The 57,271-nt window shown below is 63.3% G+C and carries 49 protein-coding genes and 3 pseudogenes (2 of these 52 running past the window's edge); 17 read left to right on the top strand and 35 right to left on the bottom strand.

Features of this window, described 5'->3' with window-relative positions:
* The 19 genes from QFZ94_RS35535 to tssB all read right to left on the bottom strand — a co-directional run.
* Window positions 1-1,802, bottom strand: the 5' end (the start) of a protein-coding gene (locus QFZ94_RS35535; RefSeq protein ID WP_429462759.1) for a type VI secretion protein IcmF/TssM N-terminal domain-containing protein. The gene continues 2,392 nt to the left of window position 1, outside the view; the window shows 1,802 of its 4,194 coding nt (coding positions 1-1,802); its start codon is at window positions 1,800-1,802; its stop codon lies beyond the left edge, outside the window.
* 67 nt (window positions 1,803-1,869) lie between these two features.
* Window positions 1,870-2,622, bottom strand: a complete 753-nt coding sequence (locus QFZ94_RS35540; RefSeq protein WP_429462760.1) for a DotU family type IV/VI secretion system protein — start codon at window positions 2,620-2,622, stop codon at window positions 1,870-1,872.
* Window positions 2,623-2,674: 52 nt separating this feature from the next.
* Window positions 2,675-4,009: a type VI secretion system baseplate subunit TssK gene (gene tssK / locus QFZ94_RS35545; RefSeq protein ID WP_429462761.1), complete on the bottom strand. Its 1,335-nt coding sequence runs from the start codon at window positions 4,007-4,009 to the stop codon at window positions 2,675-2,677.
* Window positions 4,006-4,506: a hypothetical protein gene (locus tag QFZ94_RS35550; protein WP_429462762.1), complete on the bottom strand. Its 501-nt coding sequence runs from the start codon at window positions 4,504-4,506 to the stop codon at window positions 4,006-4,008. The genes tssK and QFZ94_RS35550 overlap by 4 nt, the downstream gene beginning before the upstream one ends.
* Complete coding sequence (locus QFZ94_RS35555) at window positions 4,503-5,927, bottom strand: dicarboxylate/amino acid:cation symporter (protein WP_368584264.1); 1,425 nt, start codon at window positions 5,925-5,927, stop codon at window positions 4,503-4,505. Before QFZ94_RS35555 ends, QFZ94_RS35550 begins: the two co-directional genes overlap by 4 nt.
* On the bottom strand, window positions 5,924-6,625 hold the full coding sequence (locus tag QFZ94_RS35560; RefSeq protein WP_368584265.1) for an aspartate/glutamate racemase family protein: 702 nt from the start codon (window positions 6,623-6,625) through the stop codon (window positions 5,924-5,926). Before QFZ94_RS35560 ends, QFZ94_RS35555 begins: the two co-directional genes overlap by 4 nt.
* 8 nt (window positions 6,626-6,633) lie before the next feature.
* Entirely contained in the window at window positions 6,634-7,908 is a 1,275-nt protein-coding gene (locus QFZ94_RS35565) for a dicarboxylate/amino acid:cation symporter (protein ID WP_368584266.1), read from the bottom strand.
* A gap of 37 nt (window positions 7,909-7,945) precedes the next feature.
* Window positions 7,946-8,932: a substrate-binding periplasmic protein gene (locus QFZ94_RS35570; RefSeq protein WP_429462763.1), complete on the bottom strand. Its 987-nt coding sequence runs from the start codon at window positions 8,930-8,932 to the stop codon at window positions 7,946-7,948.
* A gap of 13 nt (window positions 8,933-8,945) precedes the next feature.
* Complete coding sequence (locus QFZ94_RS35575; RefSeq protein ID WP_429462764.1) at window positions 8,946-9,188, bottom strand: hypothetical protein; 243 nt, start codon at window positions 9,186-9,188, stop codon at window positions 8,946-8,948.
* A gap of 13 nt (window positions 9,189-9,201) precedes the next feature.
* Window positions 9,202-9,588, bottom strand: coding sequence for a DUF4280 domain-containing protein (locus QFZ94_RS35580; RefSeq protein WP_429462765.1), 387 nt, complete (start codon window positions 9,586-9,588; stop codon window positions 9,202-9,204).
* Between the two features lie 2 nt (window positions 9,589-9,590).
* A complete protein-coding gene (locus QFZ94_RS35585; protein WP_429462766.1) occupies window positions 9,591-10,322 on the bottom strand; it encodes a toxin-antitoxin system YwqK family antitoxin in 732 nt (243 codons plus the stop codon).
* Window positions 10,323-10,329: 7 nt separating this feature from the next.
* Complete coding sequence (gene tssI / locus QFZ94_RS35590) at window positions 10,330-12,252, bottom strand: type VI secretion system tip protein TssI/VgrG (protein WP_429462767.1); 1,923 nt, start codon at window positions 12,250-12,252, stop codon at window positions 10,330-10,332.
* A gap of 4 nt (window positions 12,253-12,256) precedes the next feature.
* Window positions 12,257-14,989: a type VI secretion system ATPase TssH gene (gene tssH, locus QFZ94_RS35595; protein WP_368584272.1), complete on the bottom strand. Its 2,733-nt coding sequence runs from the start codon at window positions 14,987-14,989 to the stop codon at window positions 12,257-12,259.
* 11 nt (window positions 14,990-15,000) lie between these two features.
* Window positions 15,001-16,095 (bottom strand): type VI secretion system baseplate subunit TssG, encoded by a 1,095-nt coding sequence (gene tssG / locus QFZ94_RS35600; RefSeq protein ID WP_429462768.1) that lies wholly within the window; start codon window positions 16,093-16,095, stop codon window positions 15,001-15,003.
* Window positions 16,050-17,807: a type VI secretion system baseplate subunit TssF gene (tssF, locus tag QFZ94_RS35605; protein ID WP_429462769.1), complete on the bottom strand. Its 1,758-nt coding sequence runs from the start codon at window positions 17,805-17,807 to the stop codon at window positions 16,050-16,052. Before tssF ends, tssG begins: the two co-directional genes overlap by 46 nt.
* Window positions 17,808-17,826: 19 nt before the next feature.
* Window positions 17,827-18,264, bottom strand: a complete 438-nt coding sequence (gene tssE, locus QFZ94_RS35610; protein WP_429462770.1) for a type VI secretion system baseplate subunit TssE — start codon at window positions 18,262-18,264, stop codon at window positions 17,827-17,829.
* A 67-nt stretch (window positions 18,265-18,331) separates the two neighbouring features.
* Window positions 18,332-18,823 (bottom strand): Hcp family type VI secretion system effector, encoded by a 492-nt coding sequence (locus tag QFZ94_RS35615; protein WP_368584276.1) that lies wholly within the window; start codon window positions 18,821-18,823, stop codon window positions 18,332-18,334.
* 64 nt (window positions 18,824-18,887) lie between these two features.
* Window positions 18,888-20,396 carry a type VI secretion system contractile sheath large subunit gene (gene tssC / locus QFZ94_RS35620; RefSeq protein WP_368584277.1) on the bottom strand — a complete coding sequence of 503 codons (1,509 nt, stop codon included), beginning with the start codon at window positions 20,394-20,396 and terminating at the stop codon, window positions 18,888-18,890.
* An 82-nt stretch (window positions 20,397-20,478) separates the two neighbouring features.
* Window positions 20,479-21,015 (bottom strand): type VI secretion system contractile sheath small subunit, encoded by a 537-nt coding sequence (gene tssB / locus QFZ94_RS35625; protein ID WP_368584278.1) that lies wholly within the window; start codon window positions 21,013-21,015, stop codon window positions 20,479-20,481.
* A 1,452-nt stretch (window positions 21,016-22,467) separates the two neighbouring features.
* Here tssB and QFZ94_RS35630 point away from each other — a divergent pair.
* From QFZ94_RS35630 to QFZ94_RS35670, 9 genes and pseudogenes are all read left to right on the top strand, one after another.
* The gene (locus QFZ94_RS35630; RefSeq protein ID WP_429462771.1) at window positions 22,468-23,409 is read left to right on the top strand and encodes an ABC transporter substrate-binding protein; all 942 of its coding nucleotides are present in this window, start codon (window positions 22,468-22,470) and stop codon (window positions 23,407-23,409) included.
* 76 nt (window positions 23,410-23,485) lie between these two features.
* Window positions 23,486-25,031, top strand: a pseudogene (locus QFZ94_RS35635) (sugar ABC transporter ATP-binding protein).
* Entirely contained in the window at window positions 25,024-26,064 is a 1,041-nt protein-coding gene (locus QFZ94_RS35640) for an ABC transporter permease subunit (RefSeq protein WP_429462772.1), read from the top strand. Before QFZ94_RS35635 ends, QFZ94_RS35640 begins: the two are co-directional and overlap by 8 nt.
* Before the next feature lies 1 nt (window position 26,065).
* Window positions 26,066-27,784, top strand: a complete 1,719-nt coding sequence (locus QFZ94_RS35645; RefSeq protein WP_429462773.1) for a ribulokinase — start codon at window positions 26,066-26,068, stop codon at window positions 27,782-27,784.
* Window positions 27,769-28,488 (top strand): L-ribulose-5-phosphate 4-epimerase, encoded by a 720-nt coding sequence (locus QFZ94_RS35650; protein ID WP_368584282.1) that lies wholly within the window; start codon window positions 27,769-27,771, stop codon window positions 28,486-28,488. The genes QFZ94_RS35645 and QFZ94_RS35650 overlap by 16 nt, the downstream gene beginning before the upstream one ends.
* A gap of 56 nt (window positions 28,489-28,544) precedes the next feature.
* On the top strand, window positions 28,545-29,345 hold the full coding sequence (locus tag QFZ94_RS35655; RefSeq protein ID WP_368584283.1) for a DeoR/GlpR family DNA-binding transcription regulator: 801 nt from the start codon (window positions 28,545-28,547) through the stop codon (window positions 29,343-29,345).
* 19 nt (window positions 29,346-29,364) lie between these two features.
* A complete protein-coding gene (locus tag QFZ94_RS35660) occupies window positions 29,365-30,036 on the top strand; it encodes an HAD-IA family hydrolase (protein WP_429462774.1) in 672 nt (223 codons plus the stop codon).
* Between the two features lie 148 nt (window positions 30,037-30,184).
* Window positions 30,185-31,126 (top strand): ribokinase, encoded by a 942-nt coding sequence (locus QFZ94_RS35665; RefSeq protein WP_368584285.1) that lies wholly within the window; start codon window positions 30,185-30,187, stop codon window positions 31,124-31,126.
* A 178-nt stretch (window positions 31,127-31,304) separates the two neighbouring features.
* A pseudogene (locus QFZ94_RS35670) lies at window positions 31,305-31,508 on the top strand (PLP-dependent aminotransferase family protein); the annotation flags it as partial.
* A gap of 41 nt (window positions 31,509-31,549) precedes the next feature.
* Here the strand turns inward: QFZ94_RS35670 and QFZ94_RS35675 are convergent.
* The 7 genes from QFZ94_RS35675 to QFZ94_RS35705 form a co-directional block, all read right to left on the bottom strand.
* On the bottom strand, window positions 31,550-32,350 hold the full coding sequence (locus QFZ94_RS35675) for a hypothetical protein (RefSeq protein ID WP_368584286.1): 801 nt from the start codon (window positions 32,348-32,350) through the stop codon (window positions 31,550-31,552).
* 190 nt (window positions 32,351-32,540) lie between these two features.
* On the bottom strand, window positions 32,541-33,611 hold the full coding sequence (locus tag QFZ94_RS35680) for an ABC transporter ATP-binding protein (protein WP_429462775.1): 1,071 nt from the start codon (window positions 33,609-33,611) through the stop codon (window positions 32,541-32,543).
* 32 nt (window positions 33,612-33,643) lie between these two features.
* The gene (locus QFZ94_RS35685) at window positions 33,644-34,573 is read right to left on the bottom strand and encodes a carbohydrate ABC transporter permease (RefSeq protein WP_429462776.1); all 930 of its coding nucleotides are present in this window, start codon (window positions 34,571-34,573) and stop codon (window positions 33,644-33,646) included.
* Window positions 34,560-35,471 carry a carbohydrate ABC transporter permease gene (locus QFZ94_RS35690; protein ID WP_429462777.1) on the bottom strand — a complete coding sequence of 304 codons (912 nt, stop codon included), beginning with the start codon at window positions 35,469-35,471 and terminating at the stop codon, window positions 34,560-34,562. Before QFZ94_RS35690 ends, QFZ94_RS35685 begins: the two co-directional genes overlap by 14 nt.
* Window positions 35,472-35,481: 10 nt before the next feature.
* Complete coding sequence (locus tag QFZ94_RS35695; RefSeq protein WP_429462778.1) at window positions 35,482-36,813, bottom strand: ABC transporter substrate-binding protein; 1,332 nt, start codon at window positions 36,811-36,813, stop codon at window positions 35,482-35,484.
* 37 nt (window positions 36,814-36,850) lie between these two features.
* Window positions 36,851-37,834, bottom strand: coding sequence for a TauD/TfdA dioxygenase family protein (locus QFZ94_RS35700; protein WP_429462779.1), 984 nt, complete (start codon window positions 37,832-37,834; stop codon window positions 36,851-36,853).
* Entirely contained in the window at window positions 37,794-38,237 is a 444-nt protein-coding gene (locus QFZ94_RS35705; protein WP_429462780.1) for a hypothetical protein, read from the bottom strand. Before QFZ94_RS35705 ends, QFZ94_RS35700 begins: the two co-directional genes overlap by 41 nt.
* A gap of 422 nt (window positions 38,238-38,659) precedes the next feature.
* Between QFZ94_RS35705 and QFZ94_RS35710 the strand changes: the two genes are divergently transcribed.
* On the top strand, window positions 38,660-40,177 hold the full coding sequence (locus QFZ94_RS35710; protein WP_429462781.1) for an MmgE/PrpD family protein: 1,518 nt from the start codon (window positions 38,660-38,662) through the stop codon (window positions 40,175-40,177).
* A 67-nt stretch (window positions 40,178-40,244) separates the two neighbouring features.
* On the opposite strand, the gene QFZ94_RS35715 is transcribed toward QFZ94_RS35710, so the two are convergent.
* Window positions 40,245-40,856: a LysE family translocator gene (locus QFZ94_RS35715; protein ID WP_429462782.1), complete on the bottom strand. Its 612-nt coding sequence runs from the start codon at window positions 40,854-40,856 to the stop codon at window positions 40,245-40,247.
* A gap of 182 nt (window positions 40,857-41,038) precedes the next feature.
* On the bottom strand, window positions 41,039-41,848 hold the full coding sequence (locus QFZ94_RS35720) for an AraC family transcriptional regulator (RefSeq protein ID WP_429462783.1): 810 nt from the start codon (window positions 41,846-41,848) through the stop codon (window positions 41,039-41,041).
* A 160-nt stretch (window positions 41,849-42,008) separates the two neighbouring features.
* On the opposite strand from QFZ94_RS35720, the gene QFZ94_RS35725 reads away from it, so the two are divergent.
* Both QFZ94_RS35725 and QFZ94_RS35730 read left to right on the top strand, forming a co-directional pair.
* Window positions 42,009-47,513: a trifunctional serine/threonine-protein kinase/ATP-binding protein/sensor histidine kinase gene (locus QFZ94_RS35725; RefSeq protein WP_429462784.1), complete on the top strand. Its 5,505-nt coding sequence runs from the start codon at window positions 42,009-42,011 to the stop codon at window positions 47,511-47,513.
* A 45-nt stretch (window positions 47,514-47,558) separates the two neighbouring features.
* Window positions 47,559-47,678: pseudogene (locus QFZ94_RS35730) on the top strand (IclR family transcriptional regulator); the annotation flags it as partial.
* A gap of 22 nt (window positions 47,679-47,700) precedes the next feature.
* On the opposite strand, the gene QFZ94_RS35735 reads toward QFZ94_RS35730, so the two are convergent.
* A complete protein-coding gene (locus QFZ94_RS35735) occupies window positions 47,701-48,618 on the bottom strand; it encodes a LysR family transcriptional regulator (RefSeq protein WP_429462785.1) in 918 nt (305 codons plus the stop codon).
* 142 nt (window positions 48,619-48,760) lie between these two features.
* Between QFZ94_RS35735 and QFZ94_RS35740 the strand changes: the two genes are divergently transcribed.
* Window positions 48,761-49,525: an SDR family NAD(P)-dependent oxidoreductase gene (locus QFZ94_RS35740; protein ID WP_429462786.1), complete on the top strand. Its 765-nt coding sequence runs from the start codon at window positions 48,761-48,763 to the stop codon at window positions 49,523-49,525.
* Window positions 49,526-49,615: 90 nt separating this feature from the next.
* Complete coding sequence (locus QFZ94_RS35745) at window positions 49,616-50,323, top strand: pirin family protein (RefSeq protein WP_429462787.1); 708 nt, start codon at window positions 49,616-49,618, stop codon at window positions 50,321-50,323.
* A gap of 117 nt (window positions 50,324-50,440) precedes the next feature.
* On the opposite strand, the gene QFZ94_RS35750 is transcribed toward QFZ94_RS35745, so the two are convergent.
* Genes QFZ94_RS35750 through QFZ94_RS35760 form a run of 3 tightly spaced genes read right to left on the bottom strand, consistent with a single transcriptional unit; the run spans window position 50,441 to window position 52,580 of the window.
* Entirely contained in the window at window positions 50,441-51,037 is a 597-nt protein-coding gene (locus QFZ94_RS35750) for an NADPH-dependent F420 reductase (RefSeq protein WP_429462788.1), read from the bottom strand.
* Window positions 51,038-51,064: 27 nt separating this feature from the next.
* Entirely contained in the window at window positions 51,065-51,832 is a 768-nt protein-coding gene (locus tag QFZ94_RS35755; protein WP_429462789.1) for an SDR family NAD(P)-dependent oxidoreductase, read from the bottom strand.
* Window positions 51,833-51,845: 13 nt separating this feature from the next.
* Window positions 51,846-52,580: an SDR family NAD(P)-dependent oxidoreductase gene (locus tag QFZ94_RS35760; protein ID WP_429462790.1), complete on the bottom strand. Its 735-nt coding sequence runs from the start codon at window positions 52,578-52,580 to the stop codon at window positions 51,846-51,848.
* Between the two features lie 106 nt (window positions 52,581-52,686).
* Here QFZ94_RS35760 and QFZ94_RS35765 point away from each other — a divergent pair, with 106 nt between their 5' ends.
* On the top strand, window positions 52,687-53,613 hold the full coding sequence (locus QFZ94_RS35765; protein WP_429462791.1) for a LysR family transcriptional regulator: 927 nt from the start codon (window positions 52,687-52,689) through the stop codon (window positions 53,611-53,613).
* 84 nt (window positions 53,614-53,697) lie between these two features.
* On the opposite strand, the gene QFZ94_RS35770 is transcribed toward QFZ94_RS35765, so the two are convergent.
* Window positions 53,698-53,856, bottom strand: a complete 159-nt coding sequence (locus QFZ94_RS35770) for a hypothetical protein (RefSeq protein ID WP_410852552.1) — start codon at window positions 53,854-53,856, stop codon at window positions 53,698-53,700.
* A gap of 462 nt (window positions 53,857-54,318) precedes the next feature.
* Between QFZ94_RS35770 and QFZ94_RS35775 the strand changes: the two genes are divergently transcribed.
* Window positions 54,319-55,446, top strand: a complete 1,128-nt coding sequence (locus QFZ94_RS35775) for an aldo/keto reductase (protein WP_429462792.1) — start codon at window positions 54,319-54,321, stop codon at window positions 55,444-55,446.
* Window positions 55,447-55,512: 66 nt separating this feature from the next.
* Here the strand turns inward: QFZ94_RS35775 and QFZ94_RS35780 are convergent, their stop codons facing one another.
* Both QFZ94_RS35780 and QFZ94_RS35785 read right to left on the bottom strand, forming a co-directional pair.
* Entirely contained in the window at window positions 55,513-55,713 is a 201-nt protein-coding gene (locus tag QFZ94_RS35780) for a DUF2905 domain-containing protein (RefSeq protein WP_429462793.1), read from the bottom strand.
* Window positions 55,714-55,760: 47 nt separating this feature from the next.
* The gene (locus QFZ94_RS35785) at window positions 55,761-56,750 is read right to left on the bottom strand and encodes a LysR family transcriptional regulator (RefSeq protein WP_429462794.1); all 990 of its coding nucleotides are present in this window, start codon (window positions 56,748-56,750) and stop codon (window positions 55,761-55,763) included.
* 95 nt (window positions 56,751-56,845) lie between these two features.
* Between QFZ94_RS35785 and QFZ94_RS35790 the strand changes: the two genes are divergently transcribed.
* Window positions 56,846-57,271, top strand: partial view of an MFS transporter gene (locus QFZ94_RS35790; RefSeq protein ID WP_429463639.1) — the start only. The gene runs 855 nt beyond the window's last position; only the first 426 of its 1,281 coding nucleotides appear in the window; the start codon lies at window positions 56,846-56,848; its stop codon lies off the right edge, out of view.

The following is a 57,271-nucleotide window of genomic DNA, read 5'->3' on the forward strand; positions in this document are numbered from 1 at the left end:
TGGAGGGCGTGCATCTGCGGCAGATCGTCGAGCGCAAGGCCGAGCGGCGCGCCGACGCGGCCAGCATCGGGCGCCGTGCAGTCGTCGCCGATGATGAGCTGGCCCGAACTTGGATCCCGCCCCACGCCGGTGAGCTGGCTGACGTGCGCGTACATTTCGCGCTCCAGTGCAGCGACTGCGATCTCGCCGAACTCGCGCTCGAAGCGATCCTTCACGCGGGCGTTCAGGTCATCGACGAAGCCCCACGAGCCCGGCATGAAGATCGTCCAGCCGCTGCTCGTCCTGAGGTTCTGGTTCATCGCGATCAGCGCGAGCGCCTTGCGGCGATACCAGTCGGCGGGCAGGTCCTGGCCTTGCTGTGCGGCGTTCGCCCGCTCAGCCGAGTCGCGCCGCAGCGCGCTAAGGGCCGCAACCAGCTCGCCGTTGCGATGACTTAGCTGCACGGTCGCGATGACGAGCCCGAGCGCCCAGCCTCCCAGCAGAGCGATGCCGCCCCAGCGTAGTGCTCGATTGAGCACGGGACGCGTGAGGTGCTGCGAACGGGACGGCCGCGTGAGGCCGTATTCGAGGAAGATCTTTTTCTCGAACAGATCGCGCAGAAATGCCGGCTGCAGCATCAGATCGTTGAACTGGCCGCCAGGCTCGCGCCGGCCGTCGCCCATCTGCGTGCTATCAGCGTTTTCCGCTGCATGGAGAGGCGCGCTCCCCACATACGCCGGCAGCGCGTCGTGCGACTCGCCGGACGGCGCTTCGAGCGCGGGCAGTTCGTCGCCCTCCACCATCGGCTTGGTGGCCTGCGCCACGCTCCACTGCGCGAATTCGCTCGCGTCTCCGGTCAGGTAGATGCCGCGGAAGAAGAACGGCTCGTGGTACGCGCTCGCGCGCAGCAGCTCGTCGACGTAGAGCTGGAGCTGAGCGCGCATCGCGTCGATGCGCGAGGGCAGTTGCAGGAACTGGCGCGCGTCGAGGTGCGACGAATCGAGTGCGGACAACTCGGCGCTCGCGTCCGAGACCGAGCGCATGATGCTGTTCATCGCCGTGTCGACCCAGCCTGGCTGATAGGTGGTCGAGAGATCGAAAGGCGAAGACCAGCCGAGCATGCTCGCGCGCAGCGGCTCGGGCAGCGCGCGAGCGAACGTTGCGAAACCCGGTAACGACTCGCAGCCGGTCACGACCACGTACACGGCAAAGCGCATCGCAAAGCGGTTCTGCGCGAGCCACAGGCGGCGATGCGCGAGCTTCGCATGGCGTACGAGCTCAAGGCGTGCATCGGTGTCGTCAGCCAGCAGAGTGGCGGCCGGCACCGTGATCACCACCGAGTCGAACGGACGCTGCTGGCGATAATTGCGGCACAGGCTCAGAAATTCGTCCCATGGCTTGCCGTCGCCATCATCGTCTGGCGAGCCCAGATAGGCCGCCTTGATGTCCACCACGATGCCGCGATCGAAGAAGTGCCACGACATGCCCTGCGTGGCCGCGGGGCTCGCCGCGTCGGCGCCGAGGACGCTCGCCACGCCCGCCTGGGCGATTGGCAGCGGACGCGGATCGTCGCCCTCGTTGAGGATCATGATCCACGGAATGTTGTAGCGCTCGGCGCGCGTGGCGATGTTGCCTTCGATGAGTTCAACGGCCTGGCGGAAGGCGCTGCGTAGCGAATCCGAGCGCAGGCGCACGATCTTGCGCTCCGCGGTGGGCTTCGTGTGCGAGCCATGCAACGCGAAGTAAATCACCGCGCCGAGCACCGCGCACGCAACGAGCGTCAGCACCGCGATGGAAAGCAGGAACAGGTTGCTCGTCAGCATGAACGCGCCCCCACGAATAACAGGTTCGACGACGTCATTGCACGCGCTGGCATCGCATGATTCGGCTTCATCGGTTCACCCCCGTCACCGTGTCGGCATGCAGGGCTTCGCGCACGGGCCACGACTGCCACAGCCAGAGCACCTCGGAAATCGCCAGCAGCGACACGGCCACCAGCATAAAAATCATGGCCCAGCGGCTCACGGTCGGCAGCTTGCGCGGCGCGACGTGTGAGAGCGTGTTCGCATAGGCGATCTCGGAAAGCACGCGGTCGCGGCCGCCCAGATCGGCGCGGCGTTGATAGACGAACTCGTAGAGTTCCTCGCGGTAGCTGCGCAGGCGCTCGGCGGCATCGGCACCGCGAAAGCGGCCCTGGAAGCCCATCGCGAGCGAGAACAGATAAAGGCGCGCGATGCTGCGGCGCGATGTTTCGCGCTCGGACAGCAGTTGTTCGATGCGGCGGAACACGAGGTCGCCCGCCACGTTGGTACGGAACAGCGTCGATTCGAGCAGATACGCGGTCCAGCGCTCCCGTCCGGCCCACGGCGTATTCAGCAGGATTTCGTCGGCGAGCACGGCCTTCAGATAGCGCGCGTCCGCGACGATCTCCATTTCGAAGCGCGTACTGTCACGCCGCGATTGCAGCGTCTGGATCTCCAGCAGGTTCAGCAGGTGACGGCTCAACCCCTGCGCGGCGAGATCCGGGTCTGCGTCGGGCAGCTCGGAGAAGCGCGCCTGAGCCATCATTAGCTCATCGAGGAAGGTGCGGAACTGCTCCGTCACGAGATCGTCTTCTTCTGCTTCTGGTCGGATGCGTGCCATGCTCAGCGTGCCTTCGCGTTTAACGTCTTCATTGCAGTCATCGTTGCTTGCATCATCCCTTCACGAACAGCAGCATTTCCTGCGGCCGCTGCGCGCTCGTGCCTTCGTTGGGATTTCCGATCACAAGTGTTTCGCTCGCGAGCACGAGCGCGGCCTCCGCCGTGACCTCGAACAGCAGGTAGCCCGAGCCTGAGCGCAAACCGAGATCTTCCGCATAGTCAATGCCGCGCCGGGCCGCGCCCAGCACCCGGCGGCTGCGCAGCGAGGCATAGACCGACTGCGAGCCGATCACCGCGCCGTCCATCCACGCGAGCAGGTCGCGATCGGACTGGCCACGCAGGCCCACGACGAGCCGTTCGCCGATCCAGTCCGGATGCAGCGTGATTTCGAACGCGCCATGGCGGAATTCGAACTTGTGCTCGCGATGCTCCTCGTTCACCTCCGACATCGACTCGCGCAGCGAGCGCAGCAAAGGCGTGAACACCGAGAGCGGATCGCCGTGATCGTAGTCGGGCGGCACGGGTGGTAGACCACCGGGCTTGAGCATGGCGAGCGAACCGTTGAGTGCGGCCAGCGCGTGATACAGCGCAAGCGGATGCAGATGCGGCGTGCGCAGCACCGCTTCGGCAAGCGGCAGCGGGCTCAGCAGACTGCGCAAGCGGTCCTTCAGCTCCAGTTGCGTGAGACGATCGTCGACCCGCGACGAAGGATTCGCGGTCTGTCGCGCGACGAATGCTGCCTTGCCTCGCAACTGACCCAGCAGCGAGGCCACGCTCGTCCACAGTGGATTGTCACGGGCGACTTCGAGGAGCGGCGGCTGGTGTTCGCCTAGCCGCACCACTTCATTGTCCTTGTAGAGCGAGCCAAGCCGCAGCCACACGTGCATCGCGGATGGCAACTCGCCCGCCGCCAGCGCAAGGTTTGGGACGAGGCGCGCAATGTCGGCGGGCGGCGCGTCGGATACCAGGTCCTCCACGGGCGCCACCGACGTCGAGCGAAAGCGCCGGACCTGCGCCGCTCGCCGCATCGTCGACGCGCCGGGCAGCACGAGATAGAAGTCGAGCGGCCCGTTCGACAGCGCGTCGGCGAACGGCTCCAGCGACAATTCCAGCCGCTCCGCACCCGCGGCCTGCGCATGGTAGGTGACGGCCGTGCCGTCGGGCAGAATCGCGTCGAGCTCCAGCACGCGCAGCAGGCCAGCGGGCAGCAGCCCGTTGTCGAACACGAGGCGTCGCACGCCCCAGCTGAACGGCGCCGCCGCGAGCGTCTGCCACGCCACGAGCGCATCGGTGCGCGACGCCATCTGCTGAAAATGCTGGGGCGAGAGCAACATGCCCTCGAACCACTCGATCCGCTCGGGTACTGCCATGTTGCGGTCATGCATCATTTCGAATCCACGACGGTAAGGTTGTTGCTGTCCAGCTGCACCACCATGTGGCCGCTGAAATGCTCGATCCGCGCGCGATGGGCGCCCGGGTCCTGATAGTTGGCGAACACGAACGCGCCCGCCACACGCGAGCCCGCGAATGCATCGCCGCTCACGTCCAGATGCAGGCCCGGCACGATCTCCCAGCTTCGATAGCGCAGGTTCTTCGGATACGTTTTCACGAGGTCGTCGCGCGCCGTGAACCATTTCGACGCCGGCATCTCGGCGAGCCGCGCGAGCATCGCGGGGTCGCTGACGAGCACGACGTCGACGGCGACGGGGCTGTTGTTGTTGATGTCGTCACTGGCGGTGAAGGTCACTTGCGACCATTTCGCCTTCTCGCCGCTCAAGCCGAGCATGCTGCAGCCGCCGACCGCGAGGGCGACCCCCGAGGCCGCCAGCAACACGGCCGCACCGCGCGCGAGCCGTGCGCGCAAACGCAATCCCACCTTCTTCATCTCGCTCCTACTCCGATTCCCATCAGCAATATCAGCGAGGCCACCATCACCGCGCAGCCCGCCGCCAGCGCGAGTTGCCCGCGCGTGAACGTGAAACGCAGCACGGGGCTCAACCCCGCGGCGCCGCCTTGCACCTGCACGGCTACCTGACGCTCGGAAGGCAGTCCGGCGGACACCAGTGCGATCACCGTGCAAACCGCAAGCAGGCTCAGCACGTTGCGCGGCCCTTCACAGATCAGATCAACGGACACGAACAGCACGGCCGCCGCCTCGGCGGGCAGATGCAGCATCGACAGCACCACGCCCGTGTACCCCACCGCAGCCACACCGCTCTGCCCCGCCGAAACGAAGGCCGCCACGACGGCCGCGGCACACACGAGCGCGATTTCGCCAGCTCCGAGCGGCCGCTCGTAGAGATTGGCGACGAATACCGTCGCCAGCGCGTAATAGAGCGCCGAGCCCGCGCGCACGAACACCGAGCCGAACGGCACCACGAGTTCCGCCACTCCACGGCTGAAACCAAGGCGCTCACTCATCGCCTCGATCGTGTGCGGAATCGGCGCGGTCGCACTGCCCGAGGTCAGGCCGATCAGCAGCGGCGCCTTCAGTCCGCTCAGCACTTGCAGCAGCGGCTGCCTGGCGCGCGCCGCGATGGTCGCGAGCGCGAGCATCGCGAGCACGAGAGCCGAGAGTGCGAAGCACAGCAGGAAGCTGCTCATCGCTTCGAGCGTCACCGCCTGCGTGTGCGACGTGAGATGCGCGGCAACGCCGAACACCAGCACCGGAATCAGCAGGTTCGCCTGCGCAATGATGGTTTCCAGCGCACGGTAGACGCCTTCGAACACGCTGCTCAGCATGCGCGTCTGCTCGCGCGAGAGCGCCGCGAACGCCAGGCCGAACAGGATCGTGCCGGTCAGAATGCCGAGCGAATGGCCCTGCGCCAGCACGCGATAGAAGTTGTCGGGAAAGATATCGTCAACGCCGATGAGGCGCGACCCGGCGCTGGCGCTGCTCGCGCCGCGGTCGAACAGCGCGACCCGCACTTCGTCCGCGCTCGCGCTCTTGCGCACGAGTTCGCCGAGATGCGCATGCGCGTCGGCTGACAGATGCTGACCGGGCATGGCGAGCACGCCGATCAGCGTGCCGCCGATCCCGCTCAACACCACGAGGGCGAGCGCGAGCAGCATGATGGTGCCCACCCGTGTGCGCGGACGCGGCAGCGCAATCACCTGGCGCAGCCCAAAAAACGTCGCGACGACCAGCAGCGGAATCGCCGCCATGTTGACGACAGAGAGATACAGTTGCCCGACAAAGTACGCGGCCGCGCCCGCCGGTTCGGCGAACACGCCGCACAGGCCGCCCGCCGCGAGGCAGACGATCAGTCCGAGCGTACTCTGCGAGAGCATATGCAGTGCTTTCATGCGGGACGGTTCCAGCCGCGCTCGCACCCGTATTTCACAGTGGCGCGCGCGAGTTCGAGCGAGCTGTCGATGAGGACGAGAGGAGGCGACGCGATGTGCTGAGCCGCCAGCGGAATCTCGGTGCAGGCCATGAGCGCCGTGTCCACACCCCGACTGGCGAGCGCCATCAGCACGTCTTCGAGGTGGGCGCGGGCCGCATCGAGCTTGCCCGCCTTCACCTCGCGGATGCAGGCCGCGACGCGCAACTGCATCGATGCATCTGGCAGCACGGGCTCGATGTCGAGATCGGTCAGCGCCTGCTGGTAGAAGCCCGAAACGAGCGCGCCGCCGGTGGCGAGCAATGCCACGCGGCGCGCCGCGCGCGGCACGGCCGCCACGCACGTCTGCGCGATGTGCAGAACCGGCGCCTTGCTGCGCGCGCGCATCGGCTCATACCAGTGATGTGCCGAGTTGCACGGAATCGCAATCAGCCCCACGCCGTTCTGGTTCAGCAGATCGATGCCGTCGAGCAGCGCCGGCAGCGGATCGGCGCCGCCGTCGATGATCGCGCTCGAGCGGTCCTCGATGTGCGGCAGGTTCGCCACCAGCAGCGGCAGATGCTCCTGGTCGCTGTTCGCATGGGTCAGGCGCACGATCTTGTCCATGAAGTCGACGGTCGCAAGCGGCCCCATGCCGCCAAGAATGCCGATCATTGCCATTGAGGCTCCTAGATCTTGAGCGGACGCGGGCAGATCACGGAAACAGCCGCCGCATTGCCGATCACGAGCACGAGCGTGCGCAGCATGTCGCAAATCGGATCGACGGCGAGAAACAGGATGAATGCGGCCTCGAACGGCAGGCGCAGATAAGCGCACGTCATGCCCACGAGAGAGACGGTCACGAGACCCGTCATGCCCGCCGACGCGAAGCCCGCGAGCACGGAGGCGAGCAGCACCGTCACCACCTCGACCAGCCCGAGCGAATGCCCGTAGAGCTGCGCGATGAAGAGCGTCGCGCACACGTAGTAGACCATCGGTCCCACGCGCAACAGCGAGATTGTGAGCGGCACGAGCAGTTCGACGCGTGAGCGCGCGAAACCCAACCCGTCCACCAGGCTCTCGATCATGCTCGGCATGCAGGCCGCGCTGTTGCGCGTGGCGAGCGCGAGCGCGAACGGCGCGCGCAGCGCGTCGAGGGTTTTGGCGAGGCTGTGGCTCGAACGCTTCCAGATGATGACGGCCGCGAGCACCAGCAGCAGCGCCGAAGCGACGAAGAACGCCAGCACGAACTGCAGCATCGCATGCAGGGGGCCCACGCCCGACTTGCCGAGCTGGGCCGCGCTCATGCAAAAGAGAATCAGCGGCAGCGGGTAGCTCAGCCAGTGCATGAGCTTCTGGCACGCGTGATAGATGGTTTCGAGCGACTGGCTCAGGCCCACCGAGATCCGCTCCGGCACACGGCCCACTGCCAGGCCGAACAGCAGCGCGAACACGAGCGCCTTCAGCGCGTCGCCGTTGGCGAGCGCCGCGAAGATGTTGGTGGGCACAAGGCTCGCCAGCACGTCGGACAAACTCAGCGACTTGGCCGGGAGATCGGCGCCATAGAGGTTCATGACCGTGTCGCTCGATGAAGTGTCGTTGCCAACCATCAGGCCGAAGGTCTGCATCGTCGCCGTGGAGATGTTGGCGCCCGGGTGCATGACGAGCAGCACGATCGCACCGACCACGGCGACCGTTGCCGATGCGCCGAGGAACACGGAGATCACGCGCATGAGCAGCCGCGACGTGCCGCCATCGCGAAAGAGCCTCTGCAGGCTGAAAATCACCGCGGAGATCATGAACGGCAATGTCGTCATCTTCAGCAGGTCAACGTAGATGTCGCCGATGAAGCCGAGCTTTTGCGCCAGTTCCGGCAGAAACAGGCCAAACGCGCCGCCAAGCGCGAGACTGCCGATCACCACCCAAGGGTTGAGAACGAATGCGTAAATCCTGCTGGAATTCATGGTGGTCTCTCTCGTGCTGTTTCGCACTGTTTTTGGATTAGTGGTCCGCGGCCTGGAGAACCGCGCTCACGTCGAGCTTGACGCTGCGCTCGGCAAGAAACTGGTTGACGAACGAAAGCAGGGCCGGGTCGTTCACGTTGACGCCGATCGCGAGCGTGTCTTCCAGATCCTGCAGCGTCACTACACGCAGGCGCAGCGAAGCGGTCGGATCGACCTTGAGCACGCGCTTGACTTCGAATTCGTCGCGATAGGCCGCCGTGATTTCGCCCGCGTTGAGCGCCTTGAGTACATCGTCCCAGGTCGGATAGCTGCGCACCTGGGCATGCGGGAAATTGTTCACGACGTAGCCTGCGTACGACGAGTTCGCCACTACGCCGATAGTGCTGTCGAACGAGCGCACGACTTCGGGCACCGAGCGGCCGTGCGCGAGTTGCGCGAACTTCACGCGGTTGAGCAGCAGCGCACGATTCAAGCGCAGGTAAGGCGAGCTGAATGCGATCACCGTCGCACGCGTGAGCGTGCGCGACAGTTTGCTCACCGCGATGTCGGCCTGCCCACGCGCGAGCAGGCTCACGACGTCGTCGAAGGTATGGGCGTCGCGGTTGAAACGCACTTTCACGTGGAGCTTGCTCGCCATTTCGCGCGCGAGATCGATGTCGAGGCCTTCTAGCTTGCTGTTGCGCTCCTCGAAGAACGGCGGCTGGTCCACGCTCAGCACTGCAACCACCAGTTCGCCGCGGCCGATGATGCGAGCAAACTCGGGCGCGAGCAGGCGGCCATCGGGCATCTGGACGAGACCGGTCGAGGTGGTGACGGGCACACTCGCCGGGGCCGGGGCCGCGATTGCGTTCGCGACGACGGGCGCGCTCGGGCTAGCCGGCGTCGCAGCAGCGGTACCGGCTGCGACGGCAAGCGCGGCGCCGGCCAGCGATGCGCCGATCCCGCGCCACACGGCGCCGAGCTTGAGGGCGGTTCGCGAGCCGCGCACGTCATTGGACAGAAAAGCGAAAAAGAAAGACGACATGGAATTGGCGGTCTCAAGGAGTCGAAGAAGCGGGTGCGGGTGCAGCGGCCAGATCGCCTGTGTCGAGCGACGACTGGGCGGCTGCGCCGGACTGCGGCGCGACGGAAACGACGACGGGCGCGGCGCTCTGCGCGGGCGAGCGGTTCATGCGAGCGCCGATCTCCATACCGAGCAGGAACAGCAGCACGCATAGCAGGAGCGCGCAGCTCACGGCGATCGTCACCATGCGCGAAGTCATCGAAAAAACGTATTGCATATCTGTCTCGCCCTCAGGCGGTTAGCGTGGTGAATTGCGCGGGTGCGACGACCTGGATGACGCCGGCCCACATACACATCAGCTTTGAGGAGTTCTGCAGCGCAGGCATCGCGCCGATCGTGACCGTCGGCGAGCCCGGCGCCCACGGCGCGACCGTCGCGGGCACGCATGGCATCGGCGTGAGCGCGCCCAATGCCGCGGCCGTGGCAGCGGCCACCATGGGATTGGCCATCGAACTGCATTGCCCGAACGGCATGATGTTGACGAACGGCTTGGAGTCCGTGATGTTCGCCGCCGGCGCACCCGCCATCACGCGGTTGAGCGGCAACACCTGCAGCGTCGCGGGCGCGGCGCCGAAGCTGCACTGGAGCGTTGCGCCCGAAGTCACCTGAATTCCCATGTCTACCCTCTCACCCACTTTTCCAGTTGCTTGACGATGCGCGGCCCACGCGCGGCGTCGCGGTTCGCCGCGGGTGCGTCGAGCGCTCGCCAGTCGCCTTGCGGCTTGCCCAGGCGATAGACGCGCTCGTGTGTCGCGGTCCCGTCGGGTGCGTAACGGCGTGCGGTGCCATGCAGCAGGTCCGCCCGGTACGGCAGGCTCTGCGCGAGCGTGCCGTCGGCGGCATACTCGCGCGTCTCGCCTTCGAGCCTGCCTTTCGCAAAGCGCGCGCGTCGTATCACCACGCCGTCATGCAGGAAGAGCGCATCGCGTTCGAGCTTGCCAGCCTCGTAGGTCATGCGCGACGTCACGAGACCGGAGGGTGCGTACGTCGTGCTCTCGCCGTGCAGCACGCCGGCCACGTATTGCTGCCTGCCCGCGAGGCGCCCGTCCTGATACACCGACATTGCGCCATCGAGCTGGCCCATGCGGTACTGCGCTTCCTGCACGGGCCGCCCCTGCGCGTCGAACGTTCGCAACATGCCGTCGAGCAGGCCGAATGCGTAGCTCGCGCGCAGCAGCGCACTTCCGTTGGGGGCGTACTGCACGCTCTCGCCGTGCGGCACGCCGTTGACGAGCTCGGCGCGGCTCACGATGCGGCCCGCGCCATCGTGCGTCTCGGCCACCGTCGGCTGGACGGTCTCGGCGGACCCGGCGACGGACAACACGGCGGTAGCAGGCATAGGCGCGGACATGGCGTTCTCAATTGAGCTGGACAATGCCGCCCTTGAGCGCGAGCTGACCGCCGCCGTCGACCGTCTGCTGCGCCGAGGCCTTGTGCGAAATCGTCATGCCCTCGGTGCTCAGCGTGGTCGTGGCCTTGCTCGTGTGCGTGGTGCCGGCTTCGCTCGCGAACGATGAGCCGGCCTTGATACTGACCGAGCCGGTCACCTCGATGACCAGATTGCCACCCACCTTCAGCGTGTAATTGCCGTTGACGGTATGCGCGTGATCGCCCGTCACGCTGTGCGTGAACTTCGCGTGATTCGTGTGCGTTTCGTCGCCTGTCACATCGAGCGTGCGTGTGCCCTTCACCGTGTGCGACTCGTTGCCCTTGCTCACCGAGATCGTGCGATTGCCCTGCGTCACGGTGTGCGTTTCGTCGCCGGCCTTCACGGTGGTCGAAACAGCGTTCTCGACCTCGACGGTCATGTCCTTCTGCGCGTGGAAGTACAGCTCTTCCGAATCGAGCTTGTCCTCCATGCGAATCTCGTTGCCCGCCGTGCCTTTCTTCGATGAGCGGGAGCGCATCACGCTCTGCGTCTGGTTCGCCGGCAGCGTGACGGGCGTCGCGTTCTCTCCGTTGTAGACACACCCGGTGACGAGCGGCCGGTCGGGGTCTCCATCCACATAGCTCACGACGACTTCCTGCCCCACGCGCGGCAGGAACAGGTGTCCCCAGCCCGGCCCGGCCACCGACTGCGCCACGCGCACCCAGCAGGAGCTGTTCTGGTCGGCCTCTTCTGTGCGGTCCCAGTGGAACTTGACCTTGATGCGGCCTTGCGCGTCGGTCCAGATTTCCTCATCGGTGGAGCCGACCACTTTCGCGGTGTGCGTGCCCGCCACGAGCGGCCGGGGCGTCGCGAGCGGCGCGCGAAACGGCACGGTGACAGGAAAGACCTCGAATTCGTTGCTGTAGGCGGTATTCGAAGCCGTATGCCGCACCGAGCGCGCGACATAGCTCACGTTGAGCGAACTGTCCGGATGCCCGCCGAGCGTGAAGGTGGTGCCGGCGGCGAGGCCGTAGTACCCGCTGGCGCCCTGCCCGACCTGCTGCGTGACGTTGTGCGCCTCGAGTTGCATGGTCGATAGATGGGTCGCCTGCCCGGCCGTGGCGACACGGCCGGGAAACGTATAGCGCGCGCCGGTCGGCAAGCTCGACGAACCCTTCGACGATGAAATCATCGTCGAAGGCTTGGTGTAGTCGTAGTCGCTGACGATGTGCTCGCCGGGTATGACCCCCCGCGCCATCGCGAACGAATCGAGTCGCTTCGCGCTGCTGGCGGTATTCGCGTCGGCGGCGAAATACAGGTCGCCGGCCGGGGTTGTGTCGTGACCGGAAGGGTCGTCGGCGAGCACCATCGTGTGCGCACCGTCCGCGAACGTGAAGAAATAGAAAACACCTTCCTCTTCCATCAGCCGCGAGATGAAGTGGAAGGCGCTTTCATCGTACTGAACGCAGTATTCGCGCACGCCATAGGCGCTGCTGCTCTTCGTGCGGTCCTCGAAGGTGACGCCGAAGGTGCCCAGCACGCTCTTGATGATGTCGAGCGCCGACTGGTTCTGCCAGATCACGCGGTCTCGCCCGAGCGTGAGCAACCAGAGGCGCGGCGCAAGCTCCGCCGAATAGAAGCCGTGCTGCGCGTCCGCTCCCGCGTGTGCGAAGCGCGTCACGATGCCGTTGAAATATCTTGCGACACCGCTCTGGTCCTTGAGCGTCACCGTTACGCTTTTGCCGACGATCTCGTCGGGATCGAGCGCCTTGTTAGTCGAACGCATCCGCAGATCGAAGCTGAATAGCTCCGAGATCGCTTCATGGCCCCCAAAACCGTCGAGCAACAGCACGTCCGCGCCGAACGGCGTCGAGACCGATGCAAACCAGTTCGACTGGCTGGGCGTCGACATGCGCTTACGCCTCCTCGCTGGACAGGAAGCGGAACTCGATCGCGCCGGCCGGCGTCAGCGCGAGATGCACGCCGCCAAATGGTTCGGAAATCGAAATGCGCTCGAGGACCTGGCGCGCGAGCTCCGGCAGCACCGACTGCGTGAGGATGTGGTCCACGTTGCGCGCGCCGCTGTCCACTTCCTTGCAGCGCTGCGCGATCAGCGTGGCCACGTCTTCGTCCCACGTGAGGCCAGCGTGATGGTTGCGCTCGAAGCGCTGCGCGAGCCGTTCGAGCTTCAGGTTCACAATCGCGCTGATCTGCGCGTCGCCGAGGTGGTAGTAAGGCACGAGCACGAGCCGGCCCAGAAAAGCCGGACTGAACTGCCGCAGCAGCGCCGGGCGCAGCTTCTCGATCAACTCGTCGGGCGGCGGGCGGCGGCCGCCCCGGCTCGCTTCGGTGATGACATCCTGCGCGGCGTTCGAGGTCAGCAGAATGAGCGTGTTCTTGAAGTCGATCGGCACGCCTTCGCCGTCTTCCATCACGCCCTTGTCGAACACCTGGAAGAACAGCTCCAGCACGTCGGGATGCGCCTTCTCCATTTCGTCGAGCAGCACGACGCTATACGGACGGCGGCGCACGGCCTCGGTGAGCACGCCGCCACGTCCGTAGCCGACATATCCCGGCGGCGCGCCCTTGAGCCCGGACACGCTGTGCGCCTCCTGAAACTCCGACATGTTCACGGTGATCATGTTGCGCTCGCCGCCGTACAGCATGTCCGCAAGCGCGCACGCTGTCTCGGTCTTGCCCACGCCGCTCGGCCCGACGAGCAGGAACACACCCACCGGCTTGCCCGGATCGTCGAGATCGGCGCGGAACGTGCGCACGCGCCGCGCGATCGCGTCGAGCGCTTCGTCCTGGCCGACTACGCGCTCGGCAAGCTTGTCCTGCAGATACAGCACGGTGTGCAGTTCGTCGGCGAGCATGCGGCCAACGGGGATGCCGGTCCAGCCCGAAATGACCTGGGCGACCGTCTCCGAGTCCACGCATACGGGCACCATCGGCTCGTCGTTCTGCATGGCTTCGAGGCCTTTTTCGAGGCGCGAGAGATTGACCGCGAGCGATGCGGCATCCTCGCCATCGGCCGCGCTGTCCGGGTCCGACAGATAGCCGCGGATCTTCTTGCGCCACGCGAGGATCTCTTCCACTGCGCGCTTTTCGGTGGCGAGCTTGTCGGTGAGGCGCGAGCGCTGCGCGCGCGCGTCGTCGAGCTGCTTCGTCGTCACAGCGATGGCGTCAGCACGATCGGCGCCCGTGGCCGCCTCGTGGCGCAGGATGCGAAGCTGGTGCTCGGCCGCTTCGATCGTGCGGCCAAGCGCCTCGATTTCCTCGGGCGTGCCGCTTTGGCCGATCGCCACGCGGGCGCACGCCGTGTCGAGCACGCTGATCGCCTTGTCCGGCAACTGGCGCCCGGAGATGTAGCGATGCGAAAGCTTCACGGCGTCGCGCACCGCGTCGTCGAGGATTTCCACGCCGTGGTGCTCTTCGAGCTTCTGCACCATGCCGCGCAGCATGTCGATCGCGACGGCCTCGCTTGGCTCCTCGACCTTGACCACCTGGAAGCGCCGCGCGAGCGCCGGATCGCGTTCCACGTATTTCTTGTACTCGGCCCACGTGGTCGCGGCGATCGTGCGCAGCTCGCCGCGCGCGAGCGCCGGCTTGAGCAGGTTGGCCGCGTCGCCCTGGCCCTCGCTGCCGCCCGCGCCGATCAGCTGATGCGCCTCGTCGATGAACAGGATCACCGGCACCGGCGACGCCTTCACTTCCGCAATCACCGACTTGAGCCGGTTCTCGAACTCGCCCTTCACGCCCGCGCCCGCCTGCAGCAGCGCAAGATCGAGCGAGCGCACCGACACGTTGACGAGCGCAGGCGGCACGTCGCCCTGCACGATGCGCTGTGCGAAACCCTCCACCACGGCCGTTTTGCCCACGCCCGCCTCGCCCGTGAGGATCGGGTTGTTCTGGCGGCGGCGTAGCAGCACGTCGATCAACTGGCGGATTTCGGCGTCGCGTCCGCGAATCGGATCGATCTTGCCTTCACGCGCGAGGCCGGTCATGTCGACGGTGTACAGCTCCAGCGCCGACTTGCGGCCGCTCCCGCCAGCGCCGCCCGCGATGTTCGGCATCGCACCCGCCTCTCGCGCCACAGACGATGCGGACGCGGACGCCGCGCCAGGCTGCGCCGCTTCGGAGTCCTGGCCGGGCATGTGCGAGCCGCCCGCATCTTCGGACGAGCCCGCGAGAATCGCCGCGAGCCGGTCGCGCAGGGCCGCGCGCGGGAAGTTGAGGAGCGCCGGGGCCGATTCGAGCAGCATGCCGCGCAGAGTGTCGACTTCGAGCAGCGCGAGAACGAGCGTGCCCGAGCGGATCTGTTGCTCACCGAGCAGCATCGAGCTGAGCAGCCACGCTTCCTGGAAGAGCGGCGAAAAGTTCGGCGAAAGCGCCGGCGTGCGGCCATTGCCGCGCTTGAATCCATCAACGGTCTTCTGCAGCTGCGCGCTCAGCGTTTCGGGCTTGACGGCGAAGTGCGCAAGAATGGCCTTGAGGTCCGGCGCATCGGATTCCAGCAGCGTGAGCAGCAGATGCTCGACGTCGACGTTGTAATGCGTCTGTCGCACGCACAGCTGCGCGGCCTGTTCCATCGCGAGCTTGCATTCCGGATTCAGGCGGCTCAACAGCGTGCGAATATCGATATCCATGCGCGGATTCCTTAGTGAACCTTCGTCGCGGGCGCGGCGGCCTCGCGCAGCGCGAGGCGCACCGGTGCCGGTGCGTGAGGGGTATGGCGCGAGCCGCCCAGCCACGTCGTCCAGCCGAGGCGGGACGCGCGCGGCCCACCGACTTCGCAGGCGGTGGTTTGCGACGCAAGGTGCAGCACGAACTGCACGTCGAAATCCTGCTGCAGATACGCGCGAATGAGCCACGCGGCGAGCGCGTGATCCGCGCCGCCGGGCAACAGCGCCTCGAAGCGCGCCCTGCTCAGGCCGGGGAATTCGAGGCAGATGCCGCTCGCCTGGTCCCACGTGCGACGCCCGAGCACGGCCACACCGGTGAGCCGCGCCGAGCCCGCGCGCCCGAGGCGCAGCGAGTCGGCGCTGTCGACCTCGCGCCAGCCGCCGACGAATTGCTCGCCGCGCACTTCGAGCCCGAGCCGGTCGGCAAGCATCGCGATGAGGCCCGTCATCGAGCGTGGCGCGGCGCTCAGCAGACCTGCGTGGCGCAACCACAGGCGCGCGTCACGCGGGCCGCGTATGCCGTCGCGCAGGCCCAGATTGCTGAGCGCGTCGAGAGAGGCCGCGATCGCGCTCGCGTGTGGCGAGCGCCAGTTCAGCCCGGGCGCATGCTTCTTGCGACTGCGATACAGGAACGACAGAAAGCGGTGATTGAAGATGTCGAGCAGGTCCGCCGTCGCCGTGTCGCGCTGTGCGCGGCGCTCCAGCACGAGTTCGGTGTACGCCATTGGCAACGGGCCGTTGGCGCCCGCGAGCGTAAGCACGGGCGTGGACAATGTCCAGGTTGCGCGCGGCGCGTACGACACACTGGTGCCAGCGGGCATGCCATCCTGTTGCGCCGCCGTCTTCTCGCGCACGCTGTGGACGTCGCTCGGCTCGAATGCAAGCGAGACGTGGCCAGTGAGGCGGACGGCTTCGCCTAGCCCATTGCCGCGGCCGAGCGCACGCGCCCACGGCGCGGCTCGCTCCAGCAGACTGATCGCCTGGAACAGATCGAAGCGCTGCGGATTCGCCTTGAGACGCGCGATCAGAGCAGCTGCTGGCAGCCTGTCATCGGCTCCCATTGCTTCCATATCTCGTCTCCACGGCGCACCAGCAGCCGTACAAAGGAATTGACCGACGTATACATCGCGAAGAAGCGCGCGAGCACGGCCCCCAGCAGCAGCGGCGAGCCGCCCACGAAGTTCTCGGGATCGAACTCGACGACGACCTCGGTGCCGCGGCAATAGCCGCGCCACGCGTCGCTGCCGACATGCGCGGTCGCGCTGCGCGCCTCCACGCTGCGGATGCCGCGAATCTGGTCCTGCTCGCGCGTGCTGTCGGAAGCGAACAGCCGCAGCATTTCCTGCAACTGCGCGCGGCCCGTCGCGCCGCTCACGAGCGAGTGATAGTTGAGCGTGAGCAGCGAGATCAGACGCCACAGCGTTTCACTGCCGAGTGCGGGGCTGCGCTGAGCGGTCGGCTCGTAAAGACAGCGCACGCGCACGTTCTGCGAGACCTTCTCGATCAGCATGCGCGCGCCCACTGGCACCTGTTCGGCAAGACGGCGATTCGTGCACAGCACGTTCGCGTAGATCACGGGTGCGCCGGGATCGGCTAGCACGTTGGCCGAATCGACGAAGCTCAGGAACATGTCCGTGCCCTGCACGTTCTCTCGCAGGCTATGTTCCCGGCGCGCGGACCAGAACACGGTGTTGCCATCGGCCTCGACGTGATCGATGGCCGAAAAGCACGGCACCGCCGCCTCGGCCCCAAGAGTCGGATGCGACGCGACGACGGACTCGATCGAGTGAATCTCCGTGATCGACTCGCGCCGCTGATCCGCGACCAGGCGGTACTCGTAGTGACGGTGATCCACGACGATCGGCTCGCTCGTCTGCGAGAACAGGTTGATCACGGGCGCGCAGCCGAGCTGGAAATGCCCCGCGTGCAGCATGCCGAGACCGCGCGGAGTGCGGTTCAGGTGCAGCACGATCTCGCAACGGCGGCCCTTGCCGAGACGCCCTTCGAGATGGTGCAGATCGAAAAAATGAAACTTGCGCGGAAACGCGAAGTATTCCTGCATCAGCGCATATGCGGGCTGCGCATGGGGTGGGCGCGGTAGCACGTCGTCCGCTTCGCCATAGCCGACTTCGCGCCACGCGCGCGCGGGCAGCAACGACGGCGCCCGCGCGCCTTCCGGGCGCACCGAGACGTCCGTTACACCCGACACCAGCAGTTCGTAGAGCGGCATCGTCACCATCCAGTCGCCGTGGAGGTGCAGGCGAAGCTGCCTGATTTCCAGCTCTGCGAAGTCGACGCCCTCCGCGCATTCCAGCGTGAGACGCAGCGTGGCGTCTTCGCCGAACGCGGCATGGCGGATGCCAATCGGCCACAGCACCGTATCCCACGCCGTGCGAAAGCGACACGCGTCGCCCGTTTCCGTACGGGCTTGCAAGCCCGTGTGGCGCGGCACGGCAAAACCGGCCGTCACCTTGCCTTGGGTCGGATCGAGTTCGAACTGCGCGACCGTCATCGACGGTACGGGTTGCACGAGCGTCGGGCACACGTTCTCGAGCAACGCTGAAGCGACCTGCGGGAACTCCTGGTCGAGATCGCGATGCACGCGCGCGGCGAGAAATGCGGTGGCCTCGACGAGACGCTCAGTATGCGGGTCGAGCGACTCGGTGCCGTGCAGCGCGAGACGCGACGCGATTTTCGGGTAGCGACGCGCGAACTCCGCACCTTGCAGACGCAGGTACGAAAGCTCGCGTTTGTAGTATTGAAGGATGTCGTCGGCCGGCATGTGAGCTTGAGTGCTTGCCTCACGCCGCGACGAGCGTATGACCGTTGTCGGCCAGCTCGAACGCCACGTGCGTAACGCTTTGGCCAGCACGCATTTGAGCACTGATGGTCAGGATTGCCCGCTGCACGTGCGCAGCGGAAAAGGCAAACGCAACCTCGACATTGGCGAGGCGCGGCTCGAACAGCGCAATAGCCCGCCCGATCGCTGCGGCTATCAGATCGCGGTCCGGTCCCGAATGCAGCGACCGGTCCGAAAAATCGGGTACGCCGTAATCGATCACACTCCCGTCGCTTTCGGCAAATTCGTCGAACGTCAAACGGGAGCGCGTATTGAGCAGCCGCGTGAGTTCGCGCGCGATCGACGCCCGCAGCCCGTCTGCGCCGCGTAGCTGCGCCTCGCCGCTGGCGGCGAGGCGATCGAACAATGGCATCGGTGAACCGCTTACGATTGCGGGCATCAAGCAAATGCTCCGGGTATCACCGACCGAAAAGCTCCAGACTCCGCCGGCGGTGCGCAGTTGAGAATCAGGAAGCCGACACCGTGATCGCCTTGTTCGCGGCCAGATCCCAGCCGAACGACGCGGTACCCTTCTTCGTCGAGTCGACGTTTTGCTGCGTGTACGTGGTCGTGATCTTCGAGAAGTTGATCGTCACGTTATCCTGCGATTCGCCGGAGCCCGAAGTCGTGATCGCCGAGATCATGGCGTCGCTGAGCGTGTACTCGATCAGCGGCATGAACTTGCTGTTTTCGTTGCGCCCGATCGAAATCTTGGCCTCCCCGAGCTTCGTGCCCCCGGCGCAAGCTGCGTAAAGCGCCGGCGTGGACTGGTCGGTCGCCTTGTTGACGTTAAATTCCATGAAGTTCGGACGACCGAGCGTACGTTCCGTGCGGCCCACGTCGTTGTTCATCTGCATCGTGACGCCGAGCGAGTACGAATACAGGACGATATGTTCGGTCGCGCCCTCCAGTGTCGAATTACCCTTGATGTCCTTAATCTGCAGCAGAACGGTATCCATAGCTGTCTCTTCTCAATAGGTGATCAATATCTCGTGCGTGCGGCTTGCGCCGCACACACGATCATCAGGCCGCCGCTGCCGGCAGTTCCGCGACGAGACGGATCGACGCCGTCAGTTCTTCCATCTGGAAATGGGGCTTCAGGAAGCAGGTCGCGCGATAAGCGCCCGGCTTGCCCTGCACCTCCGTCACGTCCACGCGTGCCTCGCCAAGCGGGAAGCGCGCTTTCTGTTCGTGCGAAGCCGACGGATTGATCAACACGTAGTCCGCGATCCAGTTGTTCAGATACGCCTCGACATCGCCGCGAGACTGGAAGCTTCCCACCTTGTCACGCATCATCACTTTCAGATAGTGCGCGAAGCGTGAGGCCGCGAGAACGTATGGCAAACGCGCCGAAAGCTGCGAGTTCGCGTTGGCGGCGTCCTTGTTGTAGAGCTTCGGGCGGTTGGTCGTCTGACCGCCGAAGAACGTCGCGAAGTTAGAGCCTTTCGAGTTAACGAGCGCAATAAAGCCAAGGTCATTCAGCTCTTTCTCGCGACGGTCGGTGATCGTCACTTCCGTCGGGCACTTGAGGACGACATCGCCTTCGTCGGTCTTGTACGCGTGCGCGACCATGTTCTCCACTTTGCCGCCGCCTTCGACGCCGCGAATGGAGGTCGCCCAGCTGTACTTCGCGAATGCGTCGGTAATGCGCAGACCGAGCTGGTAGGCGGAGTTGGCCCACAGGTACTTGCTGTGATCGCTACCGTCGACGTCTTCTTCGAAGTTGAAGTTCTCGACGGGCTTCGTCTTCGCGCCATACGGCAGGCGCGCTGCGTACGAAGGCAGCACCAGCGACACATAGCGCGAATCTTCCGAGTCGCGGAAGGAACGCCAGCCGGCAAGTTCGGCACTCTCAAAGGTTTTCGACAGGTCGCGCGTCACACCGAGGTCCGTGAACGACTTCAGGTCGAACAGGCTCGGGGCTGCGGCCGCAATGAACGGCGCATGCGCCGCAGCGGCTACCTTCGAGATGCGCTCCAGCAGTGCGATGTCCTGCGGATGACGACCGAACGAGTAATCGCCAATCAGCATCGAGAACGGATGGCCACCGAACGTGCCGTATTCCTCTTCGTAGATCTTCTTGAAGAGTGCGCTCATGTCGTGATCGACTGCGGTTTCGAGGTCCTTGAGCAGGTCCTTCTTCGTCACGTTCAGGAGACGCAGCTTCAGGCGCGGGCCCGTTTCCGTGCCATAGACCATGTCATGCAGGCCGGTCCACGACGCTTCGAGCGTCTGGAACGCTTCGTCGTGCATGATCGCGTTGAGCTGATCCGAGAGCAGCTTGTCGATCTCGGCGACGCGCTCATTGATCATCGCGACGACGCTCTTGTCCGGGCTCGTGCGCATGCCTTCGTCGAGGATCTGTGACGCGAGCTGGCCGATCAGTTGCTTCGCGTAGCCGCTTTGCGATGGCTCGACGGCCATGTTGCCTTCGTGAACGATGCGCTCGAGCAGGCTCAACTCGGCGCCTGCCGACGCCTCGAGGGTCTGGGCTTCGCTACCGGCTGCGCCGGCTGCAGTAGTGCTTTCCATGTGAATCACCTTTGAAAGTTCATTGCGCCCACAACTGGGCGTTTTGGGTCTCGCCCGTTATGCCGGTTTCGCCAGTCGTGGCTTATTCAGCCGATGCGTCACCTGCAGCCTCGGCTGCGGGTGCGTTGCTGGCCTGAGCCTGGCTTTGAACTTTCTTGAGTTCTTCGCTGCTCTGCACGATGCGCTCGAGCATCGAATCGAGTTCGTCGTTGCCGTCGAGTTTGGCGAGCAGATCACGCAGTTGCTGACGCGCTTCGAGCAGCTTCGCGAGGCGCGGCACCTGATTCACGATGCTTTCTGGGTGGAAATCCTCGAACTTTTCGAACTTCAGCTCGACCTTGATATTGCCTTCGCCCTTCATCGTGTCGGGCACGGAAAGGTCGAGTCGCGGGCGGATTTTGCCCATGATCTCGTCGAAGTTGTCACGGTCGATGTCGACCAGACGGCGCTCCTTGAGCTTTGGCAGCGGCGTGGCCGGATGCCCCGAAAGGTCCGCCAGCAGGCCGACTACGAGCGGAAGCTCACGCTTCTCGACCGCATCGCCGACTTCGACGTCGTAGGTGATCTGGACACGCGGCGGACGGTTACGCCCCACCCATTTCTGCAAACTGTTCGACATGGATCTCTCCGGAGATGCTTGACTATGAGGACAACGAACGCTGGCGCCCGCTTCGTTTGCGAGCGTATGGCACAAGGTACAAAAGTCTGTCGAAGAGCGCGCAGGATCACGCTCGCCGCATGCGCGCGAGCAGAACCCGCTGACGGGTTGTCGTCAACGTGAGCGCCTTTCTTTAGTTTTCTTTGAATCAGGCTACCCACAGCAGGGCTGGGCGAACCTGCGCGGATGGCAGGCTACCGTATAGAGCGCTGGTAGCAGTTCTAGCGCTCGTCCCCCGCGGTTTCCGCTGGCCATGAACACTACCTTGGTCAGGGGTAATGGCCGTTGAAGAAGAAACCGTGACTTGCTTGTCAGGCCAACCTGGTCTCACGCACGATCGGTGCATGCTGGCCGGCCTGGAAAATTTAGGCAGAATTAGAACACAGACTTTTTACAGCTACAAGACAGTTATCTGGCAATCGGTTGGGGCTAGCGGCATCGCTAAAGAGAGCGTTATTGGAAAGCCTTGGCGACTGGCGTCATAGTGCGATGAACGTAGACGGCCTTTGTCCAATTAGCCCTTTCAGCACCTACCGGCTGGATTCCGAACGTTCGCGTCCACCGACGAGTCATGTCTGGCGCGAACCAACAGATAATCAAAACAGCAAATATCTCGCAAAAAAGTATCGATTATCTGAAATCGAAAATGCAGTGCGCGTCTGCATATGAACCTACAAGGTATAACAAGTAAAAAATAGATCACTTGAAATATGCGTTCGTGACAAAAAACAGAAACTGATACCCGGCGAGTGCCGCAGCCCGACCGGCTTGCGCCTCCCATTCGGCAAGCCTGGCAGCGGCAGTTCAATCGACCCTGCGCGCCACGACCCAAAGTTTTAGAAAGCTTTCCATCCGCAAGTATCCGGTAACGTAGCGGAAATGAAAGTTGATGTAAGAAATAAAAAATGCGACCAAAAAGTGGTTAGCGGATGCTACTGAAATTCGTCCCGGGTCGTTAGAGAAGCGTTGTTTGGCGGGTGGCTCCCTACCGCATACGCCATCCTCGCGTTGCCGTGTTTGAAATTTGTTGGTTTCATACATCTTGCTTTCACTTTCTTTCGAAAAAATAACGGACAGTTCTCGGTATTGTTCGGGTCCTCCCCTGTGTCGCTGAACTGAAACTGCATTCGTCGCGATATCGATTTATCGCCCGAAGTACTGGCACCCCATCGGCTTAACATCAGATGCAACGTCGACGCCGCGCAAGGTCCGTGTCCTCGGTGAATACCTGATCCTGTTCCGCGATGGCAGCGGCCGCGCCGGCCTAAGCCTTTCACACTGCAAAGCACAACATCTTCCCCCTTGCATGTTCGATGTTGGGTGATATAGTCATATTATGTTTGAATATGTTCCGTTCGAACAGAAATCAAACATAATGTCAGCCACAGACAATCGAAAACAAGGAGACATCGCATGAAGAAGACTGCTACGAGCCTGTTCGTGTGCGCGCTTTTCGGGCTTGCCGCAAGCGCTCACGCTGCCGACAAGCCGCTGCGTTCCGTCGGCGTCACCGTCGGCGACCTCGCGAATCCGTATTTCGTCGCGGTTGGACAAAGCGTCACGCGCGAAGCGCAGAAGATCAATCCGAACGCTCAGGTGACGGTCGTCTCGGCCAAATACGACCTGAACACCCAGGTGGGCCAGATCGACAATTTCATCGCCAACAAGGTCGACATGATCGTGCTGGGCGCGGCCGACTCGAAAGGCATCGGACCCGAGGTGCGCAAAGCGCAGAAGGCGGGCATCGTGGTGGTGGCGGTCGACGTGAGCGCGGACGGCGCCGACGCGGCGGTCATGTCCGACAACACGATGGCCGGCCAGCAGTCGTGCAAATACATCGCCGAGCAACTCAACGGCAAGGGCAGCCTCGTCATCGTCAACGGGCCACCTGTTTCGTCGATCATGGACCGGGTCACCGGCTGCAAGTCAGAGCTCGCCAAATACCCCGCTATCAAGATTCTGTCCGACAACCAGAACGCCGGCGGCAGCCGCGACGGCGGTCTGACTTCGATGTCGAATCTGCTCGCCGCATATCCGAAGATCGACGCCGTCTTCGGCGTCAACGATCCGACCGCGATCGGCGCCGAGCTCGCGATCAAGCAGGCGAAACGCTCGGACATCAAGCTGATTGGCGGCGTCGATGGAGGCCCGGACGGTGTCCAGGCGCTCAGGACCCCGCAGTCGCTATTCGTCGTTTCCCCGGCGCAGGACCCGAATGGTATGGCCGCGCAGGCCGTCGACGTCGGCTACGCGCTGATGAACGGCCGCCCTCCGAAAGACAAGGTCAAGCTGCTGCCGACCCCGCCAATCACGAAGGCGAACGTCGCGACGTATCAAGGCTGGATTCGCGACTAGCCGGCCAAGCATCGGGTCACGGCGAGCAGCCCGCGCGCAGCGAAGCGGCGCTCGCCTCGCGTTCTTGAGGATTACGATGACCACACCCGTCTTGCAGATGACCGGCGTCGACAAAACGTTCGGCGCAACGCGTGCGCTATCCGGCGTCAAACTGACCGTTCATCCCGGAGAAATCCACGCGCTGATGGGAGAAAACGGCGCGGGCAAAAGCACGCTCATGAAAATACTGTCCGGCGTCTACCAGCCGGACGCGGGCGAAATCCGCATCGAAGGCAAGCCGGTGCGGCTTGCCAATCCCGCGGCCAGCCGCGCGTTGGGAATCAGCCTCATTTATCAGGAACTTGCGGTCGCGCCGCACATGTCGGTCGCCGAGAACGTGTTTATGGGCAGCGAGCCGCGTTCGCGTTTCGGCCTCTCGGACCGAGCCGCGATGCTGCGGCAGACGCAGGATGTATTGCAGCAGCTCGGCCGCCAGATTTCGAGCCTCCGACCGGGCGGGCTCGCTTTCGATCGCGGAGCAGCAGCAGGTCGAGATCGCGCGTGCGCTGATCCATCATGGCCGCGTATTGATCATGGACGAGCCGACCGCCGCGCTTTCGGACCGGGAGGCCGAACATCTGTTTTCCGTCGTGCGCAGGCTTCGCGATGAAGGGATGGCGATCATCTACATCAGCCATCGGATGGCCGAGGTTTATGCGTTGGCGGACCGGGTAACCGTGCTGCGCGACGGCAAGTACGTCGGCGAGCTCACCCGCGACGCGCTCGATTCGAAAAAGCTCGTGCAGATGATGGTGGGCCGCTCGCTCGACGACTTCTATCAGCACGAGCGACGCGCGACTACCGAACGCGAACCCGTGCTGCAAGTGAACGGCGTCGGAGGCGGCAAGATCATGCCCGCGACGTTCACGGTGAAGCGAGGCGAAGTGCTGGGTCTCGCGGGGCTCGTCGGCGCGGGCCGTACCGAGCTCGCGAGACTGATCTTCGGCGCGGACGAGAAGACATCGGGGACCGTGCAGATCGAAGGCAAAACGCTCGTTGTCGCGGATCCGCGCGCGGCGATGAAAGCCGGTCTCGCATACGTACCGGAAGACCGTAAGGCGCTCGGCCTCTTCCTGCAGCTCGGCGTGCGCGAGAACGCGGTTCTCAATGTCGCGAGCCGTCATACGCGCTTCGGCCTCGTCGATCACCGGGCCCTGCGAGCGCGCGCGAAAACCGCAGCCGCTCGACTCGGCGTGAAGACGCCGAATCTCGAGCTGCCGGTTGGGCGTCTCTCGGGCGGCAACCAGCAGAAGGTCCTGCTCGCGCGCTGGCTCGAGATCGGCCCGAAGGTGCTGATACTCGACGAGCCTACTCGCGGCGTCGACATCGGCGCGAAGAGCGAAATCTATCAGATCATCCACGCGCTGGCCGAATCGGGCGTCGGCGTGATCGTGATATCGAGCGAGCTGCTGGAAATCATCGGCGTCTGTGACCGTGTCCTCGTGATGCGCGAAGGCGCGATTACCGGAGAGCTCGCGGGCGAAGCGATCACCCAGGAAAACATCATGCGTCTGGCAACGGACACCGAGTCCGTCGCCGGGTCCCGTCATGAACGAGTGGAGGAACACATCAACCATGGCTGAATCAAGCGAAACCCCGGCTCGTACTCCAATACATACGGACGCGCCAGCACATGCGTCGCGCGCGCCGTTTTCCGCGCGCGCGCTGATGCAGCGTCTCGGCATGCTGCCGGTGCTGGTCGTGCTGTACGCGGTGTTCTACTTCCTCACCGTGCATTTCAGTGCCGATGGCACATCGAATTTCGCGACCGCCGACAACACGATGAATGTGCTGCGCCAGGTGGCGATCAACCTCGTGCTCGCCGCCGGCATGACGTTCGTGGTTCTCACGGCGGGCATCGATCTGTCCGTCGGCTCGATTCTGGCCGTGTCCGCCGTGCTTGGGATGCAGCTGTCGCTGATGGGCAGCCTGGCGGCGTGGTCCATCCCGGTGTTCGTCGCATCCGGTCTGGTGATGGGTGCGCTGAACGGTGTCATGGTCGCGTTTCTCGACATCAATCCGTTCGTGGTCACGCTCGGCACGATGACGGCGTTTCGCGGCGCGGCGTATCTGTTGTCGAACGGCACCACGGTACTGAACAACTCGATTCCGAGCTTCGAGTGGATCGGCAACGACGACTTTCTGCACGTGCCGTGGCTGATCTGGATCGCGGTTGCCGTCGTGCTCGTGTCGTGGGTGATTTTGCGCAAGACCGTACTAGGCATCCATATTTACTCGGTGGGCGGCAATTTGCAGGCCGCGCGGCTGACCGGCATCAGGGTGCGCGGCGTACTGCTGTTCGTCTATTCGATAAGCGGGCTTTTTTCCGGGCTCGCAGGCGCGATGTCGGCCAGCAAGCTCTACGCGGCGAGCGGCAACTGGGGCACGGGCTACGAACTGGACGCGATCGCCGCGGTCGTGCTGGGCGGCACGAGCCTCATGGGCGGCGTCGGCACGATCTGGGGCACGGTCGTGGGTGCCTTGATCATCGGCGTGATGAACAACGGACTCACCATTCTCGGGCTGTCCTCGTTCTGGCAATACGTGGCCAAAGGCGTGGTGATCGTCCTCGCCGTGATTCTCGACAAGTGGCGGCAGAAGGGGGCGGTGAACTGACATGATCCATCCGGACCAGCAAAGATTCGTCATCGGTGTCGACTTTGGTACCGACTCATGCCGCAGTCTCGTCGTCGATGCTGCCACAGGCGAGCAACGCGGCAGCGCAGTCGCCTTCTACCGCAGATGGAGCGAGGGACGCTACTGCGACCCCGATCATGGGGTCTATCGGCAACATCCGCTCGACTACATCGAGGCGATGACGCAGGCCGTGCGCGGGTCGCTCGATGAGGCGGGCGATGCCGCGCGCAGGCTGATCGCTGGCATTTCGATAGCGACCACGGGTTCGACGTCGGTCGCGGTCGATGAGCACGGAACGCCACTGTCGCTGACGCCGGCGTTTCGCGACAATCCGAATGCGATGTTCGTGCTCTGGAAAGACCACACCGCCGTGCGCGAGGCGGAAGAGATCAACCGGCTCGCCCACGGGTGGGATGGCGAGGACTACACGCGCTTCGTCGGCGGTGTCTACTCCGCCGAGTGGTTCTGGTCGAACATGCTGCATGTGTTCCGTGTCGATCCGCAAGTTCGGGCCGCGACTTACAGCTGGGTCGAGCACTGCGACTGGATGCCGGCGCTGCTGAGCGGCACGACGCGCCCCGACCAGATGCGCCGCAGCCGCTGCGCGGCCGGGCACAAGGCCATGTGGCATCAGTCGTTCGACGGCTTGCCGAGCGAAGCGTTTCTGACCCGTCTCGATCCGCTGCTGGCTGGCGTGCGCGAGCGTCTGTATGACGACACTTTCACGGCGGATGTGCCGGCGGGGCATCTGACGCCCGAATGGTCTCAGGCGCTGGGACTGACGACCGACGTCGTCGTCGGCGTCGGCGCGTTCGATGCGCACATGGGCGCGGTCGGAGCCGGCGCTCGCGCGCACACGCTGGTGAAGGTGATGGGCACTTCGACGTGCGATGTCGTGGTCGTGCCGAACGAGGAAGTCGCCGGCAGCGTCGTGCGAGGCATCTGCGGCCAGGTCGACGGCTCGGTGATTCGAGGCATGACTGGACTCGAGGCCGGTCAGTCGGCCTTTGGCGACGTATATGCATGGTTTCGGCGCTTGCTGTCGTGGCCGCTGGGTCTGCTCGACGAAACCGATCTGAGCGGGCCGCAACGTGAGGCGCTCGCCGCGCGCATCCTGCCCGCTCTCGAACGCGCGGCCGCGGGCGAGGATCCGCAAACGACCGGCATCGTCGCCATCGACTGGTTGAACGGGCGCCGCACGCCGTTCGCCGACCAGCGGTTGCGGGGGGCGATCTTCGGGCTGTCGCTCGGCAGCGACGCTCCGAAGATTTATCGGGCGTTGATCGAAGCGACAGCGTTTGGCGCGCGAGCCATCGTCGAGCAGTTCCAGAACGAAGGCGTGCGGATCGACGACGTGATCGCTGTCGGCGGTGTGGCGCGGAAGTCTCCGCTGAACATGCAGATCGCAGCCGACGTGTTCGGCAAGGAAATTCGCGTGACCGCAGCCGACCAGGCCGTGGCGCTAGGCGCAGCGATGTTCGCCGCCGTGGCGGCCGGCCTGCACGAGACGGCGGAACAGGCGCAGATCGAGATGGGGGCCGGCTTCGAGCATGTCTACCGGCCGAGCGCGAAAGGCCGTGAGGCTTACGAGCAACTGTACCGCACGTACCAGTCGTATGGCGCGCTCGTCGAGCGTGCCATGCGCGATCGATCACATCCCGTATCGGAAACCGAAGACACATCATGTTCACTGAGCTGAAACGCGAGGCTTACGAGGCGAATCTCGAGATCCCGAAGCAGGGTCTCGCCATCTACACGTTCGGCAACGTCAGCGCGTTCGATGCGAGCCGTGGCGTGTTCGCGATCAAGCCCAGCGGTGTCCCCTACGAAGAGCTTCGTGCAGATGCGATGGTCGTCGTCGACCTCGAAGGGCGCGTCGTGGAAGGTACCGGAAGACCGTCTTCGGATACGAATACGCATGCGGTGCTGTACCGGGAATTCGAGGGTATCGGCGGGATCTGCCACTCCCATTCGATGTATGCGGTCGCCTGGGCGCAGGCCTGTCGTGAGATCCCCGTGTTCGGAACGACGCACGCCGACCACCTGACCGAGCCCATCCCGGTGACGGAACCGATGAGCGACGAGGCCATCGAGCGCGATTACGAAGTCGAGACAGGCCGCCAGATCGTTGAGCGGCTGCGCGGCGCGAATCCTCGCGAAGTCGAAATGGTGATCGTGGCCTGTCATGGGCCGTTCACATGGGGCAAGTCGGCGCAGAAGGCCGTCTATAACAGCCGCGTGCTCGAAGAAATTGCACAGATGGCCTACCTGACCCGAACCATCAATCCGGTGACGCCGCCGATCAAGGAAACACTGATCCGCAAGCACTATCTGCGCAAGCATGGCGCCGGCGCATACTATGGACAGGCCAGAACGCCCGCCCCCGTGGAAGGACTAAAATAGCGGCTCGATCATTTGCACGGCGCGCTTTCATAGCGGCAACACGAACCGGGACTTTCATGCCCACGTCCGAAAAGAACACAACGGAAAGCGTACTGGCTGAACACCGTCGGGAACTGATCCTCGATGCGCTGGCACGAGGCGGTCAGTGCCGCGTGACTGATCTCGCGCAGCAATTCTCTTTGTCCACGATGACCGTGAGGCGCGACCTGCAGGTGCTCGAAGAACAGGGGCGGCTGCGTCGCGTGCACGGCGGCGCAGTGCTCGTCGATTCGGAAGTCGACTATCCGTTAAGGGCGCGCGAAGGGCAGACGCAGAAGCAACGCATCGGCCAGTGCGCAGCCGAGTTGATTCTGGACGGCATGGTCGTCTACCTCGACTCCGGCACGACAGCCATGGAACTCGCGCGCCGGATCCGCGACGGGCTGCCCGGCGTCAACCAGCTTTCCGTCGTCACGCACGGCATCAATCTGGCGATGGAACTGGCCGGTCACCCGGCCTACGACGTCCATCTCATAGGCGGTGAGCTTTATCGCAATGGGCTTGCGACCGTCGGTCCCGTCGCTATCGCCCAAGTCGGGCAACTTCACTTCGACCTGTTCTTCATGGGCGCTCGCGGCGTCGACCTCGAGGCCGGCTGGACCAATGCCAACCAGCTCGAAACACAACTCAAGCATGTAGCGATCGAACGCAGCCGACGCATTTGCGCGCTCGCCGACAGCACCAAGTGGGGCCAGCGAGGATTCGTGTCCATCGCGCCATTCGAGAAAGTTTCTGCCTGGGTTTGCGACGACGACCTGCCGGACGAGGCACGGTCGGCCGCCGCGAACATGGGCGTCGAACTGCTTATCGCCGGCTGACTCACCAATACTTCAGACAATGCATCGACAACCCGACTTTCTGCGCTGTACCTGCGTCCTGTTCGACATGGACGGCACCCTGCTCGATTCCCGCGCTCCGATGCACCGCGCGTACACGGAGTGGGCCGAGCGTTACGGACTCGATCCCGCCCTAGTCATCCGTGAAGCGCATGGACGCCGCACGATCGACACCTTGAGCGCGCTCGCGCCGGCAGGCGCCGACGTCGAAGCCGATACGCTCGCGCTGATGCGGCGCGAGCGCGAAGATGTCGACGGCATCCTCGCTATTCCGGGCGCGGCAGAACTGCTGAGGTCGCTGCCCCCGAATCGGTGGGCGGTGGTCACCTCCGCGGACAAGGCCCTCGCGAGCAGGCGCCTGCAGGCGGCTGGATTGCCGGTCCCGCCGTTTATCGTCAGCGCCGAAGACGTCGCGCGCGGCAAACCCGCGCCGGACGGCTTCGAGATGGCGGCTCGTCGCATGGGTCTCGAGGCGCGCGACGCGGTGGTGTTCGAAGATGCGCCTGCGGGCATCGCTGCCGGCATCGCCGCGGGCGCGAAGGTGGTCGCGGTCGCATGGGCGTCGTCCGCGGCGGGGCTCGGGGAAACACTGCGGGTGCACGACCTGACTGGCGTCACCGCGGCGACCGACGGCAGCGAGATCGTCTTGCAGGTATCCGCCCGGCTCGCCTGACAGCGAATCCTCGGTCCCTGAGCTCTGCTCTCATTTCGCAGCGGAAAGCGTTATCCTTCTCAGCGGTGTCACGGTCGAGCGACTGTGAACGGGTTCGAGCGCACCGGTCCGGTCGCGCCGCTGATGGATGATTTTTCGACATGACGACATGAGAGACGATCCGTTGCCGCGAATTGTCGTGGTCGGAAGCGTGAACATGGATTTCACGGTGTATGTGCCGCACCTGCCGCGCCCCGGCGAAACGCTGAGCGGCGAGCAGTTCATGGTCGCGCCTGGCGGCAAGGCAGGCAATCAGGCGATTGCCGCAGCGCGTCTCGGTGCGAACGTGTCGCTCATCGCCTGCGTCGGCGATGACGAATTCGGGCCGAGGCTGCGCGCGAGCCTCGAAACCGACCGCATCGACTGCGCCGGCGTTTCAGTGATTCCCGGCTGTGCGAGCGGCATTGCGATGGTCGTCGTCGATCCGAGCGGATGCAATTCGATCGTTACGGTCGAAGGAAGCAACGGCAAGCTCACGCCTGACTTGGCCGCTCGCCATCTGCAGGCCTGTCCGACGCCGCGGCTGATCCTCTGCGAACTGACGATGCCGATGTCGACAGTCGAACGAATCCTCGCCATGGCCAATGAGGCCAGCGTACCCGTGCTGCTCAATGCTTCACCGGTTCGAGGCGTGCTACCGGCGCATCTCCTGAAGCTCGTCGAGTATCTCGTCGTGAACGAGGTCGAAGCCGCTATTCTGTCCGGACAACCGCTCGACTCCGTCGAGGATGCGATGTCGGCGGCGCACGCGCTCCGGGCTGCCGGCGCACGAAACGTTCTGGTGACGCTGGGCGCGAAGGGCGCGGTCACATGCTTTGCGGGCGAGAACGAACCACGCATCGAGTTCCTTCCTGCGGAACCGGTCGTTGCGATCGACTCTACGGGAGCCGGCGACACGTTCGCCGGAGCGTTCGCGACGGCGATCGTCGCGGGAGCATCCGACACGAAAGCCGTGAAGTTCGCCCAATCTGCCGCAGCTATTTGCGTGACTCGAACCGGTGCCGCACCGTCGATACCATATCTGTGGGAACTGCCCAGCGCTTGCATCTAGTGATGCGACCAAGGCCATCGGTGACATATCGCTGTGCAACTTTTGGACAAAGGCAGTCAGGAATCCGCATTGGGAATTACTGGCATGGACAGTCTCACGCATCACTGGCTCGAACGGCTGACTGAAAGCCGAAAGCCGGCGTATCTCGTGATAGCGGGTCCGATCGAAGAGGATCTGGCGAGCGGACGTCCCCATCATCGAAGACGACGCATACGGATGGCTGCCATCGAACAAGCGTGTGGCACTTGCCACGCTCGCCCCCGAACTGACGTGGTACGTCACCGGCTTTTCCAAAACGCTGGGTGCGGGCTTGCGTGTCGCCTATCTGCGCGCGCCCACTGTGCGGCAGACACAATGTGTGGCCGGCGCGTTGCGCACCTCGCGTCGTCGTGCACTTCGCGTGCTTTTCCGCCAGGGCTCCCGCTAGACGAATCGCGCCGACCCGAGCACCCGGTAGTTAGGATTGGTACTGCCCGTCGGATTGCGGTGGCCGTGCCCGAACCACGCTTTGGGCGCATAGGCGGGGCGGTCGTATTCACAACTGCCGTAGGTCGCCCAGAAGAGTTCCCAGTGTGCGCCGTTCGCTCGGCCAAACACGATGGTGCCGCCGGTGAACTCGACGTTCGTGCGCGACTGCCCGAGCTTGCGGTTGACCTCGGCCATCGCGCCGGCGTTGTAGGCCGGCTTGGCCACGTTGCCGAGCGGCAGCAGGTTCAGCCCGAACGGAGCCGCCGCAAGGTGGCCGCGCGCGGTGTTGTACAGGTTATTCAGGTAAGCGGTGCAAGCCGGCAGTTCCAGCGTCGGCTGCAAGCCGCCCAGGTGACCGCCCGGCGCATTGGACTGGTTGTTCGCGTGGTAGACGACGATGGACCCCGGTACGCCATGCACGCGGTCGACGTAGACCATGCAGCCCGACAGGTTGGTCGTCAGAAACGACTGCGGCGCGCCTCCGCCGCCGGGCGGCGGGAGCACCATCGAAGTGATTTCGTCGGTCGCGAACGGCAGGAAATAGGTGTCACCGGCGGGCGCGGCCTGCGGATTCAGGCTCGTGAGTCCGGCAATGCCGACGCCAACATTCATCGCCGGATTCAGGTTGACCCGGCAGTTCGCCGCCGTGTAGTGGCGGTGCAAGCCGTTGACCAGCGGCACGAACGCCCCGCCATTGAAGTTACCGGTCGATACCGTGGTCGGGAGGGTCCGACAGTTGGCGACATTGATAGGCATTCCGGGTGGTCTCCAGTTCGCTGTGGCGCGTGGTTTGCACGACGATACGCGCAAGTTCTTTCCATCGTCAACACGCGACTGTCGGGAAACGGCCCGGGATGCGCTTCCTGCAGTTTGCGCAGCAGCGTGAAGGCCTTTAGCCTGGGGCCGTGGCGTAACAGCGGCAGCGAAGATCCTTGCCTCTTTACTCTTAGTTCAACCGCGCTCCGCTGTGCGCATCGAACAGATGTGTCCGCTCCCCGCGCGGGAGCAGATGGATTCGGTCCCCCGGCCGGGCATCGATACGCTCACGATACGCGACGATGAGATCCTGGCCGGCAAAACGCACCGCTATCTGCGTCTCCGACCCGGTCGGTTCCACTACCACCACTTCAGCCGGCAAGCCGCGTCCGCTTGCATCGAGCCGGAAGTCCTCAGGCCTCGCGCCATAAATCACGCGGGCTCCTTGCTCTGCGTTCGGCCTGGCCGCCAACGGCAATTGCAGGCCACCGTCCGTTACCACGTGTGCACCGTTGTTGAGGTCCAGGTGTCCGTGAATGAAATTCATCGACGGCGAGCCGATGAACCCCGCAACGAACGCATTGCGCGGCGTGTCATAAAGTTCAAGCGGCGTGCCCACCTGTTCGACCAATCCATCCTTGAGGACGACGATGCGGTCAGCCATCGTCATCGCTTCGACCTGATCGTGCGTTACGTAAATCGTGGTGGTGCGCAGGCGCTGATGCAAGGCCTTGATCTCCGTGCGCATCTTGACGCGCAGGCTCGCGTCGAGATTCGACAGAGGCTCGTCGAACAGGAATGCTTGCGGTTGACGCACGATCGCGCGGCCCATCGCGACGCGCTGTCTTTGTCCACCCGATAACTGGCGCGGCAGGCGTTCGAGCAGCGGAGTCAGTCCAAGGCTCTGCGCGACGTCGTTCACGCGTGCCGCCATCTCTGCCTTCGACGCGCCCTTTAATTGCAGAGAAAACGCAAGATTCTGCGCGACAGTCATATGCGGATAAAGCGCGTAATTCTGGAACACCATCGCGATGTTGCGATCTTTCGGCGCGACGTCGTTGATCGATTGATCGCCTAGCATGATGTCGCCTTCTGTGACCGACTCCAGTCCAGCGATCATCCGCAGCAACGTAGATTTTCCGCAGCCCGACGGACCGACGAGCGCCACGAATTCTCCTTCGGCGATTTCGACATCGATGCCGCGAATGGCCTCGGTATTGTCGTAGCGTTTGTGGACGTTGCGGATGCTGAGCGAAGACATAGCGCGTTGAATCCTTTATTTCGCAATTCTTTCTAGTCCTTCAGTCCGCCCGCGGTCAGGCCGCGCACCAGGTATGTACGGACGAGTACCGTGAACAGAACGACCGGCAGCATGACCAGCGTGCCGGCGGCGGCGACCTTGGTCCATTCCCAGCCTTCGTACTGGAGAAAATTCACGATCGCCACCGGCGCGGTGATCGCATTGGTCCGCGTGAGAATCAAGGCGTAGAAGAAGTCGTTCCACGAGAAGATGAAGCACAGCACGGCGGTGGCCGCGAGTCCAGGCGCTGCAAGCGGCAGCGTGACGCGCCAGAAGGCTTGCCAGATGCCGCAGCCGTCGATCTGTGCGGCTTCTTCGAGTGTGCGCGGCACGGCGTCGAAGAAGGTTTGCATCAGCCAGACGACAATCGCCAGATTGAATGTCAGATACACGATCACCAGTCCCGCGATAGTGTCCTGAAGTCCGAGCCACCGGTACGCGAGATAGAACGGAATCGTGAACGCGATCGGCGGCGCCATACGCGTGGTCAGAATCCATAGCGCGACCTGCTTGCGTGCGCGAAACTTCCAGCGTGTCAGCGTGTAAGCCGCCGGCACGCCGATCAGCAACGAAAGCAGCGTGGACAGCGTGCTGACGATGAGGCTGTTCACGAACGAGCCTACGAAGCTGCTATGAAAGAGGCCTCTGAAGGCATCGAGCGTCGGCTTGAAGAGCAGGCCGTCGTCGAAGATCGTGTCAGCGGGACGCAACGCCAGTTGCACGAGCCACAGGAACGGAAACAGCAGCACCAGCAGTAGCGCGACGACTACCGCGGCGCGTGCATGACGTTGCAACGCCGCGCCCAGCCGATACTTCCGCGTGCCCTTGCGGCGTCGGCGACCGACAGGTGACGTGTGTCCGTCTTTGCTCAGTCCAATTGCGCCGGGCAGATCGCGATTGATCGAAGTACTAGTCTGCGTCATGACTATTCCATCCGAGTTTGCCGACCAGCCAGCTCAGCAGGAAGACACCGACGAGGATGACCGTCGCGATCGCACTCCCGTAGCCCCAATAAGAGAAATTGAACGCCTCGATGAAGCTGTAGTAGTTGGTGACTTCTGTTACGGTGCCGGGACCGCCGTTGGTCAACACGTAGATCAATGGGAACGCCTTGAAGCTGTCGATGAGCCGGAACAATCCGCAGACCACCAGCACCGGACGCAGGTATGGCAGCATGATGTAGCGAAACAATTGCCAGCGCCCCGCGCCATCGAGGCTCGCCGCTTCGAGCGGATCGTCGGGAATCGTCTGCAATGTGGCCAGCACCATTAGCATCGTGAACGGGAACCATTGCCACGTGTCGGCGGCGGCGACTGCCCATAGCGCGGTCGACGGATTCGCGATCAACGAACTCACTGGATAACCGGCCGACTCCAGCGCACGATGCAGCGGGCTGATATCCGGCGAATAAAGGATCTTCCAGATCAGCGCGGCGACAATCGGCGGCAACACCATTGGAATCAGAAAGACGGTACGCACACCCCTGAGCAACGCCGACTTACCGTCGAGCAGCAGCGCAAGCCCGAGGCCGATGGCCAGCTGTGACGTTACGCTCGCCAGCGACAGCTTGAGCTGCGTGCGCACCGAATCCAGAAAACGCGTGTCGTGCAGCAGTTGCCGATAGTTCACGAGCGGATCGTCGAAGCGAAAACTCGCAACCGGGTTCGTGAGGCTCAGCGGAGTCAGACTGACGACGACGAGCACCACGGTTGGCACGAGCGTAACGGCCGCCAACGCGATCAACGACGGTGTCAGCCCCATCAGGAATGCGCGCCGCTGTTGCGACGCCCAGCTCGCCGAGGGATGTAATGGCGTGGACATGTCGTAGCCGTCAGATCTTGATGCCGGCCCGTCTCAGTTCCGCAATCGACGCCGCTTGCGCCTGCTGCATCGCCTGGCGTGCCGACAGCTGCTTCGTCGCGATGCGCGCGATCGCCGCGTTGAGCTGCTGATCGACCTGCGGATAGACCGCGACCGTGCGGTACTTCATATGACCGGATTTCGCCGCGAGATCGATGGATTGAAGTGAGAGCTCCGCAAGATCGTGACCATTGATCAGCTGCCGCGTGCGGAATTCCTTCGAGTCGATGTCCGAACGCCGCGCGGGCGATCCGTAACCGGCTGCGACGGTTCGCCGTGTGATCTGCTTCGACAGCGCCCACTGAATGAATGACCACGCCGCTTCCTTGTTCTTCGAGCCGGCGGGAATGCCCAGGCCATGCACCGCGACACCGGGAAAGCGTCCGGCCGGTCCCTTCGGCACGAGCCCGAAGCTCGCCGTCTTCACGGTCCTGCTCGCCGCGGGGTCGCCGAGTTGGGCGAGGTAGATCTGACCGGCATCCGCAAAATTCGTGCGGCCGAGCATCAGGGCCTGCGTGACCTGATCGGGCGTGTAGGTCACGCCACCGTCCGGGCCGAACTCGCTGATCAGGTTCGCGTAATACTCGGCGGCGGCGATCGCCTCAGGTGTGTCGAGCGTGGGAAACAGGTCGTCCGGCGGCGAGCGGAACACATTGCCACCGAATGCCTGCAGATACGGCACGAAGGTCCAGCCGTAGTGGCTGTCCGCGACGTAACCCGCGACGCGTTCTTTCTTGTTGACGGCCCTCAGCACCTTGACGAGATCGTCGGTCGTGTCGGGATACGCGTAGCCCGCTGCCTTCACGAGATCGAAGCGCGAAGAGCCGGACAACAGTGCTTCGGCATTCCAGGGGATGCCATATAGCTTGCCATCCTTGCCGGTTTCAGACGCAAGCGCGCCCGGCAGGAAATCCTTGACGTCCCAGTCCGTCGCGGTGAGCGCTGGATTCTTGATGAAGTCGTCGAGCGGGGTCAGCCAGCCCGAATTGATCCAGCGGCTGCTGTAGATGAACGTGACGTTCAGCACGTCATATGCGGAACCCCGCGTGGACAACTCGAGATCGGCGCGCTGGTTGTAGACCGGAAACGAAGGTGTGTCGAAGTTGACCTTCGCGCCGCTCGCTGCTTCGAATTCCGGCAACCATTGCTGAAGCAGTTTCGTGTATGCGGTGCTGAACACCGATACGTTGAGCGTCACACCGGCGTACTTCTTTGCGCCGGATTGCGCGCGAACCAGGCCCGGCAGCATCGCCGTTGCGCCGAGTACGGCGGCGGCCTGAAGCAGGCGTCGTCGTTGTGTCATGTGCGGAGAGTCTAGTATTGGTTATTGTCGAACCCGCTCAGGCGGCGGAAGCGGCCGGCTCGCGCGTGGTCTGCGGCGAGTCCACTTGCGTTGTACGTTCCGGCCGCCGCAGCGTGCGGCTATGACGCCCGTCGACGGAAACCGCGCGCTCACCCGCCACCGTCACGCGACGCACGAGGCGCTCCTGGGTGCCGTAATCGTTCACCGCGTAGTGTTGCGTTGCGCGGTTGTCCCAGATCGCCACATCGTTCTGACGCCACTGCCAGCGCACGGTGTTTTCGAGGCGGATCACGCGGTTTTGCAGGATCTCGAAGATTCGCGCGGACTCCGAACTCGACAACCCCACGATGCGTTTGATGAAGTGGCCCAACAGCAACGCCCTTTCGCCCGACACTGGATGCACGTGCACGATCGGATGCTCAGCCTCGTACACGGACGAAACGAACACGTTCTGGTGATGCGCGAGACGCGCCGCGGCGGACTGCGTGTCGGTTCCCGCGATACGCTCTGCACCGTAGTCGTAGTCGTTGGTGTGCACGGCCCACAGGGAGTCGGCGAGCCGTTTCAGATCGTCCGGCAGACGTTCGTAGGCGACGGCCGTGTTGGCCCACACCGTATCGCCGCCGTAAGCCGGAATCTTCACGCCGCGCAGAATGGAAATCTTCGGGAACGCATCGACGAAAGTGACGTCCGTGTGCCAGGAATCTGCACGGCCGCCACCTTTGGACGCATCCAGCTCGAACAGCGCCGTGCCTTCCGGCGACGGCACGGTCGGATGCGCGACGGTTTCGCCGAATCGGGCGCCGAACGCCTGGTGCGACACGTCGTCCAGATGCCCCTGATCGCGAAAGAACAGCACCTTGTACTTCACCAGCGCGCGATGGAGCGTGTCGATCACGGACTCGTCGAGCGCTGGGGAGAGCTTGAAATCCTGAACTTCTCCGCCAATCAATCCCGCCACACGCCGGATGCGCAGATTTTCAAATGAGGTGTCCAGATTCGATTGGGCAGAGGAACTCACGGATGGCACTCCTGTATGAACAGGCGACAAGTGTAAAAATCGGTATGCCACGCACAAAACAATAAATAGGAATATTCATTCCGTACTTGGCCTGATAAGCATTCGGCGGAACGAAAATGCCATGTTCGCGATACCTTCTGCGGCGAATGACATTTACAGTCAGTTTGGTCGAGCATGCAGGAGCTTGACCGGCTTTCATCCTCCTGCACAGCAATGGATGGCGGAGCGGGCCGTCCAGTGAGACATCCAGGCACGCATCGCCGAAGCGCCGGTTCGCAATTGCGCCAGGGTCCCGGCCAACCGCCGCAGGCCGCTTCATGCGGCTCAGATAACAAGCGCCGCCAGAGCGATCGCCCGACGCTCTGCGCTGCCAGACCTCGATATCACCGTGAAACCTGTTCAAGTACAAATCGTCGAACTGCCCTTCCGTCCGCCTGACACGCTCGCGAGTTCTGCCCAGTGCCGGGCGATCCTCCCGGCGCAGGTCGGGGATTTACCTATTTCCGTCCTTGGCCCGCAGGTGCAACATCGCAACCATATTGCATAACATTAATGTATATCAAATAGCCGTCTAAATACGCATATCAAAATGAAGACCGTGATTAGTCGGTGCGCACACCTGAAAATAGGTTGGATCGTGCGTTGATTGCAATTGCGAAAGTACAGATACCTGCGCTACCGCCTCTCTTCTTTAATCACTGAAAGTGGACGTTGCGGATGACATCAAGGCGGACGCACCGTTCACCGGCCCGGTCTGCCGGTGTCAAGTTATGACTCTGAAGATACAAGAACAATGGTTGACGCTAGTCCGTTTCAGGAAACTAAATGACCAAACTAAATCGCAGATCATTTATCCATACCTCAATTGCATCGGTCGGCGGGTTGATGCTGGCTCCCGCGTCCGCTTATGCTGATGCGACGGCGGCACAGAAGCCTCCAGCAAAAAGCCCCGCTGGTCCGGATGACATCGTTGCCCTTGCGGACTATTGTTTGCAGACCACCTATGACAACCTACCGAGCGCGGTAATTGCCATAACCAAGAATCAGATTCTGGACACAGTGGGTGCGGCTTTAGGGGGCACCAATGAGCCGGGAGCCAAAGAGATACGCGAGTTCACCATCGAGATGGCCGGTAAGCGCGAAGCCGCAATCTGGGGCACCGGTATTCAGGTTCCCGCCCAGGATGCTGCTCGCGTCAATGCAATCATGGCTGACGCTCTCGACTATGACGATACCTATGAGCGGTCTTTCATGCACCCCTCGGTCATCACGATTCCGGCCGCATTAGCCGTAACCGACATGCTCGGCAATGTCAGCGGCAGGGATCTAATTACGGCTACGGCATTGGGCGTGGACCTTGCCTGTCGATTGGCCAATTCGGCACAGCCTGGCGTCGACGCGTTCATTGTGGGCTGGCACAACACCAGTCTTTATGGTTATTTTGCTTCGACTTTTGTCGCAGGCAAGCTGATGGGGTTGACGCGTGATCAGCTGGTATCTGCACTGGGTATTGCATTTCATCAAGCTTCGGGTAATTCCCAAGCACATCTGGATGGTGCATTGACGAAGCGTATGGGCGCTGGCTTCGCTTCCTATGCCGGCGTAATGGCGGCGCGTCTATCTCAGCAGGGCGTCCAAGGAGCCAGGAATATTCTGGAAGGTCCCCGTGGCTTTTATTATCAGTTTCACGGGAATAAGTATTCGCGCGATCTCCTCTTCGAGGGACTGGGAAGTACTTTTGCCGCAACCGAGGTCTCGTTCAAACCATGGCCGTCGTGCCGTGGCAGTCATACGGCGGTGGATGCTGCGCTGACTATGTTTGCAGAGAACAAAATTGAAGCGCCTGATGTGGAAAGCATCACCATCTACAATGGCCCGGGCGAATATCTTCTTCTCGATTTTCCGCTTGGCAAAAAGCAGAATCTAACATCTGTCGTGGACGCCCAATTCAGCAATCCTTGGGTTGTGGCGTGCGCGTTGGTGGACCATAAGGTCGGATTCGAACATTTCACTACGGCGGCGATCAGCCGCCCTGATCTGCTGGCAATGGTCAAACGCATCAACACGGCGGAAGACAAAAGCCTGGCACGTCCGGGTGGCGGACCGGGTGCTACACGCCTTGACGTTTCTCTGAAAGATGGCCGCACGTTTACCAAAACGGTTGCATTTGCCAAAGGCGAACCGAAGAATCCAATGTCGCCCATCGAGTTCCGTCAAAAATTTCTCGATTGCACGAAAAAGGCGGGAATGAGTGGTGCGCAAGCCCAAGGGTTGATGGCCGATATTCAACAACTGGAGACCCTGCCAAAGGCCAAGATCTTGACCGCAGCTATGGCCTTGTAGCCGCGATCATCGAAGGATTATATGGGCGGATTTACTTGTCCGCCCACGCCGTGCCGGGATAGGAAGCCTACCGCTGCACCAAGGCAAGCTTGACCCCGACTCCGACGAACGCGGCTGCAAAGCTCCGGCGCATCCACTTGAGAACATCGGGGCGCGAAAGAATGCGGTCGCGGACCCTCGCCGCGAAGACGCCGTACGCCATGAACACGACGAACGTCATCGCCATGAAGACGAGTGATAGTTCCAGCATGCGAAGCGCAGGCTGGTTTTCGCCGCGATCGATGAATTGCGGCAGGAATGCGAAGAAGAAGATCGAGAGTTTAGGGTTGAGGATATTCACGAGGATCGCGTGCAAGATCACATCCCGGTCGGTGCGTGCGGGGCTGTCGAGCGTGATCTTCAACGGTCCTTTTTCCTCGAGTGTTTTCCATGCAATGAAGAGCAGATAGGCGACGCCCGCATATTTGATCGCTGAGAACGCGACAGCGCTCGCATGCAGGAGCGCCGCCAGACCGGTGATCGCCGCCAGCATGTGCGGCAGGATGCCGAACGTACAGCCCAATGCTGCGACGATTGCTGCACGCGCCCCGCGCGACAAACCAGCGCCCACTGTGACGAGTGCGCCGGTTCCGGGCGAAGCTACGACGATCAGCGACGTGACCAGAAATTCGATGCTCATGGCCTCTCCGTCGTGGATACGCAAAACCAGAGCATGCGTGCGACGCGCATTGGAATGTCGCGTTGAAAACAGCGGAAAAGGAAAAATAGCAAGATCGTGCCTCACACCGGAGAAAGAGATTGAGCCTCGATTCTCCGCGTCGGCAGTCCGACGGTCTTGAACAAAATTGCAGGCGTAGGCGGTCAGCCGACTCCGGCGGCGTACGCACCCGGTGTCATGCCGAAACTACGGACGAACAGCCGCGTCATATGGCTTTGATCGGAGAAACCGCTTTGCGCGGCAGCTTCGGCGAGCCGCGCGCCATGACGGATCAACTGGCGTGCGTGATGAATGCGGCGCTGCAGGATGTAGGCGTGGGGCGTGAGGCCGGTCGCTTTCGCGAAAGCGCGCAGGAACTGATAGCGGCTCAGCCCGGCTTCGTCCGCGAGTGCCGTGAGCGTCACCATAGCTAGGGGATCGTCATCGATCAAGGCGCGGGCCGAAGCGATTCCGGCTGGAATGCACCGGTGTGTGGCGGATGCGGGCTGGAGCAAGCCAGCTAGCACGAGCAGCAAGGTCTCGTCTGCCCTCAGTCCGTGCGTGTCTGCAATGTTGCCGGTCATTGCCCGAAAAAGTTGGGCGAATTGCGCTGCGATTCTTCGGTCACTGACTTTTGGTTGGCTGAACTCGCAAGTCGCTCCTTTGCGGCCTTCCGTAATGTCCGTGGCCAACTCGGCAACGATCGCGGGGTCGAGATACAGCATTCGCCATGAGCGCCCGCCGTCGCCGATCGGTGCCCCGTCATGCACTTCGCCAGGGTTGACAGTGATTACGTCACCCGCACTGGCTTCGACGAGACCACGGCCGCTCGTCGATTTCTGTGCGCCGCGCTCGATCAGACCCACACCAAACTGCTCATGGGTGTGCCGGCCGAAGACGAGCGTGGTGTCCGCTTCTACAGCTTCGATGCCACTTCTTTGGCAAATCAGCAGCCGAAATCTGGTGCGTTTCATTTCCCTCATGACCTCCGGGTCGCGTCGCACACACCCACGTTGCCAGTGCGAGAGTTGTACCTGCGACTATGTACACAAATAATGACGTCGCGACGGAGCGCACCTGTATACTTACAGAAAACCTGCATCCGCGGGAGTCGTCGATTTCTTCGCAGCACCGATGGATAACAAAGAAAAAAATGTTTTGTGGGACGGTGGCGATCGCGTCCTGTGGCGAGAAAAGTCCTCGGCAGCAGCCGGCCAGAATGTGCTGTTCGCGCGGCTTGCCGCTGAACAACCCATGCCCGCCAGTCTCGATCGGCTTGCCCACGAGTTGGCGCTAAAGGACGAGCTTGACAGTGCGTGGGCGGTGCGCCCGCTGAGGCTTGTGCGTGAGAACGGACAGGTCTCGTTGGCATTCGAAGATCCAGGTGGTGAACCACTCGTGCGTCTGCTCGGCACACCACTCGAGATCGGGTACTTCCTCGAAATCGCTTGCGGCATTGCGGCTGCGCTAGGCAAGCTTCATCAACGCGGCCTGGTCCATAAGGATCTGAAGCCCGCGCATATCCTCGTGCATTGCACCGATGGACAGCCGCGACTGACCGGCTTCGGCCTGGCCTCGCGCCTGCCACGCGAGCGCCAGGCGCCCGAGCCACCCGAAACCATCGCCGGAACACTTGCCTACATGGCGCCCGAGCAGACCGGCCGGATGAACCGCTCGATCGATTCGCGCAGCGATCTGTATGCGCTCGGCGTCACGTTCTATCAGATGCTGACAGGCGTCCTGCCGTTTGCCGCCACGGACGCGATGGAATGGGTGCACTGCCATATCGCCAGAACGCCATTGGCACCCAACGCGCGGATGGAAGCCATCCCCGCCGTCATCTCCCGCATCGTCATGAAGCTGCTCGCCAAGACCGCCGAGGAGCGTTATCAGACTGCCGCCGGTGTCGAGCATGATCTGCGGCGTTGCCTCGCGGACTGGCAGCGTCAAGGTCGCATCGACGACTTTCCGCTGGACGAGCACGGCACCCCCGACCGGCTGATGATCCCCGAGAAGCTTTACGGACGTGAGCGGGAAGTCGATACCCTGGTCACCACGTTCGACCGGATTCTCGGCAATGGCGTGCCCGAACTCGTGCTGGTTTCCGGTTATTCGGGCATCGGCAAATCGTCGGTGGTCAATGAACTGCACAAGATCCTCGTGCCGCCACGGGGATTGTTTGCGTCCGGCAAGTTCGACCAGTACAAGCGCGATATTCCGTATGCAACGCTGATCCAGGCATTTCAAAGCCTGGTGCGCATGCTTCTGGGCAAGTCCGAAACGGAGCTGGCGGGCTGGCGTGCCGCATTGCTGGACGCGCTCTCGCCCAATGCGGCGCTGGTGAGCGAACTGATCCCCGAACTGAAGCTGATCATCGGCGAGCCGCCCGCGGTCCCGGAGCTCGAACCACAACAGGCGAAACAGCGCTTCCTGCAGGTGTTCCGGCGTTTCATCGGCGTATTCGCTCAGGCCGACCATCCGCTCGCACTGTTCCTCGACGACCTGCAGTGGCTCGACGCAGCGACCCTGGACCTGCTCGTGGACCTGCTGATCCAGCCGGAACTGCGCTACCTGATGGTCATCGGTGCGTATCGCGACAACGAGGTGGATGCCGCTCATCCGCTGACAGCCCGGCTTGAAGCGATCCGCAGCGCGGGCGCGAAGATCGGGGAAATCCGGCTCGCGCCGCTGACCGGTGCGCATGTCGGCCATCTGATCGCGGACGCGCTGCACTGTGCGCCTGAAAAACTTGCGCCCCTGGCGCGCCTCGTGACCGACAGGACGGGAGGCAATCCGTTCTTCGTGATCCAGTTCCTGCACGCGCTGGCCGAAGGCGATCTGCTGGCATTCGATCACGATGCGCGGCAGTGGCGCTGGGATACAGAACGCATCCAGGCCAGCGGCTACACCGACAACGTCGTGGACCTGATGGCCGGCAAGCTGACGCGCCTGCCGCCCGCGACACAGCACGCGCTTCAGCAGCTTGCCTGTCTCGGGAACACCGCGGACCTCGCGACCCTGTCGGCCGTGCTCGGCATGCCGGAGGCGGGGATTCACGCCGTGGTCTGGGAGGCGGTTCGCCAGGAACTCGTCGTGCGGCTCGAAGGCGCCTACGCGTTCGTTCACGACCGGGTTCATCAGGCCGCCTATTCCCTGATTCCTGAATCATCGCGCGCCGACGCGCATCTGCGGATCGGCCGCCTGCTCATCGCGCAGACCCCGGCGGAAAAACGCGAGGAAGCGATCTTCGAAATCGTCGGGCAGCTCAATCGCGGCGCCGCGCTGATCACCGAACGGGACGAACGCGAGCAACTGGCCGCGCTCAATCTGCTCGCCGGTCAGCGCGCCAAGGCGTCGACGGCCCACGCCTCGGCGCTCGCCTATTTCACCTCCGGCGCAGAGCTGTTGAGCGACGATTGCTGGCAGCGTCGGCATGACCTGCTCTTCGCGCTGGCCCTGAACCGGGCCGAATGCGAATTCCTGACGGGACAACTGCTCGCCGCCGAGACGCGACTTGCGGCGCTATCGAAGCGTGCGACGACCACGCTCGAACGCGCTCAGGTCACATGCTGGCAGATGGATGCCTACCTGATTCTCGACCAGAGCGAAAACGCGATCGCCGTCGGCCTCGCCTTCCTTCGGCATGTGGGCATCGAGTGGTCACCCCACCCGGATGACGCGACGGTGCGCCGCGAATACGAGCGCATCTGGTCACTGCTTGGCGACCGGAGCATCGACGAACTCATCGATTTGCCGCCGATGGGGAATCCCATCGCGCTAGCAACCGTCGAGGTTCTGACCAAGCTTTTCGGGCCGGCCTTGTTCACCGATGGGAACCTCAATTGCCTGACGATCTGCAAGGCAATCAGTCTCAGCCTCGAACAAGGCAATGCCGATGCGTCGTGTGTGGCCTATGCCCAATTCCCCTGGTTCGCCGGACGGCTTTTCGGCGACTACCAGCCCGGATTCGAATTCGGCCGGCTCGGCTGCAAGCTCGTAGAACGACGCGGCCTCGTACGCTTCGAAGCCCGCACGCATCTCGCGTTCTTTGTTTATGTCGCCCGCTGGGTGCAACCTGCGCGGCAAAGTTGCGGTGACCACTTTCGCCAAATTTTCGACGCTTTGGACCGCACCGGCGATCTTCCATTCGGCGCGTTCGCGTCCAGCCACCTGGTCTCGAACCTGCTTTTCATCGGCGAGCCACTGGTTGAGGTGCAACGAGAGGGTGAAACCGGCCTGGCGTATGCCACAAAATTGCAATTCGCGCTGGCGATTCACTTTATCGAAGACCAGCTTGCGGTCATCCGGACGCTGCGCGGCTTGACGCCGGTATTCGGCTGCCTCGACGACGCGCAGTTCAACGAAGCTCGCACCGAACAGCAATATCGGGCAAAGCCGTCCCTGTCGGCCGCTGCATGCTGGTACTGGATCCGGAAACTCCAGGTGCGCTATCTCGCCGGCGACCACGAGGCGGCCATGGCCGCCGCGTCAGAGGCGCAGCGGCTTCTGTGGACCTCGCACTCGTTCCTCGACGAGGCCGAATATCACTTCTATGCGGCGCTGGCGCGGGCTGCGCTGTGCGACTCCGTCGCCGCCGGCGACCCCCAGGAGCACCTCGAAGCGCTGATTGCCCGCCACAACCAGCTGCGCATCTGGACGGATCTCTGCGCAGAGAACTTCGCAAGTCATACCGCACTGGTCGGCGCCGAGATCGCGCGCATCGAAGGCCGAGTGGTCGAGGCCGAGATGCTCTACGAGCAGGCCATCGATTCGGCGCAGGATAGCGGATTCGTCCACGTCGAGGCGCTGGCCAGCGAACTCGCGTCCCGCTTTTATGCGGCTCGCGGCCTCCGAAGAATTGCGCGTACCTATATGCAGGACGCCCGCTATGGCTATCTGCGTTGGGGCGCCATCGGCAAGGTGCGTCAACTCGAGGAACAGTACCCATACCTGAGAACCGAAGAGACGGTGCCCGGACCAACCAATACGATGGCAGCGCCCATCGAGCACCTCGAGCTGGCAACCGTGATCAAGGTGTCGCAGGCGGCGTCAGGCGAGATCCACCTTGAGAAGCTGATCGGGATGGTCATGCGCACGGCCATCGAACAGGCGGGCGCCGAACGGGGCCTGCTGATCCTGTCGGATGCGGGCGACCTGCGGATCGCCGCGAGAGCCACCACCGCCGGCGACGGGCTCCACGTGCAGCTATCCGACACACCGCTCAATGGCGCAATGTTGCCGGAGTCGGTCCTCAACCAGGTCTTGCGTACGCGCGAGAACATTTTCCTCGACGACGCCGCAACGGACCCGATGGCCGACACGGATCCCTACGTCCGTCAGCATCGCGCACGTTCCATTCTGTGCCTGCCGCTGATGAATGGCGCGAAGCTCATGAGCGTGCTCTACCTCGAGAACAATCTCGCCGCGCGCGTGTTCAGCCCCTCGCGGATCGCCGTGCTGAAGCTGGTGGCCTCGCAGGCTGCAATTTCGCTCGAAAATGCCCGTTTATATCGCGACGTCGCGCAACGCGAAGCAAGAATCCGACGCCTCGTCGACGCCAATCTCATTGGGATCGTCATCTGGGGCGTGGATGGACGACTCATCGACGCCAACGATTCATTCCTTCACATGCTCCAGTACGAGCGTGAGGATTTGAAGGCCGGGCTTCGATGGTATGACATGATGCCTCCCGAATGGCAAGAACGCGTCCCGCGCGAGTTGGAAGAGCTCGAGGCGACCGGCGCCATGCAAGCCAGCGAAAAGGAGTTCCTCAGGAAAGACGGCAGCCGGATACCTGTCCTGATCGGCGGCGCGGCATTCGAAGATCAGCCGAGCCAGGGCGTGGCTTACATTCTCGATCTGACCGAGCAGAAGCAGGCGGAAAAGAAAATCCGTGACAGCGAAGAGCGCTATCGCGACGTGCAGGCCGAACTGGCGCATGCGAATCGCGTCGCGACCATGGGGCAGCTCGCCGCGTCGATTGCTCATGAACTCAGTCAGCCCATCGCTTCGACGGTCATCGACGCTCGGGCCGCGTTGCGGTGGCTCGACCGCGAGCCCGCCAATGTCGACGAGGCCAGCCGTGCGCTCGGCAGTATCGTCAGCGGCGCGAATCGCGCCGCTGACGTGCTCGACCGAATCCGGCAACTGGTCAGGAAGGCGCCACGGAGAAGGGAACCGGTGGACCTCAACGAAGCCATCCGCGAGATTGCCGAACTGGTCCAGGGCGAAGCGAAAAAGAGCGACGCCCGGCTGGAGATGCAACTCGCGGAAGCTTTGCCGCTTATTGAAGGCGATCGGGTGGAAATGCAGCAGGTACTGCTCAATCTGATCATCAATGCGCTGGAGGCACTGAGCGGCATCGATGGAGTACGACAGGTGTGTCTCAGCACAGCGGAAGACGAAGGAGGCTGCGTGCTCGTGACCGTGCGCGACTCAGGGCCGGGCTTCGGCCCGAACGGTACCGAACCGGCATTCACCGCGTTCTACACCACGAAGGCGACCGGCCTGGGGATGGGTCTTTCGATCTGCCGTTCGATCATCGACGCCCATGGCGGACAGTTGTGGGCGACTGACTCGCCGCCGCGCGGCGCGGTCGTTCAGTTTACGGTGCCTAAGCATGCTGCTGTTTCTTCTTGATGGTCGCGATTGCGCGACGGAGGGTGCTCTCGGGCAAACATATTCACCGCGCAACCAAAGGAAGAATTGAAAAAACCGAGCGCGCAGGTGCGCCGCCAAGGTTGGGCGATCGTCGACCAGGAGCTCGAAGGCGGCTCGTTTCCGCTGTCTGAGCGTGGGCGGCAACCCATTCAGCTAGTCGAACGCATTACTTCGGCCATCGCCATGACGGCTCGGACAGATGCTCCGCAAAATAATCGGACAGCGCAGCCACCTTCGCAGGACGCGCGCGCGCCGACGGCGTGACAAAGTAAAGACCACCCTTCGTCAGCGACCAGTCGGTGAGGATCGCTTCGAGCCGGCCATCGGCCAGATATTCGCCAGCGATGAATTCGGGCAACTCGGCAATTGCGAGCCCGTCGAGCAGCGTGGGCAGCAGCGCATCGGAATTCGTCACGCGCAGCGGGCCGATCGGCATGACCGGCTCCTCCTCGCCAGCGGCGTTCGTGAAGCGCCACACATCGCTGCGCGCCCGGTACGCGTATGAGAGGCATGGCCGCTCCACCAGTTCGCGCGGATGCGCGGGCCGCCCTTCGCGCTTCAGATACGCTGGCGACGCGACCACGAACTGTGTGACCGCGCACAGCCGCCGGGCGACCAGCGACGAATCCGGCAGCGCGGCGATACGCAGAGCGGCGTCGAAACCATCGGCGACCAGATCGATCGACGCATCCGAAAGATGCAGGTCGATCGACACCTCCGGGTACGCGCGAAAGAAGCCGGGCAGCAGTGGCGCGACCCAGCGCAGCCCGAACGACATCGGCACGGCCAGGCGTACCAGTCCGCGCGGCTGCACTGACATCTCGCGCGCGGCGCTTTCTGCCTCTTCGGCCTGACGGTAGATCTCCGCGGCCTTTTCGCAGATCGTCCGGCCGAACTCGGTAAGCGACAGCTGGCGCGATGTACGGTTGAAAAGCCGTGCGCCCAGCCGGTCTTCCAGACGAGCGACGCCACGCGAGACCGTAGCGACCGATACCCCCATCGCGCGCGCGGCGGCCGCGAACGATCCTTCCTCGGCGACCTTCGCGAACATCGCGAGTCCTTCGAAATCAGGCAGCTTCGCCATTTCCCCTCATCTTTTCATTTTTGCAACGTTAGATTGCAATCAATTCTATTTCGGAAAGGGCGAGGCGTCGATATTCTCCTCACATCGCAGCACGCAACACCGAACCTCAACCTCCACTGAACGACACCAAAGGAGCAACACCATGGCACGCAAACTCGACAACAAGATCGCACTCGTCACCGGCGCAACCAGCGGCATCGGCCTTGCCACCGCCCAGCGCTTCGCAGCCGAAGGCGCGCACGTCTACCTCACGGGCCGCCGTCAGGCCGAACTCGATGCCGCCGTGAAGAGCATCCGCGACGCGGGCGGCAAGGCAACCGGCGCCCGCGTCGACTCCACCAGGCTTGCCGAACTCGACGCGCTGTATGCGCAGATCAAGGAAGAACAGGGGCGCCTCGACGTACTGTTCGCGAATGCTGGTGGCGGTTCGATGCTGCCGTTTGGCAACATCACCGAAGAGCACTTCGACGACACCTTCAATCGCAACGTGAAGGGCGTGCTGTTCACGGTGCAAAAGGCGCTGCCGCTGCTGGCCAAGGGAGCGTCGGTGATTCTCACGGGTTCGACCGCAGGTAGCGCGGGCACGGCGGCATTCAGCGTGTATTCGGCTTCGAAGGCTGCGGTGCGCTCTTTCGCACGCAACTGGATTCTGGACCTCAAGGATCGCCAGATCCGCGTGAATACGATCAGCCCGGGCGCAACGCGCACGCCTGGCCTGCTCGATCTGGCCGGTGACGACGCCGCTCAGCGCGAGGGTCTTGCCAATTACCTGGCCGCGCAGATCCCGATGGGACGTCTGGGAGAGCCCGGCGAAATCGCGAGCGCCGCGCTGTTCCTTGCCTCGGACGACGCGAGCTTCGTGAACGGCATCGAGTTGTTCGTCGATGGCGGCCAACAGCAGATCTAGGCGTAGTTCGAGCGTGCAGGGCGCAGCGGAGGCGGTCTTCGGAAATCGCACCCGCGCCCGGCGCGTAAGGCATTCGAGCGCAGGCACATCATGATCGAACATCGTCTTGACCTTGCGTGTGGCGCAGTCAGGCGCGACTGGCTCAACACGCGAGCGCATTTCCGGGTCGGCCAAGGCGGACGAACCGGCCATGCGCCGCTCGGCGCGCTCTACGTGTGGAACGACGATGAGTTCGCGCCGCGCTCGGGCTTCGACCTGCATGCTCACCGCGACGTCGAGATCGTGACATGGGTGCGCTCGGGCGCGATCACGTACGAGGACGACGCGGGCAATCGCGCGCGACTGGTCGCCGATTCCGTACAGGCGATGAGTGCGGGCACCGCGCTCCACCATGCCGAGCGGAACGAAGAAGATGTGCCTGCGCGGCTATTCCAGATCTGGCTGCATCCACGCACGCCGGGCGGCACGCCCCGTTGGGCGACGCGTATCTGTTCGCGTGGATGTCGCGAAGGCCGCTTCGTCACGCTGGCGAGCGGCGATCCCGACGATGTGTGCGCCGGCGCGCTGCCCATCCATGCGGACGCGCGCGTGCGTATCGCGACGTTACGCGAAGGCACGACGCTGCACCACGTGCTGCCGACGTCGCGCCGGGCGTATCTGGTTGCCGATCATGGTCGCCTTGATGTCGGCGAAGTCCGGCTCGCGCCACGCGATGGAGTTGCCGTACGCGACGAATCGCAGCTTACGTTGGTGGCGCGAGACGACACTGATGTCGTGATAGTCGAGCTTTTGCGGTAGGAAAAGTGTGCCGTTGGGCTCGGGCGCGATGACATCCCTCGCTGGTTTTCGCATTTGGCACAAGACACGCTTTGGTAGCTTTAATCGGCTGTTTTGCGATAAGGAAACCGTGGGTCCTCAGTCGAACGTGATCAAGTCCTTGAAGATCAGTCGTCCCCAGTTAATTCCCCGCGCGTGCACAAGCAGTCCACCCTCCGACAGCCCGCCAAGTTTGATTGGCGCGAAACCGAGTTTTTCCGCAAGCGCACCGATCTCCGCTGCGGCGCCGTCATCATCGCTCGCGAGGAACACGACTCTCCTGCCACCCTGTACGGCCGGGTCCTGGCCGAGGACGGCCGCGGCCAGATGATTGAAGCCTTTCACCAGCCTGGCTCCGGTGAACGCATTCGCGACGAAAGCTGAGGACGGCAGGCCGTCCAGTTCCGCAGGCGGGGCGAACGTGTTCATCACGTCGACGATGGTCTTTCCCTTCCAGTTGGGTAGCACCTTCGCGACCTCCGCGTACGACTCGAAACGGACAGCCAAAAAGATGACGTCCGCCTTGACGGCTTCCGCCAGGGTTTTGGGAATGATCGTAGGTCCGACCGCTGCTGCATCGGACGCAAAGCTTGCCGGGTCGCGCGAAGTCGCAACGGATACTTCGATGCCGTTGCGCGCGAACGCCCTGGCAAGTGCGTGGCCGATCTTGCCGAAGCCAATGATTGCGTAGCTCATATGTTTCTCCTTGGTTTCCCGGCGCGCTCAGAGCTTGTAACCGCCGCTCGCTTCAATCGTTTGGCCGGTCACCCAATGGCCGTCATCGGAGGCCAGGAACGCCACCACGGCCGCGATTTCTGAAGGCTCGCCAAAGCGGCCCAGCGCGATTTGGGCCTCGACCGCCTTGACGAGTGCGGGATTCTCCCGAAAATCGGCGTTCGCATCCGTTCGCGTGAAACCAGGCGCTACGGCGTTCGCTGTGATGCCACGCGGCCCGAGCTCGATTGCCAGCGTATGAGTCAGGGTGTTGATGGCCGCTTTCGCCATCGAGTAGACGGGCGCAGCCGTCACGGGCTTGGTGGCGGCCGCGGATGAAATGTTGATGATGCGTCCACCATCGGCGAGACGGTCGAGAGCGGCCTGAATGATGAAGAAGGGCGCGCGGGCGTAGACCGCCATCAGGGTGTCCCAACTCTCCGGCGTCGCGTCCTTGAAGCCAACCCAGCCGGAATTGCCAGCGTTGTTGACCAGAATGTCGAGGGCCTTGCTTCCGTTCCGCTTGGTGAACTCGTCGTCGAGTCTCTCGAACAAGGCCGGCACGGTCGCCGGATCGACGAGATCCGCATGGATCGCGAACGCGCTGCCTTGCGCTTTCTCGATGGCCGCGATCGCCTCGTCCGCGCTGGATTTGCTGGCGTTGTAGGTTAGCGCGACTGTCGCACCATCCTGAGCAAGCCGTTCGGCGATGGCGCGGCCAATGCCTCGTGATGCCCCGGTGACCAGAGCTGTTTTGCCCTTTAGAGATCGTGTCATCTGATTTTTCTCCTCAGAGTTGTGCCAAGCCACCGTCGACGGCGACCTCGCTGGCGGTCATGAAGCTGCTGTCCGACGACGCAAGAAAGGCGGCGACCGCCCCGATCTCCACCGGATCGGCCATACGCTGGAGCGGCGTCATCGAACCGTAGGCCTTCTGCCCCTCTTCGCCTAGCGCCTCCTTCGCTAGTTCGGTCGCCGTCGCCCCGGGCGACAGCACGTTGACCCGGATGCCGCTGCCCTTCAGGTCCTCCGCCCAAGTCCGGGCGAGGTTGCGAACCGCTGCCTTGCTCGCGCTGTAGGCCGTGAACCCTGGGGCTCCTGTGGTGCCGGCGCTCGATCCGGTCAGGATGATCGAACCGCCTGAGCCCATCAGCGGCAGCGCCTTCTGGACCGTAAAGATCGTCCCCTTCACATTGGTGTCGAAGGTCTCGTCAATGTGCTGGCCGGTGATCTGTCCGAGCGGAAGCGGGCTTCCCGTCCCGGCATTGGCGAAGACGATGTCCAGGGTTCCGCGCTCGGCCTTCACCGCCGCGTAGAGCCGGTCGAGGTCGGCCAGATCGGAGACCGAGCCCTTCACCGCGCGTGCATTGGGCCCGAGGGCGGCCACAGCGGCCTCGAGCGCTTCCTGCCGGCGGCCGAAGACGAAAACGAACGCGCCCTCCTCGATGAAGCGCTGAGCCGCAGCGCGGCCGATACCGGTAGCGCCGCCGGTGATCACGGCGGTCTTGCCATTCAGTCTGTTCATGTCATGCATCCTTGGAAACGAAAGCGACAAACAGGATTCTCCGGCTCTTGATTCATGAAGCCAATTGACTAAACATGCATACTTTTCATCTAGTTTTTAGATAGCCATGCTCGACAACGTCACGATCAATCAACTTCGGGCCTTCGTCGCCGTGTGTGATCAGGGAAGCTTTTCCGGGGCCGCACGCGAGCTGAGGCGTGCGCAGTCGGCGATCAGTCACGCGATCAACGCGCTCGAAAGCGCCTTCGATGTGGTGCTGTTCGAGCGCAACACGCGCAAAGCGACGCTGACGGCTGCTGGTCGCAGCCTCCTGCCTGATGCTCGCGGTGTGATCTCGCGCACAGAGGAAATGAAGATGCGCGCGGTTGCCATTGCTGAAGCTGGGGTCCCACAGGTCTCGGTCGCCGTGGATACCTACTTTCCGCGTGCGCATTTGATCGAATGCCTGCGCACCTTGCAGGCGGACTTTCCAACGGTTGCAATCAATCTGCGCATGACGACCATGCAGGACGGCGAGCGTTTGGTTCGCGAAGGCATGTGCGCGTTGGCGGTGACGATCACGGACGTGCCGGAGCTGAGCCCCGGCACCATAGAAAGGCAGCATCTATGTGATGCGCAAATGGTGACCGTCTGTGCGCCATCCCATCCACTGGCCTCAATCGCGGGGCCGATCCCGCGGGAGGAATTTGGCCGGCACATCCAGCTCGTCGTAACCGACAATCAGCCCGATGCGGACAAGACCCAACAGGGGGTCGCCAGCGAACGCCAGTGGCGGGTGAATGACCTCGGCGCGAAGCACGATCTGCTCAGGGGAAGCTTGTGCTGGGGGCACATGCCGCGCCATCTGGTCGAGGAAGACCTCGTGAAGGGAACACTTGTCGAACTCCAACGGCGCGCATGGCACATGCGCCCCCTCACGTTCATGGTCTCGCAGCGGCGCGGGTACTCGTTTTCCGAATGCGAGACACGGCTGGTCGAGCTTCTCGGCAATCGTCATCCTTCGCAAACGCTGGGAAGACCCAGGCCAGCGTAACGCACGGTCGCTGATGGCTTTGCTGGGAGACGCTGTCCGCACCGGGGCATGTGCACCGCCCTCTGAGCGCGGTCGCGACGACGCTCAGTGTCGCGACCGGGTCCAGCGACACCAGTCGTGGTGATCAAGGTTGCGCAGCAGATCGGCGCGGCGCCGTTCGCGGCGGTAGTGCGAAATCACGCCACACGCGGCCATCACCAGCACGATCAGGCCCACAGCCATACCCAACCACGATTGGTCCACGTCAACCTCCTCTGACACACCCGGATTGCCACCCGCCAGCGAAGACGGCTCGATCAACGAATATAGTTCGTCTCGACAGGATGTCTGTGCACCAGTCAACGTAGCCGTGCAAAACGAACACAGCACGAAGTCGCCACGTGGCGTCGCGCGAGGAAACAGAAAGCGCGGCCCAGCAAACCTATGCAAAGAGAGCCAAAGGTGCCCCGGGGCACACCATTCATTGCGCGGTGACTTGCCAGCGCAGAACCGGTTGCGTGGCCCCGCGCGGCATCACCCACGGGCCGTTCCGGCTGAAGTCCCAGCCCACGAAGCTGGCTGGATTGCTCATCTGTGCGGATGTGAGCCCGTTTGCTGCGGGCAAATGAAAGTTGGACAGTGGCTGCTACCGTGCCGCGGTCAACAGCGGCACAAGAAAGGCGCGCACAATAATGGGTCGCTTACCTGGCCCCAGAGGAGACAGTCATGTCGCTCGATCGCTATACCCTGCTCGGTCGTTCCGGCCTGCGCGTGAGCCCGATGTCGCTCGGCACGATGACGTTCGGCACTGAATGGGGCTGGGGCACCGACGAAGCAACGGCGCAGCGGCTCTTCGATCTATACGTCGACGCAGGCGGCAACTTCATCGATACGGCTGATCTCTACACGGAAGGCACGAGCGAGCAATGGGTCGGCCGCTTCACAGCGGCGCGCGCGATGCGCGAGCGGCTCGTGATCGCGACGAAGTACTCGTACAACGCGCAGCCCGGCAACCCGAATGCGGGCGGCAACCATCGGAAGAACCTGCTTCGGGCACTCGAAGGCTCGCTCAGGCGGCTCGGCACAGACTACATCGATCTCTATTACCTGCACACGTGGGACCGCATGACGCCCGCCGACGAAGTGATGCGCGCCATGGACGACGCCGTCAGCGCTGGCAAGATCCGTTACGTCGGCCTCTCGGACGTGCCAGCGTGGTATGCCGGTCGGGCGCAGACGCTCGCGGACTGGCGCGGTTTCGAACCGGTCGCTGCAATGCAGTTGGAATACTCGATGATAGAACGCAACGCGGAACACGAGTTCACCGACCTCGCCACACACCTCGGCATGGGGCTCGTGGCGTGGAGCCCGCTTGGCATGGGCGTGCTGTCGGGCAAATACCGTCCGTCGCAAGACGCCCAGAATCAGACCGCTGTAACGGGCAGCGGTCGCCTGCAGACGCTAGGTACCGCGCCGCCGCCCGGATTCGACAAGCTATCCGCGCGCAACTTTTCGATCGTCGCCGAGCTGGAGGCAGTCGCGCACGCTGCGAATCGGCCGATGGCTCAGGTCGGCCTGAACTGGCTGTATCAGAAACGGGGGGTTGCGAGCATCGTCGTCGGCGCGACGAAGGCGGCGCAGCTCGAACAATCGCTCGGCGCACTCGACTTCGTGCTGGCGCCCGAGTTGATTGCCAGGCTCGACGCGGCTTCGGAGCCGCCCCACCCGTTCCCGTACTACATGTTCGCGGATGGTCATCAGGCGCGCATTCACGGACAGGTCGATGTGGCCGCACAACCGCCGAATCATGCCGACTTTCAGCGAGTGCCCGCGCCGCCGCCCGCCGCCAAGTGAGCAGCACACCGCGCGACAGGAAGCTAGACGGCGTGGGGCATCCGTTTCACCGGCGCCAACGCGCACTTACCGTCGCAACAACCACAAGAGCACTGACACCACGACCGAAATCACGATGCACGTGACGATCGGAAAATGGAAATCGATACCGCCGCGAACGATATGTATGTCGCCAGGCAGCCGGCCGAACGGGATGCGCGCGAACCAATGCCGTCCGAGGCCGGCAAGCAGGCACAGCACGCCCAAAATAACGAGGAAGCGGTTCATGGTGCCCGGTCACTCACGAAAAAAACCAATCATGTCGAAGTCCCCTATCAAGCATGGCTCAAGCGACCGCGTCCATTCTTCCCGGATCGCCTGCTGACAGCCGCGCCATCGACGCGCTCAAAGGAATGCGCCGCAGCCATCCCATGAGCACGCAGCACCTCGGCCAGCGAATCGCGCAAGAGTGCGATCGGCCGCACGAGCCGTCCCGGTAGCGGGTGGTGGACGAGCCAGACCTCGACGCCTGATTCGAAATCCGTGACATCGATCACCTGCAACACGTCGCGAAACGGGCTGCGCGCAAGCACTTCCGGCGAGACGATCCCGATTCCGAGTTGCCGCGCGACAAGCGATAGCTGTAAGTCGGAGCCGAAAGCCTCGACGGCGACGTTGAACGGCAACCCCGCCCGCGCGAGCGCGCGCGACAGCGCCGAGCGCATGCCGCAGCCGTCCTGGTTGAGCACCCACGGATGCTGCGCGAGGTATTGCAGCGTGACGGGCGCTTTCGGCAGCCCAAGCGAACGCGCCGCGACGACGGCAGTCGGCATGAAAGCGAGCCGCGTACCAACCAACGCCTCGGGCAGCGCGATATCACCGGGCATCAACACGACAGCGGCATCGACCTGCGCCAGTTCGACCGATTGCAGCAGACGCGGCGACCAGCCCGCCGTCACACGCAGCGTCAGCTTGGCGTAGGTGCCGCGCAAGCGGTCGAGCGGCTGTTCGAGCGCGAGGTCGGAGAGGAACGGCGGCACGCCGATGCGCAGTTCGCCTTCCGGCTCGCTGTCGGGGGAAGCGACGGCCAGCAGTTCGTCGACGGCGCCGAGCACGTTACGCGCAAGCAGGTAGACCTCCCGCCCGGCAGCGGTCGGCTTGAGCGGCTTTGCCTGACGGTCGAGCAGCGCAAGAGCCAGCGTGCTTTCGAGGCTCTGGATGCGGCGCGTCAGGCCGGGCTGGGTTAGATGGAGCCGTTCGGCTGCACCGACGATCGACCCACATTCAACGACGGCCACGAACGCCTGGAGATCACGCGTATTCAAAACAATCTCGCATAATCATTATCAAGATGTTTCAATTGTCGCATAACGAAGCAGCTTCTAGCATAGACCACAAGTCCTTCAACCGGAGCGTCGTCATGGACCGCCCCGCAGATCTTTCATCCTGCAGCGTCGGCCAGCCGCACGCTGAACGCGCCGACGAGCGCCAGGCCGGCCAGCTCACCACGCCGATGACGGTTTTTTTCGGCACTGTAGTCGGTCTCATCATCATCAACCTGTTCGCCGCGCAGCCGCTCACCGGCCCGATTGCCGCCACGCTGAATCTTCCCCATGCGCTCGGCGGCCTCGTGTCGATGCTGCCGCAGCTCGGCTACGCCACTGGGCTCGTGCTTCTCGTTCCGTTGGTCGATCTGATCGAGAACCGCCGCCTGATCGTGCGGACGCTGCTCTGCTGCGCATTGCTCCTCGCTGTGCCGATGTTCGCGCGTTCGGCGTGGGTGTGCCTTGCCGCGCTATTCCTCGCGGGCGCGACATCGACCGTGATCCAGATGCTCGTGCCGATG

It is taken from the genome of Paraburkholderia sp. JPY465 (genome assembly GCF_050436725.1).
Lineage (GTDB): Bacteria > Pseudomonadota > Gammaproteobacteria > Burkholderiales > Burkholderiaceae > Paraburkholderia > Paraburkholderia youngii.

Bases quoted from the DNA above. Each gene is read 5' to 3' on its own strand.
- QFZ94_RS35540 (WP_429462760.1), bottom strand. From the start codon at position 2,622: ATGGCACGCATCCGACCAGAAGCAGAAGAAGACGATCTCGTGACGGAG.
- tssK (WP_429462761.1), bottom strand. From the start codon at position 4,009: ATGATGCATGACCGCAACATGGCAGTACCCGAGCGGATCGAGTGGTTC.
- QFZ94_RS35550 (WP_429462762.1), bottom strand. From the start codon at position 4,506: ATGAAGAAGGTGGGATTGCGTTTGCGCGCACGGCTCGCGCGCGGTGCG.
- QFZ94_RS35555 (WP_368584264.1), bottom strand. From the start codon at position 5,927: ATGAAAGCACTGCATATGCTCTCGCAGAGTACGCTCGGACTGATCGTC.
- QFZ94_RS35560 (WP_368584265.1), bottom strand. From the start codon at position 6,625: ATGGCAATGATCGGCATTCTTGGCGGCATGGGGCCGCTTGCGACCGTC.
- QFZ94_RS35565 (WP_368584266.1), bottom strand. From the start codon at position 7,908: ATGAATTCCAGCAGGATTTACGCATTCGTTCTCAACCCTTGGGTGGTG.
- QFZ94_RS35570 (WP_429462763.1), bottom strand. From the start codon at position 8,932: ATGTCGTCTTTCTTTTTCGCTTTTCTGTCCAATGACGTGCGCGGCTCG.
- QFZ94_RS35575 (WP_429462764.1), bottom strand. From the start codon at position 9,188: ATGCAATACGTTTTTTCGATGACTTCGCGCATGGTGACGATCGCCGTG.
- QFZ94_RS35580 (WP_429462765.1), bottom strand. From the start codon at position 9,588: ATGGGAATTCAGGTGACTTCGGGCGCAACGCTCCAGTGCAGCTTCGGC.
- QFZ94_RS35585 (WP_429462766.1), bottom strand. From the start codon at position 10,322: ATGTCCGCGCCTATGCCTGCTACCGCCGTGTTGTCCGTCGCCGGGTCC.
- tssI (WP_429462767.1), bottom strand. From the start codon at position 12,252: ATGTCGACGCCCAGCCAGTCGAACTGGTTTGCATCGGTCTCGACGCCG.
- tssH (WP_368584272.1), bottom strand. From the start codon at position 14,989: ATGGATATCGATATTCGCACGCTGTTGAGCCGCCTGAATCCGGAATGC.
- tssG (WP_429462768.1), bottom strand. From the start codon at position 16,095: ATGGAAGCAATGGGAGCCGATGACAGGCTGCCAGCAGCTGCTCTGATC.
- tssF (WP_429462769.1), bottom strand. From the start codon at position 17,807: ATGCCGGCCGACGACATCCTTCAATACTACAAACGCGAGCTTTCGTAC.
- tssE (WP_429462770.1), bottom strand. From the start codon at position 18,264: ATGCCCGCAATCGTAAGCGGTTCACCGATGCCATTGTTCGATCGCCTC.
- QFZ94_RS35615 (WP_368584276.1), bottom strand. From the start codon at position 18,823: ATGGATACCGTTCTGCTGCAGATTAAGGACATCAAGGGTAATTCGACA.
- tssC (WP_368584277.1), bottom strand. From the start codon at position 20,396: ATGGAAAGCACTACTGCAGCCGGCGCAGCCGGTAGCGAAGCCCAGACC.
- tssB (WP_368584278.1), bottom strand. From the start codon at position 21,015: ATGTCGAACAGTTTGCAGAAATGGGTGGGGCGTAACCGTCCGCCGCGT.
- QFZ94_RS35630 (WP_429462771.1), top strand. From the start codon at position 22,468: ATGAAGAAGACTGCTACGAGCCTGTTCGTGTGCGCGCTTTTCGGGCTT.
- QFZ94_RS35640 (WP_429462772.1), top strand. From the start codon at position 25,024: ATGGCTGAATCAAGCGAAACCCCGGCTCGTACTCCAATACATACGGAC.
- QFZ94_RS35645 (WP_429462773.1), top strand. From the start codon at position 26,066: ATGATCCATCCGGACCAGCAAAGATTCGTCATCGGTGTCGACTTTGGT.
- QFZ94_RS35650 (WP_368584282.1), top strand. From the start codon at position 27,769: ATGTTCACTGAGCTGAAACGCGAGGCTTACGAGGCGAATCTCGAGATC.
- QFZ94_RS35655 (WP_368584283.1), top strand. From the start codon at position 28,545: ATGCCCACGTCCGAAAAGAACACAACGGAAAGCGTACTGGCTGAACAC.
- QFZ94_RS35660 (WP_429462774.1), top strand. From the start codon at position 29,365: ATGCATCGACAACCCGACTTTCTGCGCTGTACCTGCGTCCTGTTCGAC.
- QFZ94_RS35665 (WP_368584285.1), top strand. From the start codon at position 30,185: ATGAGAGACGATCCGTTGCCGCGAATTGTCGTGGTCGGAAGCGTGAAC.
- QFZ94_RS35675 (WP_368584286.1), bottom strand. From the start codon at position 32,350: ATGCCTATCAATGTCGCCAACTGTCGGACCCTCCCGACCACGGTATCG.
- QFZ94_RS35680 (WP_429462775.1), bottom strand. From the start codon at position 33,611: ATGTCTTCGCTCAGCATCCGCAACGTCCACAAACGCTACGACAATACC.
- QFZ94_RS35685 (WP_429462776.1), bottom strand. From the start codon at position 34,573: ATGACGCAGACTAGTACTTCGATCAATCGCGATCTGCCCGGCGCAATT.
- QFZ94_RS35690 (WP_429462777.1), bottom strand. From the start codon at position 35,471: ATGTCCACGCCATTACATCCCTCGGCGAGCTGGGCGTCGCAACAGCGG.
- QFZ94_RS35695 (WP_429462778.1), bottom strand. From the start codon at position 36,813: ATGACACAACGACGACGCCTGCTTCAGGCCGCCGCCGTACTCGGCGCA.
- QFZ94_RS35710 (WP_429462781.1), top strand. From the start codon at position 38,660: ATGACCAAACTAAATCGCAGATCATTTATCCATACCTCAATTGCATCG.
- QFZ94_RS35715 (WP_429462782.1), bottom strand. From the start codon at position 40,856: ATGAGCATCGAATTTCTGGTCACGTCGCTGATCGTCGTAGCTTCGCCC.
- QFZ94_RS35720 (WP_429462783.1), bottom strand. From the start codon at position 41,848: ATGAAACGCACCAGATTTCGGCTGCTGATTTGCCAAAGAAGTGGCATC.
- QFZ94_RS35725 (WP_429462784.1), top strand. From the start codon at position 42,009: ATGGATAACAAAGAAAAAAATGTTTTGTGGGACGGTGGCGATCGCGTC.
- QFZ94_RS35735 (WP_429462785.1), bottom strand. From the start codon at position 48,618: ATGGCGAAGCTGCCTGATTTCGAAGGACTCGCGATGTTCGCGAAGGTC.
- QFZ94_RS35740 (WP_429462786.1), top strand. From the start codon at position 48,761: ATGGCACGCAAACTCGACAACAAGATCGCACTCGTCACCGGCGCAACC.
- QFZ94_RS35745 (WP_429462787.1), top strand. From the start codon at position 49,616: ATGATCGAACATCGTCTTGACCTTGCGTGTGGCGCAGTCAGGCGCGAC.
- QFZ94_RS35750 (WP_429462788.1), bottom strand. From the start codon at position 51,037: ATGAGCTACGCAATCATTGGCTTCGGCAAGATCGGCCACGCACTTGCC.
- QFZ94_RS35755 (WP_429462789.1), bottom strand. From the start codon at position 51,832: ATGACACGATCTCTAAAGGGCAAAACAGCTCTGGTCACCGGGGCATCA.
- QFZ94_RS35760 (WP_429462790.1), bottom strand. From the start codon at position 52,580: ATGAACAGACTGAATGGCAAGACCGCCGTGATCACCGGCGGCGCTACC.
- QFZ94_RS35765 (WP_429462791.1), top strand. From the start codon at position 52,687: ATGCTCGACAACGTCACGATCAATCAACTTCGGGCCTTCGTCGCCGTG.
- QFZ94_RS35775 (WP_429462792.1), top strand. From the start codon at position 54,319: ATGTCGCTCGATCGCTATACCCTGCTCGGTCGTTCCGGCCTGCGCGTG.
- QFZ94_RS35780 (WP_429462793.1), bottom strand. From the start codon at position 55,713: ATGAACCGCTTCCTCGTTATTTTGGGCGTGCTGTGCCTGCTTGCCGGC.